This window comes from Spirosoma sp. 209 (assembly GCF_002006735.1).
Lineage (GTDB): Bacteria > Bacteroidota > Bacteroidia > Cytophagales > Spirosomataceae > Spirosoma > Spirosoma sordidisoli.
Genome location: NZ_MVEC01000009.1, coordinates 114,637 through 172,307, shown reverse-complemented (window position 1 = coordinate 172,307; position 57,671 = coordinate 114,637). Strand labels below are relative to the sequence as shown.

At 56.1% G+C, this 57,671-nt stretch carries 46 protein-coding genes, 1 tRNA gene and 1 pseudogene (1 of these 48 running past the window's edge); 31 read left to right on the top strand and 17 right to left on the bottom strand.

The window, feature by feature from the left end; all coding sequences use genetic code 11:
• Window positions 1–65: 65 nt before the first annotated feature.
• Window positions 66–1,085, bottom strand: coding sequence for a lysylphosphatidylglycerol synthase transmembrane domain-containing protein (locus tag B1C80_RS16030; protein WP_077922199.1), 1,020 nt, complete (start codon window positions 1,083–1,085; stop codon window positions 66–68).
• A gap of 130 nt (window positions 1,086–1,215) precedes the next feature.
• Here B1C80_RS16030 and B1C80_RS16025 point away from each other — a divergent pair, with 130 nt between their 5' ends.
• From B1C80_RS16025 to B1C80_RS16010, 4 genes are read left to right on the top strand one after another with little or no spacing between them, the layout of a single operon-like run.
• Window positions 1,216–3,318: a hypothetical protein gene (locus B1C80_RS16025; protein WP_077922198.1), complete on the top strand. Its 2,103-nt coding sequence runs from the start codon at window positions 1,216–1,218 to the stop codon at window positions 3,316–3,318.
• Window positions 3,319–3,323: 5 nt separating this feature from the next.
• A complete protein-coding gene (locus B1C80_RS16020) occupies window positions 3,324–4,091 on the top strand; it encodes a glycosyltransferase family 2 protein (RefSeq protein WP_077922197.1) in 768 nt (255 codons plus the stop codon).
• Window positions 4,057–4,458, top strand: a complete 402-nt coding sequence (locus B1C80_RS16015; protein WP_077922196.1) for a DUF2304 domain-containing protein — start codon at window positions 4,057–4,059, stop codon at window positions 4,456–4,458. The genes B1C80_RS16020 and B1C80_RS16015 overlap by 35 nt, the downstream gene beginning before the upstream one ends.
• Before the next feature lie 9 nt (window positions 4,459–4,467).
• A complete protein-coding gene (locus tag B1C80_RS16010) occupies window positions 4,468–5,499 on the top strand; it encodes a glycosyltransferase family 2 protein (RefSeq protein WP_201723567.1) in 1,032 nt (343 codons plus the stop codon).
• A 4-nt stretch (window positions 5,500–5,503) separates the two neighbouring features.
• Here the strand turns inward: B1C80_RS16010 and B1C80_RS16005 are convergent, their stop codons facing one another.
• Window positions 5,504–7,333: a hypothetical protein gene (locus B1C80_RS16005; RefSeq protein ID WP_139361663.1), complete on the bottom strand. Its 1,830-nt coding sequence runs from the start codon at window positions 7,331–7,333 to the stop codon at window positions 5,504–5,506.
• Between the two features lie 124 nt (window positions 7,334–7,457).
• On the opposite strand from B1C80_RS16005, the gene B1C80_RS16000 reads away from it, so the two are divergent.
• The gene (locus tag B1C80_RS16000) at window positions 7,458–8,675 is read left to right on the top strand and encodes a glycosyltransferase family 9 protein (protein WP_077922193.1); all 1,218 of its coding nucleotides are present in this window, start codon (window positions 7,458–7,460) and stop codon (window positions 8,673–8,675) included.
• A 3-nt stretch (window positions 8,676–8,678) separates the two neighbouring features.
• On the opposite strand, the gene B1C80_RS15995 is transcribed toward B1C80_RS16000, so the two are convergent.
• Both B1C80_RS15995 and B1C80_RS15990 read right to left on the bottom strand, forming a co-directional pair.
• Window positions 8,679–9,416 carry a hypothetical protein gene (locus B1C80_RS15995; RefSeq protein WP_077922192.1) on the bottom strand — a complete coding sequence of 246 codons (738 nt, stop codon included), beginning with the start codon at window positions 9,414–9,416 and terminating at the stop codon, window positions 8,679–8,681.
• A complete protein-coding gene (locus B1C80_RS15990) occupies window positions 9,413–10,204 on the bottom strand; it encodes a class I SAM-dependent methyltransferase (protein ID WP_077922191.1) in 792 nt (263 codons plus the stop codon). The genes B1C80_RS15995 and B1C80_RS15990 overlap by 4 nt, the downstream gene beginning before the upstream one ends.
• A gap of 251 nt (window positions 10,205–10,455) precedes the next feature.
• Between B1C80_RS15990 and gcvP the strand changes: the two genes are divergently transcribed.
• From gcvP to B1C80_RS15975, 3 genes are all read left to right on the top strand, one after another.
• On the top strand, window positions 10,456–13,386 hold the full coding sequence (gene gcvP, locus B1C80_RS15985) for an aminomethyl-transferring glycine dehydrogenase (protein WP_077922477.1): 2,931 nt from the start codon (window positions 10,456–10,458) through the stop codon (window positions 13,384–13,386).
• A gap of 254 nt (window positions 13,387–13,640) precedes the next feature.
• A complete protein-coding gene (locus B1C80_RS15980) occupies window positions 13,641–15,647 on the top strand; it encodes an OmpA family protein (RefSeq protein WP_077922190.1) in 2,007 nt (668 codons plus the stop codon).
• 99 nt (window positions 15,648–15,746) lie between these two features.
• Complete coding sequence (locus B1C80_RS15975) at window positions 15,747–16,556, top strand: TspO/MBR family protein (protein WP_077922189.1); 810 nt, start codon at window positions 15,747–15,749, stop codon at window positions 16,554–16,556.
• A 234-nt stretch (window positions 16,557–16,790) separates the two neighbouring features.
• On the opposite strand, the gene B1C80_RS15970 is transcribed toward B1C80_RS15975, so the two are convergent.
• Window positions 16,791–17,228, bottom strand: a complete 438-nt coding sequence (locus tag B1C80_RS15970) for a peptidylprolyl isomerase (RefSeq protein ID WP_077922188.1) — start codon at window positions 17,226–17,228, stop codon at window positions 16,791–16,793.
• 274 nt (window positions 17,229–17,502) lie between these two features.
• Between B1C80_RS15970 and B1C80_RS15965 the strand changes: the two genes are divergently transcribed.
• The 6 genes from B1C80_RS15965 (at window position 17,503) to B1C80_RS15940 (ending at window position 25,497) form a co-directional block, all read left to right on the top strand.
• Entirely contained in the window at window positions 17,503–20,664 is a 3,162-nt protein-coding gene (locus B1C80_RS15965) for an efflux RND transporter permease subunit (RefSeq protein ID WP_077922187.1), read from the top strand.
• Window positions 20,664–20,975, top strand: a complete 312-nt coding sequence (locus tag B1C80_RS15960) for a DUF952 domain-containing protein (protein WP_077922186.1) — start codon at window positions 20,664–20,666, stop codon at window positions 20,973–20,975. Before B1C80_RS15965 ends, B1C80_RS15960 begins: the two co-directional genes overlap by 1 nt.
• A gap of 53 nt (window positions 20,976–21,028) precedes the next feature.
• Window positions 21,029–22,129, top strand: a complete 1,101-nt coding sequence (locus tag B1C80_RS15955; protein WP_077922185.1) for an efflux RND transporter periplasmic adaptor subunit — start codon at window positions 21,029–21,031, stop codon at window positions 22,127–22,129.
• Window positions 22,126–23,598, top strand: coding sequence for a TolC family protein (locus B1C80_RS15950; RefSeq protein ID WP_077922184.1), 1,473 nt, complete (start codon window positions 22,126–22,128; stop codon window positions 23,596–23,598). The genes B1C80_RS15955 and B1C80_RS15950 overlap by 4 nt, the downstream gene beginning before the upstream one ends.
• A 142-nt stretch (window positions 23,599–23,740) precedes the next feature.
• Complete coding sequence (locus tag B1C80_RS15945) at window positions 23,741–24,817, top strand: mannose-1-phosphate guanylyltransferase (RefSeq protein WP_077922183.1); 1,077 nt, start codon at window positions 23,741–23,743, stop codon at window positions 24,815–24,817.
• A 116-nt stretch (window positions 24,818–24,933) separates the two neighbouring features.
• The gene (locus B1C80_RS15940; RefSeq protein ID WP_077922182.1) at window positions 24,934–25,497 is read left to right on the top strand and encodes a hypothetical protein; all 564 of its coding nucleotides are present in this window, start codon (window positions 24,934–24,936) and stop codon (window positions 25,495–25,497) included.
• Window positions 25,498–25,500: 3 nt separating this feature from the next.
• Here the strand turns inward: B1C80_RS15940 and thiL are convergent, their stop codons facing one another.
• Complete coding sequence (thiL, locus tag B1C80_RS15935; RefSeq protein ID WP_077922181.1) at window positions 25,501–26,526, bottom strand: thiamine-phosphate kinase; 1,026 nt, start codon at window positions 26,524–26,526, stop codon at window positions 25,501–25,503.
• Window positions 26,527–26,601: 75 nt separating this feature from the next.
• Window positions 26,602–27,048, bottom strand: a complete 447-nt coding sequence (locus B1C80_RS15930) for a hypothetical protein (RefSeq protein WP_077922180.1) — start codon at window positions 27,046–27,048, stop codon at window positions 26,602–26,604.
• 104 nt (window positions 27,049–27,152) lie between these two features.
• On the opposite strand from B1C80_RS15930, the gene B1C80_RS15925 reads away from it, so the two are divergent.
• The 3 genes from B1C80_RS15925 to B1C80_RS15915 all read left to right on the top strand — a co-directional run bounded on the left by B1C80_RS15925 (window position 27,153) and on the right by B1C80_RS15915 (window position 29,524).
• A complete protein-coding gene (locus B1C80_RS15925) occupies window positions 27,153–27,404 on the top strand; it encodes a cytochrome b5 domain-containing protein (RefSeq protein WP_077922179.1) in 252 nt (83 codons plus the stop codon).
• A 91-nt stretch (window positions 27,405–27,495) separates the two neighbouring features.
• Window positions 27,496–28,344, top strand: coding sequence for an N-acetylglucosamine kinase (locus B1C80_RS15920; RefSeq protein WP_077922476.1), 849 nt, complete (start codon window positions 27,496–27,498; stop codon window positions 28,342–28,344).
• A gap of 109 nt (window positions 28,345–28,453) precedes the next feature.
• Window positions 28,454–29,524, top strand: a complete 1,071-nt coding sequence (locus tag B1C80_RS15915; RefSeq protein ID WP_077922178.1) for a ferredoxin--NADP reductase — start codon at window positions 28,454–28,456, stop codon at window positions 29,522–29,524.
• A gap of 444 nt (window positions 29,525–29,968) precedes the next feature.
• On the opposite strand, the gene B1C80_RS15910 is transcribed toward B1C80_RS15915, so the two are convergent.
• Window positions 29,969–32,251, bottom strand: coding sequence for a M56 family metallopeptidase (locus B1C80_RS15910; RefSeq protein WP_077922177.1), 2,283 nt, complete (start codon window positions 32,249–32,251; stop codon window positions 29,969–29,971).
• Window positions 32,238–32,609, bottom strand: a complete 372-nt coding sequence (locus B1C80_RS15905; protein ID WP_077922475.1) for a BlaI/MecI/CopY family transcriptional regulator — start codon at window positions 32,607–32,609, stop codon at window positions 32,238–32,240. Before B1C80_RS15905 ends, B1C80_RS15910 begins: the two co-directional genes overlap by 14 nt.
• 158 nt (window positions 32,610–32,767) lie before the next feature.
• On the opposite strand from B1C80_RS15905, the gene B1C80_RS15900 reads away from it, so the two are divergent.
• The 13 genes from B1C80_RS15900 (at window position 32,768) to B1C80_RS15840 (ending at window position 47,243) form a co-directional block, all read left to right on the top strand.
• Complete coding sequence (locus tag B1C80_RS15900) at window positions 32,768–34,510, top strand: M3 family oligoendopeptidase (protein ID WP_077922176.1); 1,743 nt, start codon at window positions 32,768–32,770, stop codon at window positions 34,508–34,510.
• Window positions 34,511–34,597: 87 nt separating this feature from the next.
• Complete coding sequence (locus B1C80_RS15895) at window positions 34,598–34,849, top strand: hypothetical protein (RefSeq protein WP_077922175.1); 252 nt, start codon at window positions 34,598–34,600, stop codon at window positions 34,847–34,849.
• A 194-nt stretch (window positions 34,850–35,043) separates the two neighbouring features.
• Complete coding sequence (locus tag B1C80_RS15890; RefSeq protein ID WP_077922174.1) at window positions 35,044–36,117, top strand: NAD-dependent epimerase/dehydratase family protein; 1,074 nt, start codon at window positions 35,044–35,046, stop codon at window positions 36,115–36,117.
• Window positions 36,118–36,169: 52 nt separating this feature from the next.
• On the top strand, window positions 36,170–37,138 hold the full coding sequence (locus B1C80_RS15885; protein WP_077922173.1) for a GDP-mannose 4,6-dehydratase: 969 nt from the start codon (window positions 36,170–36,172) through the stop codon (window positions 37,136–37,138).
• On the top strand, window positions 37,135–38,652 hold the full coding sequence (locus B1C80_RS15880; protein WP_077922172.1) for a hypothetical protein: 1,518 nt from the start codon (window positions 37,135–37,137) through the stop codon (window positions 38,650–38,652). The genes B1C80_RS15885 and B1C80_RS15880 overlap by 4 nt, the downstream gene beginning before the upstream one ends.
• On the top strand, window positions 38,618–39,622 hold the full coding sequence (locus B1C80_RS15875) for a glycosyltransferase family 2 protein (RefSeq protein WP_077922171.1): 1,005 nt from the start codon (window positions 38,618–38,620) through the stop codon (window positions 39,620–39,622). The genes B1C80_RS15880 and B1C80_RS15875 overlap by 35 nt, the downstream gene beginning before the upstream one ends.
• A gap of 65 nt (window positions 39,623–39,687) precedes the next feature.
• Window positions 39,688–41,577: an asparagine synthase (glutamine-hydrolyzing) gene (asnB, locus tag B1C80_RS15870; protein ID WP_161492776.1), complete on the top strand. Its 1,890-nt coding sequence runs from the start codon at window positions 39,688–39,690 to the stop codon at window positions 41,575–41,577.
• Between the two features lie 102 nt (window positions 41,578–41,679).
• Window positions 41,680–42,630 carry a hypothetical protein gene (locus B1C80_RS15865; RefSeq protein ID WP_077922169.1) on the top strand — a complete coding sequence of 317 codons (951 nt, stop codon included), beginning with the start codon at window positions 41,680–41,682 and terminating at the stop codon, window positions 42,628–42,630.
• Window positions 42,631–42,756: 126 nt separating this feature from the next.
• Entirely contained in the window at window positions 42,757–43,569 is an 813-nt protein-coding gene (locus B1C80_RS15860; RefSeq protein WP_077922168.1) for a hypothetical protein, read from the top strand.
• Window positions 43,569–44,534, top strand: a complete 966-nt coding sequence (locus tag B1C80_RS15855) for a glycosyltransferase (RefSeq protein WP_077922167.1) — start codon at window positions 43,569–43,571, stop codon at window positions 44,532–44,534. Before B1C80_RS15860 ends, B1C80_RS15855 begins: the two co-directional genes overlap by 1 nt.
• A gap of 75 nt (window positions 44,535–44,609) precedes the next feature.
• On the top strand, window positions 44,610–45,395 hold the full coding sequence (locus B1C80_RS15850; protein ID WP_077922166.1) for a TauD/TfdA family dioxygenase: 786 nt from the start codon (window positions 44,610–44,612) through the stop codon (window positions 45,393–45,395).
• Between the two features lie 72 nt (window positions 45,396–45,467).
• A complete protein-coding gene (locus B1C80_RS15845) occupies window positions 45,468–46,436 on the top strand; it encodes an aldo/keto reductase (RefSeq protein ID WP_077922165.1) in 969 nt (322 codons plus the stop codon).
• Between the two features lie 39 nt (window positions 46,437–46,475).
• Window positions 46,476–47,243 (top strand): glycosyltransferase family 2 protein, encoded by a 768-nt coding sequence (locus B1C80_RS15840; RefSeq protein WP_077922164.1) that lies wholly within the window; start codon window positions 46,476–46,478, stop codon window positions 47,241–47,243.
• Window positions 47,244–47,264: 21 nt separating this feature from the next.
• On the opposite strand, the gene B1C80_RS15835 is transcribed toward B1C80_RS15840, so the two are convergent.
• Entirely contained in the window at window positions 47,265–47,711 is a 447-nt protein-coding gene (locus B1C80_RS15835) for a hypothetical protein (protein WP_077922163.1), read from the bottom strand.
• 78 nt (window positions 47,712–47,789) lie between these two features.
• Between B1C80_RS15835 and B1C80_RS15830 the strand changes: the two are divergent.
• Window positions 47,790–48,752: pseudogene (locus B1C80_RS15830) on the top strand (YheT family hydrolase).
• On the opposite strand, the gene B1C80_RS15825 reads toward B1C80_RS15830, so the two are convergent.
• The 7 genes from B1C80_RS15825 to B1C80_RS15795 form a co-directional block, all read right to left on the bottom strand.
• Complete coding sequence (locus B1C80_RS15825; protein WP_077922162.1) at window positions 48,749–49,627, bottom strand: MerR family transcriptional regulator; 879 nt, start codon at window positions 49,625–49,627, stop codon at window positions 48,749–48,751. The pseudogene B1C80_RS15830 and the gene B1C80_RS15825 sit on opposite strands and share 4 nt — an antisense overlap.
• A 190-nt stretch (window positions 49,628–49,817) precedes the next feature.
• Complete coding sequence (locus tag B1C80_RS15820) at window positions 49,818–50,411, bottom strand: carotenoid biosynthesis protein (protein WP_236648806.1); 594 nt, start codon at window positions 50,409–50,411, stop codon at window positions 49,818–49,820.
• Between the two features lie 146 nt (window positions 50,412–50,557).
• Window positions 50,558–50,633 (bottom strand) — tRNA-His (locus tag B1C80_RS15815).
• Between the two features lie 109 nt (window positions 50,634–50,742).
• Window positions 50,743–51,357 (bottom strand): superoxide dismutase, encoded by a 615-nt coding sequence (locus tag B1C80_RS15810; RefSeq protein WP_077922160.1) that lies wholly within the window; start codon window positions 51,355–51,357, stop codon window positions 50,743–50,745.
• Between the two features lie 56 nt (window positions 51,358–51,413).
• On the bottom strand, window positions 51,414–51,848 hold the full coding sequence (locus B1C80_RS15805) for a nucleoside deaminase (RefSeq protein ID WP_077922474.1): 435 nt from the start codon (window positions 51,846–51,848) through the stop codon (window positions 51,414–51,416).
• A gap of 52 nt (window positions 51,849–51,900) precedes the next feature.
• The gene (locus B1C80_RS15800; protein ID WP_077922159.1) at window positions 51,901–55,566 is read right to left on the bottom strand and encodes a T9SS type A sorting domain-containing protein; all 3,666 of its coding nucleotides are present in this window, start codon (window positions 55,564–55,566) and stop codon (window positions 51,901–51,903) included.
• Between the two features lie 288 nt (window positions 55,567–55,854).
• Window positions 55,855–57,671, bottom strand: partial view of a glycoside hydrolase family 3 N-terminal domain-containing protein gene (locus B1C80_RS15795; RefSeq protein ID WP_077922158.1) — the 3' portion only. 1,255 nt of this gene lie beyond the right edge of the window; the window shows 1,817 of its 3,072 coding nt (coding positions 1,256–3,072); its start codon lies beyond the right edge, outside the window; its stop codon occupies window positions 55,855–55,857.

The following is a 57,671-nucleotide window of genomic DNA, read 5'->3' as shown; positions in this document are numbered from 1 at the left end:
TATGGCTTCAATATACGACGGAGCGCCGACAAATAGGGACACCCGCCGGTAAGCCCGCTGTTTTCTTAGCCTTCCAGTCCATTGGTCTGCGGGCGGGTTTGTATGAGTATCGGCACAATCAGGAAGCTGATGCCACTGAGCAGGAGGGAGTACCCGATCTGAACAGCATGAATAAATGTAGCGACGATAACGCCCTCGGGCTCGTTCAGGCCATAGAGCATCAGCACCCGGCTAACCAGAAAATGATAGGTGCCGAGTCCGCCCTGCGTCGGTACGGCCAGTCCGCCGAGCGAGCTAACCGTCAGAATAGTCAGGGCTGCGGTGGGCGGCAGGGCGCTGGTTAGGTCAGAGGCCAGGAAGAGGACGTAGGTTACCGACCCGATCAGGACGTAGCTGAGTACCGTCAGGCCGATAAACAAACCCGGCTGCCGGAGCCGGCGAATGCCCATGAACCCCTGCCCCACGGAGCGGCCAACGCCCAGCAGCCGGGTCGTCAGCCGATGCTGCCGTATGGCGGGTGTTCGGGCCAGCCAGTAAACCAGACCCGCTGCAACCAGCCCCGTCAGTACGCCCAACCCCACCCACAGGCCCGTGTCGGTTCGGATCGAAAAGCGGGTGAGTGACGGCCCCAGCAGATCGAGCAGATACTGGCCTGCCCGGTTGAACTCGAGTAACAAGGTGAGGCCGATGAGTACACCCAGCATGAGAATATCGATAACGCGCTCGGCAACTACCGACCCGATCCCCTGCGCCAGGGGTATGCCGTCGGTGCGCTGAAGGGTGCCGCACCGGGTCAGCTCACCCGCGCCGGGAATGATCATACTCGCCATGGCCCCCGCCAGCAGGGCTACGGCTGTTCGGAACAACGTTGGCCGGTAGCCCAGCGCCTGGAGTGTCAGTTGCCAGCGGGCCGCCCGGAGCAAGTAAAACCCTACAATCAGCGCGCCCGCCAGGGCCAGCCATCGACTGTCGGCCTGCCGGAACTGAGCCGCCAGATCGGTGAGGGAAATGCCATCCAGCACGTACCACAGCAGTCCGATGGCCAATCCAATCGGGATGATCTGCCGGACAATAGCCTTCTTCATGCGGGCAAATTAGGTAAATTTGTAAACAGACAACCCGTAGCTGGTAGAACTGGCACGGTATTAGTAGTTTTGATTTTTGCGTAACTACCGTTATCGCTCAACCCGTACAATAATCCTTCCGTAGCCTCTCATGTCGAAAAAAAGGAAAGGGTCGCCCGGTGGACCGGCAACGCCTTCGCCCAGCCGACCTGCCCAGCCACAATCACCCGTACAATCCGCAGGGGTCCGTTCAGAACCCGTTGGGCCAGCCGTTGGGCCAGCCGTTGCTCAGGCCCTGTCTGACACCAGCCGTCCGTTTGAACTGATCCGCTTCGACAAGCGGCTGAAATGGTACCTGGGTCTTTGTGCAGCCCTGTTCGTGTTGATCACGCTGGCTAAAATTCATCCCATTTCACTGGCCATGTGGAATGACCTGATGCCCGACGGGAGCAATCCGAAGCGGGGGCTCATTTCCGGCCAGCCGCGCCGGATCCGGATGGATGATTACGCGGTAGGAACACCCTGGATTTTATCGCAGGCCAACAAGGGGTTTCCTACAGTCAATGAAACGATAGGGGGGGAGCACGCACCCATTCTGGTGACGCCAACCCATCACTTCAGCGAGATTTTCCGGCCCGACCACTGGGGCTTCTTCGTTTTGCCTATTGACCAGGCTTACGCGTGGCTCTATAACTCACGGGCTTTTATGGCTATCGTCGGGGCTACGCTGATGCTGTTGCTGCTGACCCGCAATAATTTCTGGCTCTCCATATTTGGCAGTATATGGCTGTTTTATTCGTCCGGAACAGTATCCTGGTCGTTTATTCCTGCTCCGCTCATTGCCGGCACCAGCTTTATCTTCGTAGCTACGGTTTACCTGCTTTACGGCAAAAATCGAACTCAGGTGCTGGTGGCGTCGGTAGCGCTGGCCTGGCTGCTGATGGTCTACGCCCTGATCCTGTACCCGCCCTATCAGGTACCGCTGGGGTATGTGCTGCTCTTTCTGCTGATCGGTTATTTCATAAACAACTGGGATGTAAAACGGCTTTTCAGCAACTGGCCGGTGAAACTGACCGGTGGACTGCTGTCGCTGGCGGTGCTGGGCCTGGCTTTCTGGGCGTTCTACGTTGACGTGAAGCCAACGCTCAATGCCATTATGAATACCGTTTATCCGGGCAAGCGTAGTGAGTTGGGCGGAACGGGTTTTGTTGCCAACTGGTTCTCGGAGTTTTTCCGCTGGCAGATCGAAGATACGAAATTTCCGTCTAACTGGCTCAATCACTGCGAGTTGTCTCATTATATCACCTTCGCGCCCCTGATTATTCCCTTATCGCTCGTGGCTTTTGCTATGAGCCGGAAGATCGACTGGACCGTGTTGCTCCTGAGTGTGTTTGTCGTAATTGGGTATGTCTGGATCGAAGTCGGATTTCCTGAATGGCTGGCTAAACTTACCCTTCTGAACATGAGTCCTACCCGCCGTACACAAATTCCGTTTGGTATTGGTAATGTGTTACTTACGGTTCTGTATCTGCATTATCTGACGACTATCGATATCAAGCAGAATAAGGTATATACCGGCGCAGGCATAGCTGCGGTGCTGGGCTTCATGATCTACGCGGCTAACCTGAACGTAGCTGATTCGGCTGGTTTTTTCAGGCTAAACCAACTCATCATACCGATTGTGTTTTTCACGGTTCTGGGTTCGCTGCTGCTGTTTACCTGGCAACCGGCTTACCGGAATCTGATGTTTGGCGCCGGTATTCTGGTGTTCCTGCTGCCCAACCTGCGGCTCAACCCCGTCTCGAAAGGCTTGACGCCTATAACGGATCATGTGCTGTACCGCACCGTTCAGGATATTCACAAACAGGACCCGGCCGGGAAATGGGCTGTGTTTGGCGGACAGTTTGTCTCCTACCTGATAACCGCTACCGGGGTCGATTTGCTGAGCGGGGTGAAATACATTCCGCCCCGTACTACGTTGAAGGTACTGGACCCGACCATGAAGCGCGACTCGGCCTATAACCGCTACGCCCATACGATCTATAATTCGTACATCGACGGAAAAGACTCCGTTATCATTCAGAATACGTTTGAAGACGGCTACGTGGTGGCTATGGACCCGTGTTCGCCCCGCTTCAAACAGCTCAACGTGAAATACATCGTGTTCGACAAACAGCCGCAACCAGTTGAAACACGGTGTATGAAACTAGTGACGACGCTGGGGTCCATTCAGATATACCGTATCAACGAATAAGGCCTATGAACGCTGTCGATTTTCGGGTGTTGGCCGTGGTGCCGTGTTTCAACGAACAGGCGGCCATCGCTACTGTTGTTGACGAAACCAACCGGGTGAAACGCCGACACGGACTAAACCTGGATGTGCTGGTGGTAAACGACCAGTCGACGGATGATTCACTGGCCATCATTCAGACGCTGGAATGCCTCTACCTGAATCTTCCTGTCAATCTGGGCATTGGCGGGGCTATGCACGCAGGCTACAAGTACGCCTTTCGGCAGGGCTACGACATTGCCGTACAGATAGATGGCGATGGGCAACACCCGGCCGGCGAATTGCTGAAAATACTGGAGCCGATTTTTGCCGACAAAGCCGATGTCGTAATCGGGTCCCGTTTTCTGGAGCGTACCGGCTTTCAGTCGACCTACGTTCGTCGGCTGGGAATTCGGTATTTCCGGTGGCTCAACCAGTTACTGATCGGAACGTCTATTCACGATAGTACGTCCGGATTTCGGGCTTTCAACCGGCGCACCATCTGCATCACGAATAGCTATTACCCCGACGAGTACCCTGAGCCGGAGTCGATTGTTCAGTTTGGTTTACACAAACTACGCATACTCGAGGTTCCGGTCGTGATGCGCGAGCGGCAGGGCGGCACGTCATCCATCACGATGGTCAAATCTATTTACTACATGTTCAAAGTAACAATGGCGACGTTATTCGTGTATATTCGATTACAGAACAAACAACGCACGCATGGAATCATTACCGATTGTCATTCAGATACTTAGTCTGATCGGGGCGCTGGGGTTCATGTACTTCATCACCCGGCTTATTGTCATGGGGAAGCTGCGGGAGGAGTACTCCTTCATCTGGATTGCCTGTACTATCATCCTGATCGTTTTCTCCATCTGGCGGAAAGGGCTCGAACAGATCTCGCTGGCCCTGGGCGTTTTTTATCCGCCATCGCTGATTTTTCTGGCCGCTATTTTTGCAATTATCATCTTTCTGGTTCACCTCTCCGTTGTCAATTCGAAGATGCAGCAATCGGTAAAAGAACTGACCCACGAAATAGCCTTTCTGCGGAAAGAACTGGCAGAGCTGCGTCAGAATGAGCCTCCGGTGTCAGTTGATATGCCACTCGTAACGGAACCTTAACGTACGCTCGTGACAGCACCTCCGTTGCCAGAACTCAGTATCGTTATTGTTGCCTATAATAGTCTTGCCGACCTCAGCCGTTGTTTACCTACCCTGGCCCGAGCGGCCAGGAACCTGGCACACGAGGTCATTCTCGTCGACAACTACGGCCACGATCACCTCGCCGACTGGGTAAAAACGCATTATCCGGCCGGTCGATTCATCGCCAATCCCGTTAACTCAGGGTATGCGGGGGGTAATAATCTGGGTATCGGTCAGGCAACCGGCACCTGGACGCTGCTGCTCAATCCAGATACCGAACTCGAACCGGACAGCCTTGACCGGCTGATGGCTACGGCCCGCCAGAACCCCGACGCGTTCATTACGCCCAAGCTCCTCAACCCAGACGGTACCATCAACGCCTGTGGTAACCAGATGCAGTACACGGGCGTTACCAGCTGCCGGGGGCTGAACCAACCCGCGTCGGCCTACGTAGCCATCGAGGAGGTGCCACTGCTATCGGGCGCTGCGCTGCTGGCTCCCACCCGGGCGCTGCGTGAACTGGGGGGCTTCGAGGAGAGTTACTTCATGTACTTCGAGGATACCGATCTTTCGCTCCGCGCCCGGCTGGCAGCCTATACGCTACTCTGCGAACCCAGGGCGGTCATAACCCATTATTACCGGCTAGGTATGTCGCCCGATAAGTTCTATTACCTGGAGCGAAACCGGTTATTGACATTTCTGCGGGTGTTTTCCAGGTCGACGCTGATGCGCTTACTGCCCGCTCTGCTGCTGACCGAAGCTCTCATGTGGAGCTTTACCCTACGGGGCGTTTCGTACATGAGCGCCCGATTCAGGGCTTACCAGTGGATCTGGCAGCACGGGGCGGTTATTCGAAAGCAACACCAGCAAATTCAACGTCAACGGCGCGTATCGGATCGGCAGGTATTGCAGAACAGTCTCGTTGCATTACCCTTCGACCAGTTGGTAGGCGGTGGAGTAGGGAAAGTCCTGAATGCCCTGCTTCAGCCCATCTACCGGCTTTTGCGTCCCCGCTTATAGGCCATTACACGTCGAAACTGGCCGCCAGCGGCAGGTACGACTGCTGGCCTTTGGTAATTAGTCGAACGCCTAAAGTATAACGGCCTGGCTTCAGATCGGTTTTTTTGATAACACTCGAAAAGCCAGCTTCCAGCAATAACGGAGACTGATACTGGTTGGCAACGTCGTACCGGATTTGTCGGCGGGTTGTAAAGAGGTAAGAAGCCTGAGCAGATTGTGCCACCAGCTCAATCTGCGTATCGGCAGATGGCTGACTGTTGACGGCCCAGGCCTGATAAACTACCAGATAGTCGTTAGTAAGATAGGGTTTCACATCAGCGGTTACGTCGTTTGTTGGCACAAGCAGGCGGCTATCCAGCTGAGTTGGCTGGCTCTTTATATCGGCCAGGGTCAGTTTCGGTACCTGATAAATACCTTTTCTGAGAGCATCCTGAAAAATTTCTTTTGCCCGTTTGGGGTCGCCCCAGAAAAGGATGAGGTTATTGGGGTTGTCATTGTAAAGGGCGGTACTGAATTCAAGATTGGTTGTTCGATCGGCTACTTTTGCCAGGTGCTGCCGATACGAATTGGTGTACAGATAAACGGACAGGGCTAATCCCGATACAACCAGCGCAGCCCTGGAATAGGAGCCTCTCGTCGTTTCAACGCACAGAATATAAAGGCCTATCAACAACATGACAGACAGGATGCCGTAGCGCGGTCCCATTGCCTGGGCCACTCCGAATCCCGCCCGGCCTGCCGATACCGACAGGCAGCTGATGTACATGAATGCCAGCAAGGCCAGAATCGTAACGTTCGAACGGACAAGTTGCTTCCGGTACGCGTTGTAGGCGATTAGGGCGAGGATCAGGGCCAGCATCCATTTGCCGGCTCTGATGGGGTAAGCGGGCTGAGCCGAAAAATCAGAGCCGGTCAGCGTAAAAAAATGATCGAAGAACTGGCCGCTGTTATGCAGAAAGGTTTCCAGTATGGGCGGATGATGACCCGGTTTGACATACCCCCAGAAATACAAGGAAACCGTAACTACGGCAACACCTGCCCAGATACCCAGTTTACGGTACTCCTTCAGCAGAATCAGCACCGGCAGGCCCACCAGAAACGTAAATATGCCGTTCCCGCTGGTAAAAGCTGCTACTACCGCACTCAAACAGGCTATCGTAAACCAGACGGGCCGCTCCGATGCCCGACTAAGCGCATACAGGCTCAGCAGGGCAAAGACAACGATATAGAGATTCTGGATGGAGGCCATTCCCCAGACCGTCAACTCCCAGAAATGTAGCTGGAACAAAAGAAACGGAACCGGTAAGAAATAGAACAGTTTTTGCAGGAGGGTTAACGACCTGAACGAAGCCATGAACAGGAGCCAGGCCACAAATACCAGCGACAGATTCCCGAACAGAATCTGGTTACGAAAATTGACGTGTCCGCCTATGGCATAGTCGGCCAGGAAAACCAGCCGGTCAAAAACAATCCGGTGCTCGTTGTGCTGAGAAAAAATAAGCCGCCATGTATCGGCCAGCGAATGGGTGTCGAAGGCGTAGGTTGCAATGAACTGGAGGGTACTGTTGAAATCATCTTCGAAAGGAACGTTGACCGCATTGTGCCAAACCACGTCGTAGTACCGAATAACAGGCACCAACGCAACCAGGAGCATGACCGCACTTAACCCGAGACGCAGTGGGTTGGACAGATGAAACGGCTTCGCAACTGGTGTTTCGGATGAAGCAGCGGCAGCGGATAAGCCCTGTTTAGAGACAAAAGTGGGTGTAGGGCCGGGGTTTGTAGCTAGCTTCGTTTTTTGCCGGGCCGACGCGGTAGGTTTCGACTTCGCCATTGGGGGAGATCGTTGTTAGGTTAACAGTAAATTTATTCCCGATTGGGTAAAAACATAAGGTTGTAGGCTCATTTTCAGGCCGTAAGAATAATTTGCCGGTTATGACAGGCTGGCACTGTTTCGTATGACTATCAAATCGTTGATTCGAACGCTTAAAACGTCACCCTTGCTAACGCCCGTGCTGGCGCTCATCGACCTTACCCTGTTTCTGGTAGACACGCTGGCCATACTATCGGCAGGCCGTGTGCAGCGTCGGCCAAGATCGCTGCTCATAATTCGCGTCGACGTTCTGGGCGATTACCTGCTGTTCCGGAATTACCTGGCTACTATCCGTCAGTCAGATCGTTTCCGGGGCTATGCTATTACCCTATGCGCCAACTTGCCTATCCGAACCATTGCGGAGACGTTTGACAGTGACCTGGTCGACGCGTTCCTCTGGACCGATATCTACAAACTGTCGACTCAGCCCGTTTACCGGTTTCGTTTTATGCGGCAGCTCCGTCGGCAAGGCTTCGAGGTGGTTTTCTGCCCCACGTTCAGCCGCGTTCTGGTACTGGACGATTTTCTGGCTCGCGTATCGGGTGCGCCGGAGCGGGTAGGCTGCCTGACCGATTTTGTCAATATCAAGCGCTGGGAAGCCTGGTTTGGTAATCAGCTCTACACCCGAATGATCGACTCTGGCGCGGGTATTCTGTTCGAGCAGGAGCGTAACCGGCGTATTACCGAGCAGTTTCTGAGCCAGCCAGTGCCCACCTCCTCACTACATCTGGATAGCCAGCGGGCCAAACCAGTAGCAGTGCCGGATCGTTACGTTGTTCTGTCGCTGGGTGCCGGGCAGGATTTTCGGATATGGCCCGCCAGCCGGTACGCTCAGGTAACTCAGTTTATCCGGAAAAACTATCCGGCCTATCATATTGTCCTGACGGGAGCGCCCAATGAACAGGTCTATTCCGATGCCATGCTGGCGCTGCTAGCCGACCATTCGGCCATACTTGACCTGACGGGCCGGCTTTCCATTGCCGAGCTGATTTACGTTGTCAACCACGCCAGCCTGCTGATCACCAATGAAACTGGCATCGTACATATCGCGGCTTCTACCCAAACGCCTACCATCGTTGCTTCACAGGGAAAATCACTGGTTCGATGGCATCCATATCCGCACCCGTCAGGGGCACATATTCACCATCTGTATCCTGACTTCGTTGAGCAGCATCGGCACCGGCTTGACCAGATTGCTCCGCAGTTCAATCCCGAATCTCCGTTTTCGATCGATGTTATATCGGTTGAGCGGGTCATCGGTGCGGTTCAGAGCCTGCTGCCGGCTCAGCATCAGGTAGGGTAGCGGTTAAGCCAGGTGCTCAGCGATCATCCAGCCATCGGCCAGACTATGACCAATAACCCGGAAATCGGCCCTGGTTCGCACATCGTTGAATGAGCGAAAATGCTTCAGGTGGTGAATATCGTCGAGAATAAGCCAGTAGGGCCGGTTACCGAGTGTATCGCGAACGGTCTGGTATTCGAGCCAGCCGATACCACCCGCCGAGTCGAGTAAAACCAGCGGACGGTCATCGCGGTGTTTGATCAGCAGGTTTTGCAGTAAATCATCCTGTCGGCTAAGAAATGTCTCGCCAAACCAGTCTACCATACTGATAACCCAGTTTTTTCCCAGCTTGCCTTCGACCTCATTCGTGTAAAAACGGACCGGGTCCTCGAGCGTATCGATAAATACGTCGGCATATTGCTCATGATGAAGCAGGGCTTCGTCATGTTTGATAAAATGAAGGGCTTTTTCCTTGGCTACAGTATCGCCCCAGAGCGGCTTAACGAAGGGCCATTTCAGCAGATTAAACCGGGCAATAGTATGGAAGGTAAGGTTGCCTTCGATCGTATAATACGCCTTCGGTAATCGACCAGGCGAAAAAGCCCTGGCTAGTGTCTGGGTAGAGCCCGTACCGAGCCAGGTGCCGGTCTCGATGACGTAATCGATCTGGTTTTCGGTAAAAATTTGTTTCAGCGTCGATTGAAATACGTCATCCTTCGACATCGATACAGATTGGCGGGGGTAGTCTTTGTAACTTTTCATTTCGTGGGTAGGCTATGAGAGGGTCCGCGTCTGTTCAGTAGGGCTGCGTCCGATAATATGCGGCTTTTCATAAGCAGTCGAACGATTGCCGAAAGGCCAAGCCGACCCGCTACAACCAGGAACGGAAACAGAAAAGCAGGAATACGTTTGCGGGTATAGAGATGATAATTCAGAATTCGATGATAATGCAAACCGTATTGCTGACCCAGATAGGCCAGCGTTTGGGGCCTGTAAAGCGCTACGTGCTGGCCGTGGTGCGGGGCATAATACCACCAGTCGGTTATGGCCGGGGCCGGTTCGGGGCAGGGCTGGGTAGTGAAAAAAATGTTGTCTGAATACGCCAGGATTTTTTCAAGCTCCTGTCGGGGATGAGCAAAATGCTCGAAACATTCGAAAGCGGTAGCCAGTTCGTAGTGACCGGGTTCAGCATCGAACCCACGGGCCATAAAATTTTCGGCATAGAGGTCTGTCGAATAAAAATCAAATCCGATGTCCCGCATCAGCCGGGCCAGTGTGCCGTATCCACCTGCATAGTCCACGAATTTGCCGGCTCTGTCAAACGCGAAATAGAGCAGTGTGGCGGCCGATCTGCCCAGAATCAGACTCCGTTGCAGCGTGCCGGTGTCAGTTGCGGTAAAGGCGTTGCTATATGCCTCCGGAAGCCAGTAGGGGTCCTCTGTCTGAACAAAAGCGCAGGTTCGACACTCAAAATAAGTCACTTCATACCGGTGTAAAACGACCGTATTGAAGAGGGGAGTTGTCTCGCTTCCACACACGCGACATTGCATAACAGGAGGTTGGGTTTATGACTAAAAGGCAGTTTTACAAAAACTAGGCCAGAATATGCCCATGGCTTTTGTCGGTGGTGGGCCGACCTGTTTTGGGCGATTCATCTTTTAAAACGGTATAAATTATATACTTCATACAGAGACAGCCTATTATCCTGCCAAATCGACTTGGTAGTAAACACCCGCAAATCGCACGTTTTGCCGTAAATTTGAGTTTTCAATCAAACGAAAATCACGAGGGCGACCCCGGCATGAAACTCAATCTTCTCCCAACAGACTTGTTTGAAAATCGTCACCATGGCGGTCGGCGTTCCGAACAAACCGATGCGGCACTCGCCGACATGCTTCAGACCGTGAGTAAAACCGGCCAGCCGGTCAGCTCAATCGACGAACTGATTGCACAGACCGTACCCGATACCATCCGGCTCGCCCGCCCGCTCAACCTGCCCGCGCCCAAAACCGAGACGCAGTTTCTGATCGATTTCAAACAGCTGGCCAGTCAGAATAAGGTCTTCAAGTCCTATATCGGCACCGGCTATTACGATACCATTACGCCAACCGTCATTCTTCGTAATATTCTGGAGAATCCGGCCTGGTATACGGCCTATACGCCCTATCAGGCCGAAATAGCCCAGGGTCGTCTCGAAGCGCTGCTCAATTTCCAGACGGTCGTTTCGGACCTAACCGGCATGGATCTGGCCAACGCGTCGCTGCTCGACGAAGCCACCGCTGCGGCCGAAGCCATGGCCATGCTGTTCGCCACGCGTCCGGCGGCCCGGAAGTCGGCCCAGACGTTTTTCGTGTCGGCGTTCTGCCACCCCCAAACCATCGACGTCATCCGCACCCGCGCTACCCCCATCGGGATCAAGGTGCTGGTAGGTGACCACCGGTCGGTCGATCTGACCACCGGCGACCTGTTCGGGATGCTGCTGCAGTACCCGGCCACCAACGGCGACGTGTTCGACTATACCGACCTGATTGCCGCAGCCCACGAGCTGGGTATTACCGTAGCCGTAGCCGCCGACCTGCTGGCCCTGGCCCTGCTGACCTCGCCCGGTGAGATGGGCGCCGATGTGGTGGTCGGATCGGCCCAGCGGTTTGGGGTACCGATGGGTTACGGTGGCCCACATGCCGCTTTCTTTGCTACCCGCGATGCCTTCAAACGGCAGATACCGGGCCGGATCATCGGCGTGTCGATCGATGCGGAAGGCAAACCGGCCCTGCGCATGGCCCTGCAAACGCGCGAGCAGCACATCCGGCGCGAAAAAGCAACCTCCAACATCTGTACGGCTCAGGTACTGCTGGCCGTTATGGCGGGCAGCTACGCCGTTTATCACGGTCCCGAGGGGATTCGCGCCATTGCCGAACGTACCCACGGCCTGACTAAACTCTTCGCTACGGCACTGCACCGCTGCGGCCATACGGTCGTGACCGAGCATTATTTCGATACCGTAACGGTGAAAGTGCAGGATGTCGACTCGCTGAAAAAATCGGCGCGGGCGGCTCAGCTCAACCTGCGCTACTGGGCCGACGATGAGCACGTGAGCATATCGTTCGATGAAGCCAAAACGGTGCACGACGTATCGGAGCTGCTGACGGTATTCGGGGTTAAGATCGACCTGACCGATCTGGCCGACGAACTGGCGATTACCTGGCCCGAGCGGCTCGTTCGTCAGTCGGACTACCTGACCCACCCGGTTTTCAACACCCACCATACCGAACACGAGATGCTGCGGTACCTGCGGTCGCTCGAAGAAAAAGACCTGTCGCTGGTTCATTCGATGATTTCGCTGGGAAGCTGCACCATGAAGCTGAACGCAACGACCGAAATGATTCCGGTTACCTGGCCGGAATTCGGGAAGCTGCACCCCTTTGCACCCAAAGACCAGACGGCGGGTTATCAGCAGCTGTTCAGCGACCTGAACGACTGGCTGTGTGAGATTACGGGTTTTGCGGCCATGTCGCTGCAACCCAACTCGGGCGCGCAGGGCGAATACGCCGGTCTGATGGTCATTCGGGCCTATCACGAAAGCCGGGGCGATCATCACCGCCAGATTGCGCTGATTCCGCAATCGGCCCACGGTACCAACCCCGCCAGCGCCGTTATGGCTGGCATGAAAGTGGTTATCGTCAAGTGCGACGAGCGCGGCAATATCGACGTAGCCGACCTGAAAGCCAAAGCAGAACAGCACAGTGCTGATCTGTCGTGCCTGATGGTGACCTACCCCTCGACCCACGGCGTATTTGAAGAAAGCATCAAGGAAATCTGCGCCGTTATTCACCAGCATGGCGGGCAGGTATACATGGACGGAGCCAACATGAATGCGCAGGTAGGCCTGACCAGCCCGGCCACCATCGGGGCCGACGTTTGTCACCTCAACCTGCACAAAACCTTCTGCATTCCCCACGGTGGTGGCGGACCCGGTATGGGCCCCATCGGCGTAGCGGAGCAGCTGGTGCCGTTTCTGCCTGGCCACGTTTCGCTCAACGCCAGCCCGGAAGCCGCGGGCGCCGTATCGGCCGCACCTTACGGATCGGCCAGCATCCTGACCATCTCATACGCCTACATCGCGATGATGGGTGGAGAAGGGCTGACCAACGCCACCAAGCGGGCCATTCTGAACGCCAACTACATCAAAGCCCGGCTCGAAGGTCACTACGAGACGCTCTACACCAACGATAAGGGACGCGCGGCTCACGAAATGATCATCGACTGCCGGCCGTTCAAGCAGGCCGTTGGTGTCGAGGTAGAAGATATTGCCAAACGCCTGATGGACTACGGGTTCCACGCGCCAACGGTCTCCTTCCCGGTAGCCGGTACGATGATGATCGAACCGACCGAGTCGGAGTCGAAAGCCGAGCTGGACCGGTTCTGCGACGCCATGATCGCCATTCGGAACGAGATACGCGAAATCGAAGCCGGTCAGGCCGACCGTGCCAGCAACGTGCTCAAATACGCTCCGCATACGGCCTCGGTCGCGCTCTCCGACAGCTGGGATCGTCCCTACAGTCGTGAGAAAGCCGTTTACCCGCTGCCGCAGGTTCGTGCCCGTAAGTTCTGGCCCAGCGTGAGCCGGATCGATTCGGCCTATGGCGACCGCAATCTGGTTTGCTCCTGCGTGCCGACCGATGCCTACGCTACCGACGTGGTCGAAGAAATAGCCGCCGTCGAGCAGGTTTAAGCCGTAGAACGAGACCTCATTAGCCACCCCGCAGCAGTGCCCTACCCCCGTAGTCAGCGCTGGGCGGGGTGGCTTTTTTGGCGTTAATCGGGGCATAAAGTTGATTGAATGGTAGGAGGCTGGTCCAAAGGCTTTTTTTGCGGTTCGCCATTGCAAACAATCCTCAATAAATGCGGATTGTATTCGTTAAAAATTAGTCCCGTCAGAAATCTTCATATCTTGGCGGCACAGTGGGTTTTTGCTCTTCAATCTCTATGAAAATCAATACGTCGTCGGCGCTGCTGGCCGCGTTGGGTCTGGCTCTGTCGCTGGGAGGTTGTAACTCGGCCATGATGGCTTACAAGAAAGGCGTTCGTCATTACGATGCCGGCGAGTACAACCTGGCGCTGACTCAGTTCCAGAAAGCGACCAAAGGCAGCGTAGATCCCGCCCGGCTCAACTATTACACGGCCGAATCGTACCGGCTTTCGAACCGGTTTGGCGAAGCCGTTCCGTTCTATCAGAAAGCCCTCGAAGCGAATACGGCCGAGCCGGATGCCCGTTTCAACTATGCGTATGCGTTAAAATCGCAGGGCAATTATGCCGGGGCGCTTGAGCAGTTGCAGCAGTATGTGGCCAGCGCACCCCGCACAACGGCCAAACCGGTGCTGGACAAAGCCAAACGCGAGATCGAAACGCTGAAAGCCATCAACATCATTGCCGCCAACAAGTCGCTCATCACCCTGCAGAACGTAGGGGCTGTCAACTCGCCCGGTTCGGAGTTTGGGCCGGTGGTACGGGGCGAAGAGCTGATCTTCACAGCCTCGCGGAAAGAGCAGGTCTACAAGAACAACGGCCTGCCCATGCTGGGGCTGTACAAAACGAAGCTGAGCAATGCGCTGTCCGGTCAGAAACCCGACGAAACCGGTACGGTACCGGCGCCCGAGCTGTTCAGCCAGAACGTGTTTCAGGATAACGTAAACGAAGGAACGCCGGCTTTCTCGAAAGATGGCAAAGCCATGGTGTTTGCCCGCGGCAATACCGGCAAGCGCAAAGGCGGGCTGGACGTGGATCTGTACATCAGCCGTCTGGGCGAAGGTAATGTCTGGAGCCAGCCGCAGCGCCTGCCCATCAGCGATTCGCTGGCCTGGGATGGCTCGCCCGCGTTTTCGGGTGATGGCCGAACGCTTTATTTTGCCTCGAACCGGGCCGGTGGGGCAGGCGGTATCGACCTTTACCGCACCAGCATCGACGCGTCGGGCCGGTTCAGCCGCCCGGTCAATATGGGTCGCGACATCAATACGCCCGGCGATGAGATGTTTCCCTACGTAGCGCCGGATGCCAAGCTGTATTTTGCGTCGGATGGCCACCCGGGCCTGGGTAAGCTGGACGTATTTGTGGCTACCCGCTCGGGCGGGGTGACGCGGGTGGCGAATATGGGCCAGCCGATCAACTCGCCCGCCGACGATTTCGGCCTGATCTACACGAAACCGACCGAAGGCTACCTGACCTCGAACCGGGGCGGGGGCAAAGGCGATGACGATATTTATTTCTTCCAGGAAGGCCCTGCGCCCGATACGACGACTATTGCACAGAATCCGCCGGGGGCGCCCAAAACGGTTCGGTACTTCCTGGCCGGTACTGTATCGGCTAACGAGACGCCCATCGCTCCGCTCGATTCGGCGCGGGTACGGATTATCGACGACGCTACCGGTCAGCCCATCGCCGAGGTGACAACGGGGCAGCCGGGTACATTCGGCAAGTATCCCGTTCAGGAAGGCAAGGACTATACGGTACTGGCCGAGCGCAAAGGCTACCTGACCCGCCGGGAGTCGTTCTCGATGCAGGGCCGCAGCATTCCGCAGATTTTCCTGACCAAACCGCAGACCGACACGACTTTCAACGTAGCGCTGCTGCTGGACAGGGCCACGCTGAACCGGACGTTCGTGCTGGAGAACATCTACTACGACCTCGACAAGTACAACATCCGCCCCGATGCGGCTGCCGAACTGGATAAGCTGGTGGCTATTTTGCAGGATAACCCAACCCTCAAGATCGAGCTGAGTTCGCATACCGACGTACGGGCTCCGGATGCCTATAACCTGCGCCTGTCGCAGAACCGGGCCAAATCGGCAGTAGAGTATATCGTCTCGAAAGGGATCGATGCCAGCCGGATGACCGCCAAAGGGTACGGAGAGACACAGCTGGTTGTCAAAAACGCCAAAACCGAAGAAGAGCACCAGCGCAACCGCCGGACCGAGTTCAAGATTCTGGAGCTGTAGAGGTGGGCCTCCCAACGACCGGCTGGGTTTGGGAGCCGGTTTGAAACACAACGGGAACGGGGTTGGTTGTTGAGGAACATCCAACCCCGTTCCCTGTTTATGCAAACCGATAAGGTACGCCAGTTTCTCGTTGTGTTCAGCGTCATTACGATGATCGTGATGAACTACCTGTCAAACACCCGCGCGTTTGGCGGGATGACCAACGGCGAGATTTCCGATAAATATCACACGCTGATCACCCCGGCCGGGTACGCCTTCTCGATCTGGGGGCTGATCTTTCTGGGGCTGCTGGCCTTCGCGGTCTATCAGGCGCTTCCGTCGCAGCGGACCAACCCGCGTTTTCGGGCGGTAGGGTGGCTGGTTGTCATCAACACGCTTTGTAATGCGATCTGGAGTCCGCTGTTTAACAACGAGCTGATCGGCGTGGCTCTGTTTGTGATTTTGGTCATGCTCGGCACGGCCACCCTGATCGAGCACCGGCTGCTGGCCCGGCGGCACGTACCGGTTGTATCGGTCGACCCGGACGCTACCCTGCCCGAATCGGCAGCCAACGCTACCGAAACCTGGCTGGCCCGTATTCCCTTCTCTATTTATTTCGGCTGGCTAACCGTAGCGACTATTCTTAACGTAGCCGTATTTCTGAAAGCAACGGAGTTCAGCCTGCTCAGTCTGAGCGAAGAGACCTGGGCTGTTGCCGTACTAGTTGTGGGGCTGGTCGTTGGGGCCATCGTCTTCAACCGGTTTCGGAGCATTGCCTATATCCTGGTCTTTGCCTGGGCTTATGCCGCTATCAGCGCCGAGCAGGACGGCTACAGCCAGATCAAACTAATCAGCGGCCTTGGTATAGGCGTAGCCGTCGGACTAGCCATCCTCGGATTCACCTCCCGCAAAACCCCCGCCTACAGCTGACACACCCACGTCCTGCTGCAATTGGCGGCCATGTAGAGACGCAATCGCACCGGCGCCCCGGCCCTTGCGTCTCTCGCGTGTCAGCAATTCTGGCGTCAGCAACCAACCCCTCCAGTCATGATTCGGTGTAGCGCCGGCTGCACGGACCGCTAATAAAAAAACCGGTCTTGATTCAGCGTATCGATGAAACGCTGAATCAAGACCGGTTTGGGTAGCACCGGTGGGGTTGACGGATTACTCTTCCGTTACCGTGATGCTGTTAATTTTATCGCCCTGGCGGATCTGGTCGATTACGTCCAGGCCGTCGACTACCTTACCGAACACCGTATGGTTCCGGTCGAGGTGTTGCGTGTTCTGGCGGTTGTGGCAGATAAAGAACTGCGAGCCGCCCGTATTCCGCCCCCGGTGGGCCATGCTCAGCACACCCCGGTCGTGGTATTGGTTGTCGCCGGTTAGTTCGCAATCAATGGAGTAGCCAGGGCCGCCCGCGCCGGTACCGGTCGGGTCGCCCCCCTGAATCATGAAGTTGGGAATAACCCGATGAAATATAACGCCATCGTAAAACCCTTTTTTGGCCAGGGTAATAAAGTTTTCGACTGTTTTGGGCGCGTCTTTCTCGAAAAACTCGATAGTCATCGTGCCCTTGTCGGTGTTCATCTGTGCCTTCGGCATGATCGAAATTGGTTTTGTTCGGATCACAAAGGTACGGCTCGCGGCTGGTTTCCGCTATTTGCAGGCAATAGTGGTCTACCGCAATTAATTCTTCTGATTGTGCAATTATAAGTGATTGACTTTTAGGGCATATTAGTGCTAACTTGCCCCTTCTCAGCCTACTAGGATAGCTCTTGTCTTTTGTTATTCTAAAAACTGTTCAATTCTACTCATGGTCCTTTGAGTAGAATTAACCGCCTTTTTTTCTTGTAGTGTTCGTATTGCCTGCCTTGCCATGTGGATTGTCCGCTTAGCGTTAGAGAAAAAATATACCATCGCCGTCATGGCGTTGCTGATTCTGATTATGGGCGGTCTGTCGATCGTGCAGATGCCCACAGATATCTTTCCGCGTATAAACATACCCGTTGTATCGGTCCTCTGGGGTTATAACGGCCTGTCTACGAACGAAATGGAGAAGATGGTGACCAACTTCTCCGAAACCTCCATCATCAACAACGTCAGCGACATACAGCGGGTCGAATCGCAAACCTACAACGGTACGGCTGCCATCAAGCTGTACTTTCAGCCCACCGTCAGGATCGAAGAAGCCATTGCGCAGGTGACGGCCATTTCGCAGACGATTCTGACCCGGATGCCGCCCGGTACGCAGCCTCCGCTGATTGTTCGGTATAACGCTACCGATGCGCCGGTGCTGCAGCTGGGCCTGTCGTCGGATAGCCTGACCGAACCGCAGATCACCGACTATGCCCAGACGCGCGTTCGGCCGCAGATCGCCACAGTACAGGGCGCCCGGCTGTCGCAGGCGTTTGGCGGCAAAACCCGGCAGATCATGGTCGATCTGGAGCCGGAGCGCATGATCGCCTACAACGTAACGCCCGAAGAAGTGCTCAACGCGGTCAGCGTTCAGAACCTGACCCTGCCCAGCGGGGCGCTGCGGGTAGCCGACCGCGAATACAACATCCGACTCAACTCCAAACCCGACGCCGTTGCCACGCTCAACGACGTACCGATCAAGATAGTAGGCGGCACGACCGTGCACATGCGCGATGTAGCCAACGTACACGACGGATCGGCGGTGCAGGCCAATATCGTGAAACAGGACGGCAGCAAAGGGGTACTGATGAGCCTGGTGAAAACCGGTAATGCATCGACCACGCAGATCGTTGACCGCATCCGGAACCAGATTCTGCCTACGGTGCGGGCGGCTGCTCCCTCGGGCCTGCGGATCGAAGAGCTGTTCGATCAGTCGGTGTTTGTGCGGGCCTCTATCCACGGGGTTGTCGTTGAAGGCATTATAGCCGCGCTGCTGACAGCCGCCATGATTCTGCTGTTCCTGGGCAGCTGGCGCAGTACGCTGATCGTGGCTATCTCCATTCCGCTTTCGATCCTTTCGTCGCTGATCGCGCTGTATCTGCTGGGCGAAACGCTCAATATCCAGACCCTGGGCGGGCTGGCGCTGGCCATCGGTATTCTGGTCGACGACGCCACGGTAACGATCGAAAATATTCACCGCAACGAGGAGCTGGGCATGCCGCTTCGCCAGGCTATTCTGGAAGGGGCTCAGCAGATTGCGACGCCCACCCTGGTCTCGACCCTGACGATTTGTATCGTATTCACATCGGTGCTGTTTCTGGAAGGGCCGGCGCGGTTTCTGTTCGGGCCACTGGCCGAGGCCGTCGTCTTTGCCATGCTGGCGTCGTACGTGCTGTCGAGAACGCTCGTTCCCATGCTCGCTGATCTGATGCTGCGGAGCGAAGGCCACAGTGCCGGTCATGCGCCCCGCCCCAACTCGCTGTACGCGCGGTTCAACCGGGGGTTCGACCGGTTTCAGGCCCGGTACATGCGGGCGCTGGAATGGGCGCTGAACAGCCGCCGATCCGTTTTCGTCGTGTTTCTGGGCGTTGTGGCGTTCACCGCCGTCATGGTGCCGTTTGTCGGGCGTGACTTCTTTCCGCGTGTCGATGCCGGTCAGATCAAGCTTCACATGCGGGCGCCGGCCGGTACGCGACTCGAAGCAACCGAGCAGGTGGCGGCCCAGACCGCCGACATCGTTCGCGACATCATTCCGGAAGACGAAGTGGGCTCGATCATCAGCAACATCGGCCTGACCTCCGAGCGGTACAACTTTATCTTTACCGACAACTCGTCGCTCGGCGCGGCCGACGCCGAACTGCTTATCTCGCTGACCGACGACCGCTCGCGCCCGACCGACGAGTACGTGCGTGAACTGCGGAACCGGCTGCGCGACGAGATGCCCGAAGTGACGTATTTCTTCCTGCCTGCCGATATCGTGAGCCAGATTCTGAACTTCGGGCTTACCTCGGCCATCGATGTGCAGGTGTCGGGCTTTGACCGGGTCAACAATCTGCGCGTAGCCCGCGACCTCCGCGATCGGATTGCGCAGGTGCCGGGGGCCGTGGACGTACACCTGCATCAGGTGCTGGACGCGCCCGAACTGTTTCTGGATATTGACCGGGAGCGGGCGGCCCAGTTCGGCCTGACCGAGCAGCGCGTGGCCACAAACATGAACATTTCGCTGAGCGGTTCCGGGCAGACGCGGCCTAACTTCTGGTCCGATCCGGTTACGGGTTTTCCATATATCATTGCCGTACAGACGCCCCCCTACAAACTGGACTCCTACGAGAAACTGCTCCGAACGCCCATCGTGCCGGGGCAGGCCACCGGGTCGGTCAGTCCGCAGCTGCTGAGCAACGTCACGACCGTGAAACGCTCAACCACGCCCGTCATCATTAACCGCGTTAACACCCAGCCGACCTACGACGTTTATGCGGCCGTTGAGCGGACAGACTTGGGGTCGGTGGCCAAGGAACTCAACAAGCTGGCCGCCGAATACCGGGAGCAGCTGAAGCCCGGTAACGTAATTTCCATACGCGGCCAGGTCGAAAGTATGGAAAGCGCCTTTACCCGGCTGGGTTTAGGGATTGTCTTTGCCGCGCTGCTGGTGTACCTGCTGATGGTTGTCAACTTCCAGTCGTTCCGGTATCCGTTCATCATCATTACGGCCCTGCCGGGGGCGTTGTGTGGCATGGTCTGGATGCTGTTCCTGACCGGTACGACCTTCAGCATTCCGTCACTGATGGGCGCTATCATGAGTGTGGGCGTGGCGACGGCCAATAGTATCCTGCTGGTCAGCTTCGCTAAAGATCACCTGCCCGAAGTAGGGGGCAGCGCCTACGAAGCCGCGCTCGAAGCGGGCCGTACCCGGCTGCGGCCCATCCTGATGACGGCCATAGCCATGATCATCGGGATGCTGCCGATGTCGCTGGGGCTGGGCGAGGGGGGCGAACAGAACGCACCGCTGGGCCGGGCCGTCATTGGCGGGCTGCTGCTGGCTACGTTCACGACGCTGCTGTTCGTGCCGGTCGTATTCAGCTACCTCGCTCGCGAAAAAAATCAAAAACCCCAAAACGCCTGATGATTTACCATGTCGTGACGGCCATGGACTGGACGCGCCAACAGGACGCGCCCGTCTATGAAGCCGCTAGTTTACAGACCGAAGGATTCATTCATCTGTCGACCCGGGAGCAGGTAGCCGGCGTGCTGGAGCGCTATTACCAGAACGTACCGGATCTGTTGCTGCTGCAGGTCGACGAAAGCCGGCTGACCCACGAGCTGAAGTACGAAGCGGCTACGAACAACGAACTATTTCCGCATCTATACGGCCCGCTCAATAAAGAGGCCATCGTATCTATCGATTCAGTAAATAACAACGGCGTTGCCGCATAAACGGCCAGCCCGGTCATGCGGATTCGACGCGTTGTTCCTTTATTTATTAACCTATGAAACTAGTTAAAGTACTTATTCCGCTTGCGCTGCTGATTGCGGTATTCGTGTTTTTCGGCGTGCTGCCCCGCATCCGGAACGCGCAGGAATTAAAGGCCGAGGCCAGTGCCGAACGCAATCGGGAGCCGGTTGTCAACGCCGTTCCGCTGAAACAGGCTTCGGATACCAGTTCGCTAACATTGCCAGGCCAGATTCATCCGTTCCGCCAAACCCCGCTCTTTGCCCGCACGCAGGGATTCCTGCGCCGTTGGTACGTCGATATCGGCGCTCAGGTGAAACAGGGTCAGCTGCTGGCTACCATCGATGTGCCCGAGCTGGAGCAGGACATTGCCCGCGCCCAGGCCGATCAGCAGCTGGCGCAGGCCAATCTCGACCGTCTGAAGAGCGTTCAGCTGCCCGGCGCCATCTCGAAGCAGGACATCGATACGCGCCAGTCGGGGGTAGCCGTGGCGCAGGCGAACCTTCGGCGGCTTCAGGCTCTCAAGGCTCTGCAACAGATTCACGCGCCGTTTTCGGGCGTAATTACCAGCCGTAATGCAGAAGTTGGGAATCTGGTATCGCCCGGCTCGGGCCAGCCCCTGTTCACCCTGTCGGAGCTGGGTTCGCTGCGCGTATTCGTCGATGTTCCCCAGACGTATTACCAGTACATGAAAGTAGGCACCCCGGCCACGGTGGTCGTGCCTGAGCTGAAGAACCGGCGGCTGGTCGGCAAAGTGGTCCGGACCTCAGGAACACTGCGAAACGAGTCGCGCACGCTGCTGACCGAGGTACTGATTCCCAATCCGGGGAACGAAATTCCGTCTGGCCTCTACAGTTCGGTGCATTTCGACCTGATTGCGGCCAACGCGCCCGTGCTGATACCCGCCAATGCCCTCCAAATGACTCCGCAGGGACCCCGGGTCGTGATCGTAGGCACCGATCAGCGGGTAAAATTCGTGCCCATTACGCTGGGACGCGACTACGGTACCACGATAGAGGTAACCGATGGACTCACCGGTCAGGAGCGCGTGGTAACGAACCCCAACGATCGGCTACGTGATGGCCAGCGCGTTCGACTTCGTAAGCCTATAGCCGAAAAAACCGTGGCACAACGATGAAAAAACGTATACTTGTCAGTAGCTGGCTGATGGCCTGCGGGCTGGTAGCTGGCGCGCAGACCGTACCACTGAGCGCGCCGGGCGGGGCCGTCACCGTTCAGCCCGGATCTGGCCAGAGTCAGCCATCGGCGCCGGGTACCGGACCTTCGGCATCCGGTACAGCCGCTTCGCAGACGCCTATTCCGGCGCCTTCGGTGCCCGAGTTGTTTGTCAACGGGTTTGGCCGGTTTGCTGATCCGACCCTTGAATCGCTGATTCAGCTGGGGCTAACCAACAGCCCTAACCTGCGGGCGGCACTGAGCCGACTCGAAGAAGCCCGCGTTCGGGTTCGGGTGGCGCAATCGTTCCTGCTGCCATCGATCCGCAGTTCGGCATTGATTACCACGCAAAGCCTGTCGGAACACCGGCCCATCGCTATTCCGACGGCCAGCGAGAGCCTGCCCCGGTTTCAGCTGAATACGTTTCAGCTCTTACCCATCGATGCTACCTATGAACTCGACCTCTTCCGGCGAATTCGCGGGGGCGTTCGGGTGGCTGATTTGCAGGCGCAGGCGTCCGATGCCGATTACCGGGCTTTCCGGCTGTCGCTGGCGTCGGACATTGCCCGAACGTACCTGCTGATTCGGGGTAACGACGCCGAACAGGTGGTATTCCGGCGCAATATCCAGTTTCGGGATACGACCCTCTCTATCATTCGCGAACGGTTTCGGGTCGGGTTGATCAATCAGCTCGACGTACAGCGGGCCGAAACGGATTATGCTGGCCTGCAGGTGACGCTCAAAGGGCTGCAACGCGCCCGGGTCGAACTGGTAAATGGACTGGCTCAGCTGTGCGCTCAGGACCCCGCAACGTTTACCGTAGCCCCCGGCCCGCTTCCCGCCGGCCCACAGTTTCCGTATACGGGCGTATCGATCGAGCAGCTACAGCGTCGGCCCGATCTGCAGGGCTCCGACCGGCAAATTCAGCTGGCCGGGGCGCAGATTGCGGTACAGCAGGCTACTACCCGGCCCCGGGTCAACCTGGTGGGGTCTGGGGGACTGTTGTCCGGCCGGATCGGTGCCTGGCTCGTACCGACGAGCGCCACCTACCTGGTAGGGGTGAACGCATCGGTACCGCTCTACGAGGGCCACCGCAACCGTGAACTCGTTTCGCTCTCGAGACAACAGGCGCAAACCAGTCAGCAGGTATACCAGCAGCAGCTACAGCTGGCCCAGCGAGAAGCCGAAACGGCGCTGGATAACCTGACCCTGCTTCGCGAACAAATCGACCTTCAGAATCAGACCCTTACACTGGCCCGTCGAACCGAGCAGTACAATCGCGAGTTATACCTGAAAGGACTAACGACGTACCTGGATGTACTGGACGCACAACGCACTATTCTGGGGGCCGAGCAGCAACTGGTTCAGCTTCGCAGTCAGGAAGCGCAGTTTATCGTGGCCTTGTTGCGGGCTACCGGTGGCGACTGGTAAATGGACTTCCAGCTATATAGAAATTGGATAGTATATTTACTTAAGGCATATAATCTGTTGATACCATAAACTTTTGCGGAGCAAATCCATAAGATTTGGCAACTTTGTGGCCGCATCACTTCAAGTTGATTTTATCGTTACAATGAATCATACCTATGTCATCATTATGGCGGGGGGCGTCGGGACGCGGTTCTGGCCCTTTAGCCGAACGAGTTACCCGAAGCAGTTCCATGACGTACTTGGTACGGGCCGTACACTGCTCCAGCAAACTGCCGACCGTTTCGACGGTATCTGTCCTTCCGAAAATATTTTCATCGTTACCAGTTCGCTCTACAAAAATCTTTGTCAGCAGCAGCTCCCGCAGCTCTCCGACGATCAGGTCCTGTGCGAACCGATAGCCCGCAATACGGCTCCCTGTATTGCCTACGCCTGCTACAAGATTGCCCAGCGCGACCCCGAAGCCAACATCGTTGTTGCCCCGGCCGATCACATCATTCTGAAACAGGACGATTTTCAGCGGACCATCCGCACGGCCCTGGCGGCTACCCAGGATCAGGACATTCTGGTTACGCTGGGTATTCAGCCCAGCCGTCCGGATACGGGCTACGGCTATATCCAGTACATTCCGGCCGCCAACACCGAGCAGGCGCCGTTGCGGGTAAAAACCTTTACCGAAAAACCCCATCTCGAACTGGCCCGTCAGTTTCTGGAAAGCGGTGAGTTTGTCTGGAACGCCGGTATCTTCGTCTGGAACGTACAGGCGATTATCCGCGCGTTTGAAGCGTACCTGCCCGAGGTGGCCGAAATCTTTGAAGAAGGGCGCAGCGCCTATTATACTGACCACGAAGCCGCTTTTGTCGACAAAGCCTATTCGCTCACCAAGAGTGTTTCGATCGATAACGGCGTGATGGAGAAAGCCGACAACGTATACGTCGTTCTGAGCGATTTCGGTTGGTCGGACCTGGGTACCTGGAAATCGCTGTACGAAGTCTCGGACAAAAACGATGACCTGAACGTGATCGACGGCCACATCATGCTGTACGACACGAAAAACTGCATCATCAAGACCCCAAAGGACCGGCTCGTGGTCGTCAATGGGCTGGATGGCTTCATCGTGGCCGAGTACGACAACGTACTGATGATCTGTCGCAAGGAAGAAGAACAGAAGGTCAAAGCGTTCGTGGCCGATGCCAAAGAACGTGGCGCAGAATTTGTATAGACCCGCCTGAGGCCGGTGCAGAAAAAGGTACGGCTCCGGGTCGTACCTTTTTTGCGTGCTGTAGCGTTATGCCTACGCTGAACAACGTCCGAAAAAGTCCAAACTAGCGTGTTTCTGTGAAAAAACTGTGTGGCATTGCCTTCGTTCTGGTCGTCATTGGGGTCGTGAGCGCCTGTAAAGAAGCGGAGCCGGGATTCTCGCCCGGCGCGGTCGATTCGCGGATTACCGGAACCTGGCGACTGGTCGAACGGCGCTTTCAGAAAGACTCGGTATTTTCGGTGCTTACCACCACGCCCCGGCAGCGACGCGACTCGGTGCTGGTGACGATCAACGGGCAGACCGTCCGGAAAGACACGGTTATCAACTATACCGACACCATCTTTGTCCGGCGCGACACATCGTTCTATACCACCCGGCGTTACCCCGCCCTGCCGCCCCAGACGCTGACTTTCGACCCCGATGGAAAGGTGCTGGCCGAGGGGAGCGAGATGACGTATTTTTATCCGATCCGCTACTTTCGGGTCGACTCTACCTTCGAGGGGCTGGGCGTTAACCTGTACATCTATACCAACCGGGCCAACGTGTCGTTTCGGCAGGGCGTGGCCTTTCAGCGTGACACGCTGACCTTGCTGCCCCGCTGCGACCAGCCCTGCTACCTCAAACTGACCCGCGTGCGGTAACCGCTAAGCCGACTGGCCCCAGCCCTGCGCCCGGATGGGCGTCTGCTGACCGGCTTTGGTAGCCAGTACCACCTGGTTCGGGTCGGCGGTCAGGTACCCAATGGCCGTAATGCGCGCGTTGTTGGCCAGCTTGTCGAACTCCTGCGGCCGAACCGTAAACAACAGTTCGTAGTCTTCACCCCCGTTCAGAGCCGCCGTTACCGGGCTGATCTTGAACTCGTCGGCAGCCAGGTGCGTCTGGTCATCGATGGGTAGGTTCTCATCAAAAAGTACGGCTCCCGTTCCTGACTGGCGGCAGATGTGTAGTAGTTCAGAAGCCAGACCGGTCGAAATATCGATCATGGCCGTGGGGCGGATGCCGAGGTCGTTCAGTTCGTGAACAACGTCGGTGCGGGCATCGGGCCGCAGCTGCCGCTGTACCAGATAGGCGCGCTCTTCGGAAAGATTCGGCTGCATGTTGGGGTCGGCCAGAAACACCTGTTTTTCGCGTTCGAGGAGCTGCAGACCCAGATAAGCCGCGCCCAGGTCGCCGGTTACACAGACGACATCGTTGGGTTGCGCCGTGTTGCGGTAGGTGATTTTATCTTTCGCTACCTTGCCCAATACCGATACCGACAGGATCAGGCCCGACCGCGAGGCTGTGGTGTCGCCCCCCACCAGATCGACGTTGTAGGCCGTACAGGCCGCCCGGATGCCTTCGTACAGTTCATCGACCGCTTCGACCGGGAACCGGCTGCTGAGGCCCACGCCGATGGTTAGCTGAAGAGGCAGGCCGTTCATGGCCGCAATATCCGATACGGCAAAGGTTACGGCTTTGTAGCCAAGGTGCTTGAGCGGTACGTAGGTCAGGTCGAAATGAATGCCTTCTACCAGCAGTTCGGTTGCCAGCAGCCCGTAGCTATCACCCCAGTCGAAAACGGCCGCATCGTCGCCAATGCCGCGTACGGTTTCGGGATGGGCCGGGGCCGGGGTTGCCTGTCGGATATGATCGATCAGCCCAACCTGGCCCAGTGTATTAAGATCCGTCATGAGAAAAATAAATAAAAAAAAGCCGTTCCGCTTGACCTACGGAACGGCTTAACGCACAAAATGGTTTGCGAATGCTTAGGGGTTCGACAACGTATAGGTGTTGGTCGAACCGCCGGTTTTCTGACTGGTCGTAGTCCGCGTCAGCGTAACGCTGTTGTCGTTCAGGTTACTGATTTTGAATTCAATGGTACCATTGGTACCGGTCGGGGCAGGGGTTAGGGTAGTCAGTACAAGGCGATCATCAGCGGGCACAGAATACTGGCCGGTAAACGTATTGCCATCGAACTCGGTGTAGGTAACGGTAGGCGCTTTACTCAAGTCAAGCCGGTATCTGGCATAATCGCGGACGTTGGCCGTGCCGCCTTTGGTGTATACAGTTGCCGTATTCTCATCGACCTTCTGGGCGGTCCAGACTTTGGCAATACGCTCGGAAACCGGAGCTACTTTCTTGCCACCACAGCCTGTTAACAGACCCAGCAGGGTTAATGCCGAGAAAAAAGCAAGTACAGTATTCTTTTTCATAGTGATGATTAACGTAGGAATCACAATTGGCTAAAGTTACGCTAATTTTGTTTTCACGTGCAAAAACTGTGCTCAATTATTACTCTGTTTGACTATACGGATACATGACCACTGAAAACCGGGCCGGGCTACCGGTATTCAGCCGCTCACAGCTGGCCCTGCGCAACGGACAGGACCGTCCTGAAATCTGGTGCGCCTACAACGGACTGATCTACGATGTGTCGGCATCGAGGCTGTGGCGCAACGGAAAACATTACGAACACTGGGCGGGTCAGGACCTCTCGGCCGAACTGGCCGACGCCCCCCATGCCGAGTGGGTCTTTGATCGTTTCCCGATAATCGGAGCGCTTGCTTGACGACTCATTCGATTTAGCAGACCGCTCATGTGGCGCCCGAAAACAGTTTTTCAACAACGGTGGCCCGTACCTGAAACCATTTACTACCTTGATTACACTGATTGCAGATAGCGGAGCGACCAAGACCGACTGGCGGCTGGTCAGCGCCGATGGCCAGAGCCGCTCATTACCGACCGACGGCATTAGCCCGTATTACCAGTCCACCGAGCAGATTACCGACACCCTCCGTGCCCAGCTGCTGCCCCAGCTCGATGATGTCGTGGTAAACCGGATCTATTTTTACGGAACAGGCTGCATCAGTCCGGCGGTCAACCAGCGCGTTGCTGATGCGCTGCGGGCCGCCCTGCCGGCGCTCGATACCGTAGATGTTAACAGCGACATGCTGGGCGCGGCTCGCGGAGCCTCGGGCCACGAGCCGGGTATTGTCTGCATTCTGGGTACCGGCTCGAATGCCTGCTGCTACGACGGGCAGGATATAACCCACGGTATTCAGTCGCTGGGATTCTGGCTGGGCGACGAGGGGAGCGGTGGATACCTGGGCAAAACCCTTGTCCGGGAGGTTTTTCAGGAGCAACTGCCTGCTGAACTGCGCGACGCGTTTCAGGCCCGCTACGCCCTGGATCGGGCCACCCTGCTCGAAAACGCCTATCGAAAGCCGTACCCGAACCGGTATTTTGCGGGCTTTACTCCGTTCCTGTCCGAAAACATCGCGCATCCACATATCGTTGGTCTGGTGACCGATGCGTTCAGGCTGTTTCTGACGACCTATGTTCGGCGGTTTCCGGAGGCTGATCAGTGGCCCGTACACTTTGTGGGGTCCATAGCGCACTACTTTGCCGGGCCGTTGCAGGAAGCCGTCGGGCAAACCGGTCTGACGATGGGACGAATACTGAAAGCACCCGCCGAACGGCTTGTCGAGTACCATCAAAAGGCGGTGTGACGTACCTTTGTGGAATGAAGTTGACACACGGACGCGTCTGGACAGCTCAAAGCCGGCGCTGGCTTTGAGCAGGCGGGTTGACGGGTGTTCATGAACAACCTGAATACGAATGGCAGCACGATATTTTTTGAAAGTTAAAGAGGTCATCCGGGAAACCCCCGACGCCGTAACCCTTACCTTCTGGCATCCCATCAACGAAGAGGTTCGCTACCAGCCGGGCCAGTTTCTGACGTTTTTGCTGACGGTCAACGGTCAGAAGGTACGCCGGTCGTACTCGATGGCTTCCTCGCCCCATGTCGATGTGTCGCTGGCGGTGTCGGTTAAGCGGGTACCGGGTGGGCTGGTTTCCAACTACCTCTGCGACCGCATCCGCCCCGGCGATGTGCTCGAAACGCTGGAGCCGATGGGGACGTTTGTGCCGAAGCTCGACGCGCAAAACCGCCGGACCCTGATCCTGATCGGCGCTGGCAGTGGGATTACCCCCCTGTTTTCGATGGCCAAGTCTACGCTGCACGTGGAGCCCAACACCCGCGTCTGGCTGATCTACGGGAACCGAAACCAGTCGTCGATCATCTACAAAAGTCATCTGGACGCTATGGAGCAGGCCTATGGCTCGTCGCGTTTTCAGGTAACCCACGTACTGAGCCAGCCCGACTACGGCTGGAGCGGAGCCGAAGGCCGACTCAACCAGCACATGCTGACCCGCCTGCTGGAGCAGCTACCCGCGGCTGACCGGCAAAACGCGAGTGTGTACCTCTGCGGTCCGGATGGGATGATGGCCGAAGCCCGTTCGGCGCTGGCCCTGGTTGGCGTGTCGACCGATCGGGTACATAAAGAAAGCTACATCAGTGCGCCCGTACCGGCGGGCGATGTGGTCGAGGAGCCGCTCACCGCCGGCGACGAAGGCTCGCCCGAGGTAACGGTTCTGTACGAAGGCAGCGAATACAAGTTTGCCGTAGCGCCCCACCAGACCATTCTGGAAGCGGCTCTGGAGCTGGATATCGATCTGCCGTATTCATGTCAGGCGGGTATGTGTACGGCCTGTCTGGGTCGCTGCACGTCGGGTAAGGTAAAGCTCGACGAAGAAGACGGCCTGTCTGAGTCGGAGCTCAAGGCGGGATACGTACTGACGTGCGTGGCTCACCCCGTTGGCCGCGATGTCGTTATTGAGATAGAGTAAACGTCGGGGCGTACTCTGCTCTGAAGCCGATACAAAAGCGTCTCTGCGCGTAGTACCTCAACGAGGGACTGCGAACAGAGACGCTTTTTTGTAATTAGAGCTTTTGTTTTACGGATTAGGGTCGCGCTGTTGGAAGCCGGTTTCAGGTGAGGTCTTTCTTGGTTGTTGGCGGAGTCTTTTTTGTCTTTTGTACCACTGTCAGGGTCTGCGACCACTGACAGGGTGTGGGCGCTTCACCCCTGACAGTGGTCGCAGACCCTGACAGTGGGTGAAGCGTCTAATGGGAAATGGGGCAATCGTCAACGTATATAGTCAACAAAAAACGCTCAGTATTTCTACACTAGTTCGTAATCGTAGCCCACTGCCCGGGTCACACTGGCCTGTTTCCTTACGCGTTGTCCAACTTTAAAATGTGGTGAAAATTGAAGAAACGATCTATAAGAACTAACGCGGAGTTCGTGATTTTTTAACCCGAGTCGGCCGAATGTTTCTTAGGTCATATTCTTTTTCTATCATATACTCTTCTGGCGCTGCCGCTGGCTTCGGTGCTACCCCTGGGGGGCGCGGAGTAGCTTCGGGTCGCGCAGGGGCCAGGGCACGGGCCGGTGGGGTCGGCGCATCGATCGGGTCGGGTCGGGCGGCACGCGGTGGCAGTGGCACGCGCGGAGCACGGGCTGGCCGGGCCGTACCCCGCAGCGGGCGTACCCCTGCCGCGGCCGGAGGTACGGGAGGAGTGAGTCTGCCGACGGCGTCGCCATGCCGAACCAGCTGGTCGGATAACAGGTCAATTTGCCGCTCCAGCTGCTGCGCCTGTTTCTCCAGCTTTTCCAGTGGCTGTTTGAGTTCTTCCTGATGGCTGCTGGCTTGCTCAAACTGCTGGCTAAGCTGGTCCATGGTCGATTCCAGCTTCTTGATCTCCGGCTCCAGCGCGGCCAGTTGCTTTTCAACATCCGCCTGACTGAACTTCTGTTTGCTGTCGTTGTATAACAGTTGCCGATGCTTTTCAAGCAGGGCCTGCCGCTGCTCCATGAGTTTGTCTTTCTTCCACTGCAATACCTCGCTGCTGCGCTCGGCTTCTTCGACCGGGAACCGTAATTTTTCCATCTGGAGATGCAGCGCCTGCATCTGACGCGCGTGCTGGGCCATCAGCTGGCTCAGGCTGTCCATCTGACGACTATTTCGTTGCTGAGCGGCATCGCTAAGACCAGCCAGTCCGGCCAGCTCCACATTGTCTATATTAATATGGCCTTCGATTAGAATATTGGTATCGATGGATGCGGCAACATCACCGGCCACGGCTCCGTAATCGACAGCGGCCATACCGGCTGCGGCCTTATCCAGACCCGCCTGTCCGGCAGCCATCGCCGAGGCTACGATGTTGTCGTAATCGATATGGGCCAGGCCGGCCGTCAGCGCGTTCATGCCCGCATCGAAGCCGGTGTTGGTTTCGATGATGGTCAGCAGCATGTCGCGGTCGGGTTGTTTTACGTCGTCGAGGTTGAGCTGGCCGGCCATGACCAGGTCGAGCTGGCGCTGGAGCTGCGCTACCCGTTTGGCCGGGAGTTTCTGCCCTTTCCAGACAATGTAGCTGATCTTCTGGTTGTCAGTCATGCCGTATTCGGTACCGTTGTCGGCTTTGTGGCGACGGCTGGTTTTGGCCTGAGCCGCTTTGGGTTTGGGCTTCTGTGGCTGTTGCTGCACGGCGTAGACCGATGCACTGACCAGCAGCAGCGTGGCCAGCGTCAGCCCCGCCAGGCTCCCGTTCGATACCATAGGCCGCGTCGGAACACCCAGCACCCGCCGAACCCGGTGCAGCAGATGTTGCCGTTTGCTGGCAAAGGCCATCGCCAGGGTAGGGGCGGCCAGCTGCGTGAGCCGAAGTTCTTCGACGCGGGCCAGTGCCTGGGCCAGTACCCGTCCGTTGCCGCCAACGGCTTCTACTGCCAGATCATCGCAGCAGTGTTCACGCTCTTCGCGTATCCGGGCCGACAGCCACCATAAGGCGGGATGAAAGAAATACAGCACCTCAACCACCGACTGCACCAGGTTGACGGCATAATCGTGACGCTTGACATGTGCCAGTTCATGCGCCAGCACCGCTTCGACCTCCTGAACCGACAGGCTCGTGGCGAGGCTGACGGGCAGCAACAGCACCGGCTTCAGTACACCTACTACCATCGGTACCGTTACCCGGGCCGACTCGCGCACCTGAATAACCGGCCCGATCTGCATAAACGACCGCAACGACTGGGTCAGCTCAATAATCTGGCTGGACATGGGGCGGGTAGCCGTCCGGCTCAGGCGTTGCAGGTAGAGCCAGCCGCCAGCCAGTCGTACCGCAAAAACGGCTACGCCAACCAGGTAAGCCAGTACGAACTGACTCAGGTGAGCGTCCAGAAACTGCTGCATCTGCTGATGCCAGGGCAGCGTTTGGGTTGCCGTCTGCCAGCGGACCGACAGCGCCGGGCTGGCGTAGGCGGGGCGGAGGGCCGCTGTCTCTATGACAGCAGGCGTATAATACCACCAGAACGTAACCGCGGAGGCCAGCAGCTGGGTCAGCAGGGTAAGCACGGCCACGCGATACCGCAGCACGCTCGACCGGTTACGCAACCCGTGTAAAACCAGCGCAGCGGGAAGCACCAGCGCAAACCCCTGCCAGATAGCATGGAGCAGAGTCCAGCCCAGAGCGTCGGTTGTGGGATTGTTGAGCCAATCAGTTGTGTTCATTGTTCAACTGGTTTAGGAGTTGCTTGATTTCTTCGAGTTCCTGTTGGGAGGCCTTGTGCTGGCCCAGTACCTGCATCACCAGTTTAGACGCCGATCCTTTGAAGGCGGTTTCGACAAACCGGTCAACCAGTCCCCGCTGCGTGTCTTCTTCGCTGACAGCGGCTGTATAGGTGTGCGATTTGCTCTCGGCGTCGCGGCTGAGCAGCCCTTTTTCATGCATGATCTGCATGAGCTTGAGCGCTGTTGTGTAGCCAATATCGCGGCTTTGACTCAGGCTTTCGTGTACCTGTCGTACCGTGCTGGGACCGTTGGCCCAGAGCACGTGCAGGATTTCCAGTTCGGCGTCGGTTGGCTTCATCAGATGATCTACGAAATTGTTCGTAGCAAACATATACGAATGATTTCGTAGATGCAAGTGTGCTGAACAAAAAAGAGCAACAAAGCATTGTTAATTTATCTTAACAACCCCTCCGCTACCCCAAACCGGTTGCCAGATCAGGTTGTTTATTCGCTGCAATGACCCCAAACGAAACCTTATCCCTACCGGCCCGGCCGGCCCGTCCGTTCATTGGCGAAGCGATGGAGCTTCGCGGCTGGGACGACGTTAAACCGTTTTACGACAACCTGCTGAACCGGCCTCTCAACAATGCCGATGAGCTGCGGCAGTGGCTTATCGACCGGAGCGAGCTGGAATCGTACCTGTCCGAAAATTTTGCGTGGCGCTATATCCGCATGACCTGCGACACGGCCAATGAAGAACTGGTCAATCAACTGAATTTCTTCATCGCCGACATTCAGCCGCCCATGACCGAGTACGGCAACGAGCTTGATCTGAAGGCCGTACACAGCCCGTTCCTGAGCGAGCTGACCGATGCCGGTTTCGACATCATGGTGCGGGGTATGAAAAAAGCCATTGAGATCTACCGCGACGAGAACATTCCGCTCCAAACCGACATGCAGACGGAAGAGCGGAAATACGGTGCCATTGCGGGAGCTATGACCGTGCAGATCGATGGCCGTGAGCTGACCCTGCCCGAAGCCACCGACCGCCTGCAGCTGACCAGCCGGACCGAGCGCGAAGAAGCCTGGCGCAAAATTGCCGAACGCCGGTATCAGGATCATGCCGTGCTCGACCAGCTGTTCGACCGGCTGCGCGATCTGCGGCATCGGGTGGCGGTCAATGCTGGCTTTGCCAACTTCCGCGACTATTCATTTGCGGCTCTGGGCCGGTTCGATTATACACCCGCCGACTGTTACAGGTTTCACGAGTCGGTAGCCGAAGCGGTGGTGCCGCTGCTCGATGTCCTGAGCCAGGAACGGAAACAGAAACTCGGCGTCGACCACCTGCGGCCCTGGGATCTGAAAGTCGATGCCGAAGGCCGCCCTCCGCTGAAGCCGTTTGCTACCGGTGCCGAACTGGTCGAGAAAACCATTGCCTGCTTCGATCGGCTGGACCGCGAACTGGGTGACGACCTGCGCATCATGCGGGCCATGGGCCACCTGGACGTGGAGTCGCGCAAGGGGAAAGCGCCGGGCGGCTATAACTACCCGCTCGAAGAAATTGGGGTGCCGTTTATTTTCATGAATGCCACCAGCAGCCTGCGCGATCTGGTAACGATGGTCCACGAAGGCGGCCATGCCGTACATTCGTTCCTGACGCGTGATCTGCCGCTGAAAGCGTTCCGGAATCCGCCGATGGAAGTGGCCGAACTGGCATCGATGAGTATGGAACTGCTGTCGATGGATCACTGGGACGTATTTTTCGATAAGCCGGATGAGTTGCGCCGGGCCAAGCGGCAGCATCTGGAATCGATCATCGAAACCCTGCCCTGGGTAGCCACGATCGACGCTTTTCAGCACTGGGTTTACGAAAACCCCAACCACACGGTCGACGAACGGCACGAGAACTGGGTTCGGATTCACGACCGGTTTGCCGACCGGATAACGGACTGGAGCGGCATAGGTTACTATAAAGAATACATATGGCAACGCCAGCTGCACCTGTACGAAGTGCCTTTCTATTACATCGAATACGGCATTGCCCAGCTGGGGGCCATTGCTATCTGGCGTAACTACCGGCGCGACCCCAAAGCGGGTCTGGCGGGTTATAAAGCCGCGTTGAGCCTCGGGTATAAAGCCCCCATTCGGGATATTTATGCTGCGGCCAACGTACCCTTCGATTTTTCGAAGCCGTACATACAGGAGCTGATGGCCTTCGTCGCCGAAGAAATCCGGACGGTAGCAACGGACACTAATTGACCGATCTGCGAAAAAAAACGGCCCATTACCACCAACCACTAACTAGTAATCACTAATTTTGCTGAATCAATTCGTAATCAAGTGACTATGAAACGCGTAACGAGTGTAGTAGTATTGGCCGTGTCGATCCTGTCGCTGGCTTCGTGTGACTACCAGAAATATAACACCATTCGGCAGTCGGATTACCGCCAGAACGATCCCTACGTATACGGTCCCGGAAAAGACTCGGCGGCTGTTCAGTCAAAATATAAGTATACGCCCAACCCGGCTCTGGAAGGACGGACGCAAAAAATCCGCGAGAAGCTGTTCGGAGCGGGTACGATTGGCGAAGGCGCGTAGTTACTCAATTTATTAAACGGCACGCAGGCGACAGGCTGATTTCTCACAGATCAGCCTGTCGCTTTTGTTTTGCCTGTACGGTTGCTAAATATCCTTGTGCTGGATTGTAAATTTTCCGTTACTTTGTCTGGTAAAGCACGGCTAACAATAGGATTTTTCGGTTAGCTTTTTCGGTAAATGCATCAGAATACACCATGAATATTGCATTAGTCACGGGTTCGGCCGGTTTAATCGGCAGTGAGGCAGTTGCATTTTTCGCCGACAAGTTCGATCTCGTCGTTGGCGTAGACAACAACATGCGGCAGTACTTCTTCGGAGCAGATGGCTCTACGGAATGGAATCGCAACCGCCTGTCAGAAACATACAAGAACTATCAGCATCGCGCGGCTGATATTCGGGAGGTGGCGCAGCTGGAAACTATTTTCCAGGAGTACGGGACTGACATCAAACTGGTACTGCATACCGCAGCGCAGCCCAGCCACGACTGGGCCGCCCGCGAGCCGTTTACCGATTTTGGCGTCAACGCAGTGGGAACTGTCAATCTGCTCGAGATGACCCGCCTGCACTGCCCCGAAGCCGTTTTTATCTTCACCTCGACCAATAAGGTCTACGGCGACAACCCCAACTTCCTGCCGCTTATCGAGACCGAAACGCGCTGGGAAATAGACCAGAATCACCCCTATTTCCAGAACGGAATCGACGAGCACATGAGCCTTGATCATACCAAACACTCCATATTTGGCGCCAGCAAAGTGGCCGCCGATATTATGGTGCAGGAGTATGGTCGCTATTTCGGCATGAAGACCGCCGTGTTCCGGGGCGGCTGCCTGACAGGCCCTAATCACTCGGGCGCGCAGCTCCACGGCTTCCTGTCTTACCTGATGAAATGCGTCATCACCGGCAACCAGTATACCATCTTCGGCTATAAGGGGAAACAGGTTCGTGATAACATTCACAGTTGGGATTTGGTTAATATGTTCTGGCATTTCTATCAGAACCCCAGACCAGGCGAAGTGTACAACGCCGGTGGCGGTCGTTACGCCAATTGCTCGATGCTCGAAGCCATTGCGCTCTGCGAAGAAATCTCAGGCAACAAGATGAACTACCAGTATTCGGATACGAACCGTTCGGGCGACCATATCTGGTACATCTCTGATCTGACCAAATTTAAACAACACTATCCAGGCTGGGACTGGACCTTCGATCTACGCGAAACGATGACCCAGATTCATGATAGTATGGTGGCTCGGCTGAGCATACCCACCTAACTGATTGGGGAACCAAAAACCGTAAACGGTTGCCCCGCCCGAGAGACAACACATGACACGTTCTGCCCAACTTTTAGTGACGGGATGCGCAGGTTTCATTGGCAGCCACTTGACCGAACGGCTGCTCGGCAGCGGATACCGGGTAATTGGCGTCGATAACTTTGATTCGTTTTACGAACGCTCTGTTAAAGAACGAAACCTGTCGACCGTTCTGGACAACGAGGCTTTCACGTTCATTGAGGCTGATATTCGCGACCGGGACTGGCTGACGCGACTGGGTTCCGGTATCGACGCGGTTATTCATATTGCGGCCAAAGCCGGTGTTCGACCGTCAATCGAACAGCCCGCCGATTATATCAGTACCAACATTGCCGGTACCAATAATCTGCTGGACTGGATGCGGGAGCAGCAGGTAGGCAAAATGGTGTTCGCATCGTCGTCGTCGGTGTACGGAAACAATGAAAAGATTCCGTTCAGCGAAACCGACACGGTAGACGAACCCATCTCGCCCTACGCCTTTACCAAGCGGTCGTGTGAGTTGTTGACGCATAACTATCACCATCTGTACGGGATGGGTGTGGTTAACCTGCGGTTTTTTACGGTATATGGAGAACGGCAACGGCCTGATCTGGCGATACATAAGTTTGTCCGCATGATAGCCGCCGACCAGCCGATTCCCATGTTTGGCCAGGGCGACACCTCGCGCGATTATACCTACGTGAGCGATACGGTCGATGGAATTGTGGCTGCATTAGCTTATCTTGACACCCATCCTCATGCCTATGAGATCATAAACCTCGGTAATAACAGCCCGGTTACCCTGCAAACGCTGGTAACAACGCTGTACCGACTGATGAATAAAACCCCTCAGGTGCAGCACCTGCCCAAACAGCCCGGCGACGTAGAACGTACCTACGCCGACGTGTCGCGGGCGGCTGACCTACTGGGGTATCAACCCAAAGTTTCTCTTGAAGAAGGATTAAGTCGTTTCGTAACCTGGTATAAAACCGTATATACATGATGGTGCGCTCGTGGCTCCGTCCGTCTTCGTCCCGATTGTACTGGCTGACCCTGGCCCTCGTGGTGAAAGGGCTGTTTTTCTGTTGGTATCTGACACAGACCTACAAGCATGACATAGACGGATTCTGGGGGCAGAGCAATGGCGACATGATGACGTATATACAGCCCGTTGAAGAGTTGCTGCTGCATCATGGCTTTAAAACCGATGACCGGATGCCGGGCTATTCGGGCGTGTATCTGGCGTTCCGGCTGCTGTTCAGTCCGGCCGTGGCCTGTAACATCATCATCGTGCTTCAGCTGCTGATGGCGGTGGTATCGGTATACGCACTGGGGCTGGTAGCGCGGGATTTGTTCCAGTCGGAGCGAGCCTTCTACTGGGCGTATTTTATCTACTTGTTCAGCCCGTTTGCCAGCGTCTTCGACAGCTATTTCCTGACCGAAAGCTTTGCTGCGTCGGTCTCGATCTTTTTTTTATATGCCTGGATTCGGTTCGAGCAAAACCCTGACCGGCGGCTGCCGCTGCTGGTAGCGGGGGCGTGGCTGACCTGGTCTGTTTTCCTGAAACCGGCCCACCTGCCTCTGCTGGCCATCCCGATGGCGGTCTGGACAATACGCTGGCTGCGGGGGCGGCTGGTACTTCGGCAGCTGGCCCGCTATAGTTTTACGTTTCTGCTGCCGTTTCTGATCGTTGACGGTGCCTGGATGATACGCAACTACCGGCAGTACGGCGAAGTAATACCCCTGCTGAAAAACCCGTGGTATGCCAACGCGTTCTGGCCCACCAACTACTTTGACATGATGGCGTTCTGCCAGACCTACGGCGAAGATTTCGCGTTCTGGTTTCCAAATACCGATCTGCGGTGGCTGATGGGATGGGGTAACAACCGATACCTGCCACCCCTGCGCTGGTATGTCGACGAGCAGCTGGGCCCGCCCCCGAATTATGTGTACACCGACAAGTTCAACCGCGACTCGATGATTCAGATTCGGGAGTTGTATTTTGAGCTGGGCAACAATCCAAATATCGATTCGCTGCGGAAACAGATGCTCGAAAGTCAGGTCCGGGCCAAACTGGGCCGGTATACCCGCTCCGTTCGGGAGGATAACCCGCTGGTGTACTACGTCTGGTCGCCGGTGCGTTACCTATTCACGTTCCTGCACGGTACCTGGGGATATTCGTTTCTGGACGATATGATTCCGGCGCACTGGCCCCGGTTGCTGCTGCGGCTGTATCATTACGCCCTGGTGCTGATCCCGGGTCTGGTCGGACTCGTACTGCTGCTTCGGCGCGGCTGGCGCAAAAACGATATACTTTTGTTTCTGCCCATGGCGGTAGGCTATTGTGTCTTTGTTTACGCGTTTGCCCTGCGCCATGCCGAAACCCGTTATCTGGTTCCGTTCTATCCGTTTTTAGTACTTAGTGCCGTATCCGTATTCACAGCCATCAGGTCCCGGCGACCTACTCAACAACCCAGTTTGTATGACCTATCTTTCCGTCATAGTGCCGATTTATAATGAATCGAAGAGTATCCCTATTCTGTTCGATACGCTCGAAAACGCGATAGGGCAGTATGACTATGAAATTATTGCTGTAAACGATGGCTCGAAAGACGATTCGCTGGATCAGCTACGGGCCGTCTGTAGGCGCAATCCACGGGTGAAGGCCATCAATTTCAAGCGCAATTTCGGGCAAACGGCCGCGATCAATGCGGGAATTCAGCACGCGTCGGGCGAGGTGATTGTACTCATCGACAGCGACTTGGAGAACGACCCAAACGATATTCCAAACCTGATTGCCCGGCTCGACGAGGGCTATGATGTGGTCAGCGGCTGGCGGCAAAATCGCTGGAAAAACGAATTCCTGACGCGGAAACTGCCATCTATGACTGCCAACAAGCTGATCAGCTCGATATCGGGCGTTCGGCTGCATGACTACGGCTGTACCCTCAAGGCATACCGTCGGGAGGTGATCAAAGACGTAACCCTGTATGGGCAGATGCACCGGTTCATTCCGGTTTACTGCGCCTGGCAGGGCGGGCGGGTTACCGAACAACCCGTCAACTACCAGCCCCGCCGGTTCGGGAAAAGCAACTACGGCATTTTTCGGACCTATAAAGTGTTGCTGGATCTGGTACTGATCAAGTTCCTGGAGAAATACATGCAGCGGCCCATCCACTTTTTTGGCGGAGCCGGCATTCTGGCGTTTCTGGTGGCCTTCGTGGCAACCTTGCTGGCAACCTATTTCAAAATAACCGGCGAGAAAGACCTGGTCGAAACGCCCCTGCCAACCATTGCGTCGATGTTCTTCATTGTGGGTATTCAGCTCATTCTGATGGGGGTAATGGCCGAAATTCTGATGCGGACGTATTATGAGTCGCAGCACAAAACAACCTACACCGTTAAGGAGCTGATCAACTTCGACGCGCCGGAAGAAGCCTATACGGGCCGTTCTGACGCGCAGTCGGAGCGGGTTCGGGTGCGGTAATACGTAAACCATAACATCGGAGCCGGACGATGAGCGCGTCGGTTCCGGTCTTGACTATAACGATTATGTGTGGAATAGCGGGATTTAGCGGGCGGGGAACAGAAGACGACCTGTTGCGGATGATTCGGCAATTGAAGCACCGTGGGCCCGATTTTCAGGGTGGTTGGTGGCAACCCGGCCGGTTCGATGCAGCTGTTGGGTTAGGACACGCCCGGCTCAGCATCATTGACCTGAGTTCAGGTGCCAACCAGCCCTTTTTTAACGCCGATCAGACCATCGGTATCGTCTTCAACGGAGAGATTTATAACTACCTCAGCCTGAAACAAGAGCTGCTGCAATCCGGGAAATATACGTTCCGGACAACCTCTGATACGGAAGTGCTGCTCTATCTGTATGAGGAATATGGCGAAGCGCTGTTCGAAAAAATCAACGGCATGTTTGCCTTTGCGATCTATGACTTCCGGACCGGCAAAACGCTGCTGGCCCGTGACCGAATGGGCAAAAAGCCGCTGCATTACAGCATAAAAGGCGATACGCTTATCTACGGTTCGGAGCCGAAGTCGCTGCTGCAGCACCCGCTCGTATCTAAAACGATCAGTCCCGATGCGCTGAACGCCTACCTGACATTCGAGTACGTACCAACGCCGTACAGCATCTACCAGGATATCCAGAAACTCGAACCCGGTCATTACCTGCTGTTCGAGAAGGGCCAGGTTACGGCCCGCCAACCGTTCTGGACAGTTCAGTTCAACCACCAGCCCATTACGTTCGAGACGGCCCTGAACCGGTTCGACGAGTTGCTCAACGACGCTACGGCGTCGCGGCTGGTGGCCGACGTGCCGCTGGGGGTGTTTTTGAGCGGAGGGCTGGATAGCTCGACCATTGCGTATTACGCCCAGAAAAACAGCGACAGACCCATACAGACGTTCTCGATCGGGTTCAAGGAAAAGTCGTACGACGAAGCCGACTACGCCCGGGCGGTGGCCAAACACCTGGGTACCGACCACCACGAGAAAGTGCTGACTGCCCGCGATTCGCTCGACCTGCTGCCCGGTATCGCTACCGAGCTCGACGAGCCGTTTGCCGACGCATCGATCATTCCGACCTACCTGCTGTCGCAGTTTACCCGCGAGCAGGTAACCGTAGCGCTGGGGGGCGACGGCAGCGACGAATTGCTGGCTGGTTACCCAACCTTTACGTCTGATTACGTACGGGGGGTTTACGGACGGATGCCCAGGCTGATGCACTCGCTGGCCAATCGCGTGGCCGAGCTGATACCCGTCAGCGATAATAACATCAGCCTCGATTTTAAAGCCAAGCAGTTTCTGAAAGGATTTCAGGAGAAACCGGCCTATACGCATACGCTGTGGCTGGGCAGCTTTTCGCCGGCTCAGAAACGGTCGTTGCTCAGCGCCGAGGTGCTGGCCCAGCTAACCGACCGAACGGGGCTCGGCCTGATCGATAAGCATCTGGCCAATCTGCCCGCATCGACCAGCGCCTTCGATCAGACGTCGTATATCTACTACATGACGTACCTGCTCGACGATATTCTGGTGAAGGTAGACCGGGCCAGCATGTACAACTCGCTCGAAGTACGCGCGCCCTTCCTCGATTACCGGATCGTGGATTTTGCCAACAGCCTGCCCGAGTCGTTCAAGCGGAAAGGACTATCCGGTAAATACATCCTGAAAGCCCTGATGCGTAACAAGATTCCGAACGAGATCATCGACCGGCCTAAAAAAGGATTCGGTATTCCGCTCTCGCAGTGGCTCCGGAACGAACTCAAGCCCCTGTGCAACGAGCTGCTGTCCGACGCGTCGCTGAAACAGCACGGGCTTTTTGATCCTGCTTACGTTCGGCAGCTTCAGCAGGAGCACTATGCCGGCAAACAAAACCATCGCAAACTGCTCTGGACCCTTATGGTTTTCCAGCAGTGGTACCAGCATTACCATTAAATCCGGCCAGAATTGGTGAACAATCAGCCCGGCCCGTTGCTTCTGCTACTGGCCCCGCCCGGTTCTCCGCCCCTGGCTCGGGTTCAGCAACCAGTAATACACATGAATTGGAAAAAACAAGGTCTCGTTTACAAACCAGCTGGTGATCAGCCGTTCAGCCGGACTCACGCTCAGGTGCCATTTGGCTATCCGCTTCAGGATAAACTACGGGTTTATTTCTCGACCCGCGATGAGAACGCATCGTCATCGACCTCCTTTGTAGAACTCGACCCCGACAATCTCTCAACGGTTACGTATGTTCACGACAAAGCCTGCCTGAGCAAAGGCGCAGTAGGTATGTTCGACGAAGCGGGCACGATGCCATCCTGGTTCGTACCGGTTACGAACGAAGCGGGCGAAGACGAAATCTGGCTCTATTATACGGGCTGGAACAAAAGCGAAACTGCCAGCTACCGGCTGGGTATCGGTCTGGCCATCAGCCGCGATGGTGGGCTGACCTTTGACCGCAAATATACCGGGCCGCTGCTCGACCGGTCTATTTACGACCAGGTGTGGGTGGCGCAGCCCTGCGTGATCCGCGAAGGCGACACATGGCGCATGTGGTACCTGTCGTGCACCAAAATTGAAGTGATCGACGGGCATCCCGAGCCGTTCTACGACGTTAAATACGCCGAATCGAAAGACGGTCTCAAGTGGGAACGCACCGGGCATGTCTGCGTGGGGTACGATGACTTCACCGACGCCATTGGCCGGCCCACGGTATTTCGCGACGGCGACCTCTACCGCATGTACTTCTCCTACCGCAGCGCCACCAACTACCGGACCGACGTGCAGCGCAGCTACCGGATTGGCTGTGCCGAATCGAAAGACGGGCTGACCTGGACCCGTACCGACGATCAGGCCGGTATTGAACGCTCGGCCGAGGGCTGGGACTCGCTGATGATGGACTACTGTCACATCTTCCCGCACCGCGATCAGCTGGTTATGCTGTATAACGGCAACGGCTTCGGCGCGTCCGGATTTGGTTATGCGGTTAATCAGCCCGAACCATGAGCAGGATCAGCGCGTTAACCCAACTGGTCAGAATAGTTTTGCACGTCTCCATTGGCTAAGAAACCGCCCAGAGTCTGGGTTTTCGACAAGTTGACCGTTAAATTGCTTACAACATCCTAATACACTATGCAGGAAGTAGCTAAATACATCATCAAGGTAAACGCCGAAGTTAAGGACGGACAGATCGTACCCGAAATTCCGTTCGACGAAGTGATGCGGCTGGTGAACGAACCAAACATCGTCATCATTAAGACAGGCCTTCCAGAAGCAGCCTTATCGGCCGTTATCGAGCAAACCCGCCAGTGGGCCGCTCAGACGCCCCTGGCCGAAGGTCCTGATACGTTTGACAACAACCAGCACAAACAGCGGCTGCATATTGCCAAGATCCAAAAGGCTCCGCAGCTGTTCCACGACCATACGTTCGATGCCATTCTGGACCTCGAAGCGCCGTTCAAAGAAACCCTGCTGAACGTATTCGATCCGGTTCGTGGCTTCTGGAACGACATGACCGGCAACAACGAAGCGTTCGGCATCCGGCGCGGACAGCCCTATTTCCACCCGCAGGTTACCCACTACCCGCTGGGCGGCAGCTTCTTTGGTCGGCACTGGCACCCGCTCAACCCGCAGAAAGTTGGTATGATCCTGGCGCTGAACCAGTACGGTAAGGATTATACCTCGGGCGGTACGGGTTACGTGATCAACGACCATATCGTGGAAACCGAAGGGTACCAGGACATGGGCGATATGATCCTGTTCCGGTACGACCTGCCCCACTGGGTTAGCCCGTCGAGCTTTGCCGACCGGTTTAGCTGGGAAGATCCGGCCGGGCGCTGGGTGGCCATCCTGCCTTTCTACGATCCATGGGGTACGCCTGCCGATAACGAGGAGCCGCAGGGCTGGAAGAAACAAATTACACAGGCGAAAGAAGTAGCCGTTTAATGAAAGTCAGCGTTCTCATTATTACCTATAACCAGAAGCGGTTCATCCGAAAAGCGATCGACAGCGCACTGGCTCAACAAACATCGTTCCCGATCGAAATACTGGTGGGCGATGACTTTTCGAATGATGGAACGCGAGACATCATCCGGGAGTACGAACAGAAACATCCGGGCCTGGTGATCGGGGTATTACACCCGCGCAACATGGGTAAAAACGGGGGTATCAACTTCCTGGAAACGCTGAAGCGGGCCCGGGGCGAATACTACGCGTTGATGGATGGCGACGACTATTGGACTGATCCGCTGAAACTGCAGAAACAGGCCGATTTTCTGGATGCCCATCCCGATTACTCGATGGTGTTTCATAACGCGCTGATTACGTACGAAGACGGCACGCCCGAACACGTACTGAACGGGCCCGACACGAAACCGTTTTTTACGGTCGACGACCTGATCGGCGAGGACGAAATCTGGTTCATGGCTACGTCCAGTACCATGTACCGGAACAGTATACGCGAGTATCCGGCCTGGTTCAGCGAGTCCGTCAGTGGCGACATTCCGCGGCTCATTCTGAAAGCGAAACAGGGCAAGATCGGCTATCTGCCCGATCTGATGTCGGTATACCGGAAAAATCAGGGTGGTACCAGTTTCACAGACCGGTATGACAACGAAGTGTTCCTGCGTAACCGGATTGCTATGTACGAGAGCATCAACCGCGAACTGGATTACCAGTATGACCGGAAGCTGCAGCGGAATATAGCCCGGTATTACAAGATGATGCTGAACGCCGAACGGTACCGCCATTCGTACACGGCTCGTTTGCCCATCGTCGGTAAGTACATAACGCTGGCCCGACCCGGCTGGCGCGAGGTGAAAGATATGATTCGCGATTACGTGCTGCCCCCGGCGGTAGCCCGTACCTACAGCAAAGTGGCTCTCGGGTTATACCGGATTCTAAATAATTAAGCGTACGTCAGTCGCTTTTTGGTTGTCAATTGGTTGATTAGTACCTTGTAAACAGATTTTAAACGTCAGGACGCTATGAATTTTTTCAAGCAGGTTACCTACACTACGCTCGACGAGACCATACAGAACGTGAAAGAAGCCGTTCTGAACAATAGAGTGGTGCATCTGGCCGGGTTTAAAGAAGAACTGCCCGTACACGATTTCTACAGCCGCCTTTCCGAAACCATCGGAAAAATCCATGCGGCCGATGAAGACATCAAAACGGGTCAGCAGACCGGCAACCGCTGGATCGACATCACTTACGATCCGCAGATTCCGGACCGCTACCGGTCAAGCAACACGCGCCAGCCTCTGCATACCGACGACTCGTACGTAGAGTTGTACGGCGAAGAGGCCGTTAACTTCTTCTACTGCGCATCGCGGGCCAAAATTGGCGGAGCCACCACCTTCTTCGAGCTGGACGAACTGGTCGAGTGCCTCAAACTCGACGGTGAAGATACCCTGCTCGACGAACTGCTGCGTACCGACGTTGTCCACGAAAAAGGGGGCAGCCGAAAAGTGCGTAAGATTATCGATAAGGACGAAGAAGGCTATCTGGCCAACTACAACTACTACTGTATCTCGAAAGAAGAAAACAGCCCCGAAGTGCTGGATCTGGTTGAGCGGTTCCAGAATTTCATGGAGTCACGCGTTCATAATGCTGGTCTGGTCATGCCGCTGCAGTTGCAGAAAGGTGAGGCTGTGTTCTTCCACGATGACCGGGTGCTGCACGGACGTAACGCGTTCTTTGCCGAGTTCCCCGGCCAGCGTAGCCTGATCAAAGGTAAAATCATTCTGACGCCGGCTACCGAAACGGTATAAATTCGCTTTTTCGTTTCAGCAGGTCGGACCGTATGAAGTTGTTCATACGGTCCGACCTGCTGAAACATTTATATGAGCAATCAACAAACCAACAGATACGGCTTGCGTATTGGCCTGGGTACCTGGCAGTTCGGTGGGCCCAATGTGCAGAACGGACGTGCTACTGGCTGGGGCGATATTGACGAGGCTACTGCCGTTCAAACGGTTCATGCCGCGCTGGAACAGGGCGTTCGCTTTTTCGACACCGCCGATAGCTACGGAGCCGGCCAGTCGGAACGCTTTCTGAAACGGGCGCTCGCCAATCGGCCCGACGCCATCATCTGCACCAAGTTTGGCAACGTACTGACGCCAGCCAGCCAGCCCCAGGATTTCAGCCCGGCCTACCTGCACAAAGCGGTTGAGGACAGCCTCGACCGACTGGGCCGAGACCGACTCGACATCCTGTTGCTGCACAGTCCACCCGACAATTTCGACTGGTCGACGTACGACCCGGCTCCCTTCGATCAGCTCATTCAGGCCGGCAAGATTGGTGCGTACGGCGTCAGCTCAAAGAGCGTATACGGAGCGCGTCGGGTAATGGAAGCCGGATTCGGCTCGGTGCTGGAGGTGATCTACAACGCCCTCGACCGGCGGGCCGAAACGGTGCTGTTCAACACCCCCGAAGCCGGTTCATACACCTTTATTGGTCGCGTACCGCTGGCGTCTGGTTTTCTGAATCCCACTTATCTGACGCAGGAGCCCAGCTTCCCGCCCGATCAGTATCGCCACTATTTGCCTGACCGCGACCGTAACTGGCTGCTTACGTCGGTCCGTAGCCTGGCGTTTCTGGAGGAGCTGCCCGGTGGGTTGGCTACGTCGGCGCTGCGCTTCTGTCTGTCGAACGAGGCTGTGTCCGTCATTATCCCGGGCGCGCGCAACGCCCATCAGGTAGCCGCCAACTGTGCGGCCGAGGCCCTCGGGCCACTGCCCGACGATATATTGGCACGAATACGGGAGGCCGTACCCGATGTGCCCGATCACTGGAAACCGGCTGTACACTAAACGAGACTTAGAGCGGGGACCTGCCCGCGCCCGACTTTTATGAAATTAAGCGTCGTCATACCGGCCTATAACGAAGAGGAATCCCTACCGCCAACCCTGCGGGCGTTGTACCAGACGCTGGCCAAACACGGAATTTCGCACGAAATATGCGTAACCAACGATAACTCGAAAGATGGTACGCTCCGGGTGCTGCAGGAACTGGCAGCCACTGAGATCCCTACGCTGGTCTATTTTACCAACCCGGGGCCCAATGGGTTTGGCTATGCGGTACGATACGGACTGGAACGGTTTACCGGCGATTGCGTTGCCGTTTTCATGGCCGATCTCTCCGACGACCCGGAAGATCTGGTCAAGTTTTACAACAAAATGCAGGAAACGGGCGTCGACGCGGTTTTTGGCTCGCGCTGGGGCCGCGACGGGAAGGTAATCGATTACCCGGCCCTGAAGAAAGTCATTAACCGCGTAGCCAACTTTATCGTGAAGGTGGTAATGGGTATTCAGTACAACGACACCACGAACGCCTTCAAGCTCTATAAGCGCGAGACGATCGAGGGAGTGAAACCGTTTCTGTCTCCGCACTTCAACCTGACCGTTGAGCTGCCGCTGAAAGCCATCGTGCGTGGGTATAGCTATGCCGTTGTCCCCAACAGCTGGACCAACCGTAAGTACGGGGAGTCGAAGCTGAAGATTAAGGAGATGGGCAGCCGCTATTTCTTCATCCTGATGTACTGCCTGATTGAAAAGTATTTTTCGAGGGGCGATTTTCGGAAGAAGACGAGTACCGCTTCGCAAACCGTTAGCCGGTAGGCCACTCCTGAACAAAGCCGTTTATCGCTTGAAGAACTCCTGCGCGCCCGGTATCTGATAAAGCGCCAGTGTCTGAACACAGGCCCACAAAACGGCGCTGCCCAGCATATAAAGCAGGATTTGGCCTCGTCCCAGGCGGAACGAAACGGCCAGGGCGGTGCCCCCAATTGGCGTCAGAATAAGCGGGGTCAGGAATGCGATACCCAGCAGGCCCGACCGTTTGTAGATACGAACCGCCAGTCGGGTCCGGCGGGTAAACCGTTTGGGAGTCTGTTTCCGAATTCGTTGTGAGAGCAGTTGAATAGCCGCCCCCGCATACGTGATGGCAATGACGCTCAGCATCATACCCACAATGGTGCAGAGCGCCGTCTCGATCCAGCTCAGGCCCAGGGCCAGCCCGGTGAGCGGACCACCAGCAAACTTGATGGTGCTGGCAATAGCAACAGATAAGTATTTGGCAAACTGCATGCGAGTTGGTCGGTGGCGACCCCGTGTGAAAAGGTGGTGCTGAAGTAAACCGCCAAATGTAGCCGTTGTTTTATCAATATGCCGATCATTTCTTCCGCGTATCCGGGTCCGCCTTCGTACCAGTATAACGGTCATCTGCAAACGGTTATCCCCAGTCTTACCCGTAGCGTGAGCGGGGTCAGCTACGAACGCGAGCGGCTTGTCCTGGCCGATGGGGATTTCGTTGATCTGGACTGGCTGGATCAGGGCCAGAAACGGCTGGTCATCCTGACCCATGGCCTCGAAGGCGACAGCAACCGCCAGTACATGCGCGGTATGGCCAAGCTGTTCGCGCAGCATAGTTATGACGTGCTGGCCTGGAACTGCCGTTCGTGTAGTGGCGAAATGAATCAGGCTTTCCGCTTGTATAACCATGGCGAAATTGGCGATCTGGGCGAGGTGATAACCCATGCGCTTCGCACAAAGTCATATACGCAGGTTGTACTGGTAGGCTTCAGCATGGGCGGCAATATCACCCTGTAATACCTGGGCGTACATGGCCATGAACTACCCGATGTGCTGACGAGTGGCATCGCTATTTCGTCGCCTACCGATCTGGGAGCCAGTGCGCTGCTGCTGGATCGACCCGGTAATCGGTTCTACCGGAACCGGTTCATGAAGAAACTGGCCATCAAATTAAATCAGAAAGCCGACCGCTATCCGGGTCGGCTCGATATGACAAAACTCCGGCTGGTCCGGCGCTGGCGCGATTTTGACGATTATTTCTCGGCACCCGTCAACGATTACCGCGATGCCGACGATTTCTATGAGCAGGCATCGGCCGTTAACTTCATGGCTGGTATCCGTATTCCGACGTTGCTGCTGAACGCGCAGAATGACCCGTTGTTATCTCCTGAGTGCTCGCCCGACTGGCTGGCCCAAACCCATCCGCATATATTTCTGGAGACGCCCCGCTCCGGAGGGCATGTCGGGTTTATGGTCGCCCGCGATGCGCATACGTATGCCGAACGCCGGGCGCTGGCTTTTGTCGCTGGCCGTTAGTTACCGGCAATCCGAATCAGATCTTCGATCTGGTTGATCACCGTGGCGTTCTCTGGCATGTCGATGTCCTGACCCACGATCTGATAGCCGGTAAAGAGCAGGCTCGATTCCGGGAAGGCTTTGGCCATGCGGTCAACAAACGGCTGCACTTCGTGATTCGAGGGTACCGACGTAATAGCCGTGAACATGTAATCGGGCTTGTGCACATTATAGGCAAACACCAGCTCGTTGAACGGCAGGCTCTGGCCCAGGTAGATTACCTTGTTGTACCGTGCCCGTATGATGTAATTGGCGAAGAGCAGGCTGATCTCGTGGAGCTCACCTTCGGGCAAAAACAGCATGTACTTTTTGCCATTGGGGCGTTGTTTACTGACCTGACCATCGATAGCGACAATAATTTTCTGCCGAATGAGGTTGGTGATGAAGTGTTCCTGGGCTGGCCCGATCGAGCCCGTAACCCAAAGCGTACCGATGCGGCTAAGAAACGGATAGATGATATGAATCATCGTATTCTCGAAGCCGAACTGCAGAATATTGGTGCTGACGATTTTCTCGAACCGCTCTTCGTCGAGGTCGATCATCGAAATAGTCAGCGCGTGAATCTGGTCGGGGTAGTTAAGCTGACGGTCAGAGATTTTAATCACCTCCCGGTACATATCCTCGACCGACAGCTTCGAGATTTCGGATATTTTGTAGCCGTGATCTTTCAGCAGCGATATGTTCAGCACCAGCTTCAGGTCCTGATCATCGTAGGTGCGTATGTTGGTGTCGGTGCGTTTCGGCGTTATGATATTATAACGCTGTTCCCAAATGCGCAGCGTGTGCGCTTTGATGCCCGACAACTGCTCTAAATCCTTAATCGAGTAATTGCTCATAATATGTGAATGCTACGGAGAGACAAATTAACGAATGGCTACCGACAGCGCGGCTACCGGAACAAGCAGTGTAGGCGCGGTTGAGAAGCTTAGAACTGTGCTGGTCCTGTCGCGGTAAAATGCACGAAACCAGACCCTAATATTACTAAGAAAATCAATATGATAACAGTAATAGCCGGAGTTTGTTTAACTATTTTTTCAAAAGAATCAACAAATAGTGCGCTACGAAGAATAAGAACTGAAACCCCAGGAGCCATTTGGCAATCCTGTTTTCTTTCCGAAATGGTAACGCATACCATATACTAAACAGTACGATCGATACAATCCACCAGCCCACATAGTTCTGAAGCGGTACCGGCTGGTCAAACCAGGTCCAGAAGTCGAGGGAAATCGCGACTGGCTCGATGAACAGATCGAGGAGCACCATAGTAGTGGCAGCAGCCAGCGTTTTTACGTAGGCAGGAGCGGGAAGCCGGTCCCAGACGGAACCGCAGCAGTAGGAAAGGGTAAGCCAGTTCAGGCCGATGACCGGCGGCACCCGCCAGATTTGAAACCCCAGACCCTGACCGTATGCATACTGGCCGAAGATAAGCCCCGTATGGACGCCCAGTACTTCGATGAAATAACCGGTCAGGAACGCAACGAGTATGTAGACATAAAACGAGGGGCGCCAGTCTGTATGGTAGAGGAGCAATACGATCAGCGAGCTAATTAGCGTAAGCGGACTCAGCGGCCGGAAATAGTCGGCCAGCGCCGGTAGCTGCAGTCCGATAATACCGGCCAAGTAGGCCAGCAGTAGTACAGTACGTATTCTGTAATGATATCGGGATGGTATGGGGAGACTGACTCTCATGAATGGGCAACTACCTGTACCGCCAGAAAGTTGGCCGGTGGGCATGAAAAAAGCCCCGACGAAGCAGGGCTTTAGGAGGGTGAAAGACGGGGCTCGAACCCGCGACCTTCGGAACCACAATCCGACGCTCTAACCAACTGAGCTACAATCACCGTTTTGAGACTGCAAAAATAATAAATAATGAATAATGTACAACCGCTAATGAAGAATAAGTAGGCCTGTATTCCTCACCGTCTGCTGTACATTATTCATTCTCCGTTGGTTAGGCCTGTTTGCCCAGCTGATATCTTTTTTCAGCAGCGGCCCAGTCTACCACGTTGAAGTACGCCGAGATGTACTCGGGCCGGCGGTTCTGGTATTTCAGGTAATAGGCATGCTCCCAAACGTCGAGCCCAATGATAGGGAACCCTTTCGTTTCGGCGATATCCATCAGCGGATTGTCCTGGTTGGGGGTTGAGGTTACGGCCAGCTGACCGTCGGCGGTAACAATGAGCCATGCCCAACCCGAACCGAAGCGCGTGGTAGCTGCTTTGGTGAATTCTTCCTTGAAGGCGTCGAACGAACCGAATTTCTGGTTGATTGCATCGGCCAGTTCGCCCGTCGGCTGCCCGCCCCCGCTGCCCGAAATCGTGTTCCAGAACAGCGTGTGGTTATAGTGACCGCCCCCGTTGTTGCGAACAGCTACCGGAGCCTGGCTTATCGAAGCCAGCAGGTCTTCAATGGATTTGTTCTCGAGATCGGTGCCAGCAATAGCATTGTTCAGATTCGTCACGTAAGCATTGTGGTGCTTATCGTGGTGAATTTCCATGGTTTGCTTGTCGATATTTGGTTCCAGCGAATCACTGGGGTAGGGTAGCGGATCTAGTACAAAAGCCATTTTTAGGATACGTTAGATGGAAGTTAACTCGGTTGATTTAACAAGCCTCTTCCAAATTATGTTCTTAACCGTCGAAAAAAGTTCGTGAGCAGCTGTTCACTTTCGTCGGCCAGAATACCCGTTTCGAGTCGGGTTTTGGGGTGCAGGAGCGATGGCTGAATGCGGCTGTAGCCCCGTTTTGGATCGGCAGCGCCAATGACTAACCGGCTGATCTGGGCCCAGTACAAAGCCCCTGCGCACATAACACAGGGCTCCAGGGTGACATATAGCGTACAATCGGTCAGGTATTTACCCCCCAGCGACTGGGTAGCGGCCGTGATGGCCAGCATTTCGGCATGGGCGGTTACGTCGTTTAGCTGCTCGGTCTGGTTTTTGCCTTTCCCGATAATTCGGTTGCGACACACCACCACGGCACCAACGGGAATCTCGCCGTCGGCAGCGGCCTCCTCAGCCAGGCCAAGCGCAATTTCCATAAAATAGTCGTCCGACATAAGCAGTAAAGGGTTTCGGATCATCACGGACTGGTACCCGAAACCCTTTGGTTTATTGTTTGAGCAGTTTACGGACGGTTTGCCGATCGCCAACCTGAATCCGCAGGATGTACAAACCACTGGGCTGACTACTCATGTCGAGTTCGGTCCGGCGGGTGCGGGTGGTGGTTCGCAGAACGGGCCTGCCCCGCAGATCGGTGAGCGACAGAACGGCCGGATCGCGGGTGAGGGGCAGGTCCAGCTCTATGGTGAGCGTAGGGCCGGTCGGAACCGGGTAGGCTTTCACCAGCGGATCGAGCGGGTTATCGTCGAGAGCCAGCAGGGGCAGTACCGTAACCCGGGCCGTACCCGAAACGACACCGGCGCCACAATTGTTCGAGACGCTGGTTAGCCGGTAGGTGGTAGTTCGGGCCGGACGAGCCTCTACCACCAGTGGACTTATCGACGAGGTAGTCGAGTACGACCGGATACTGTCGGCATAAACGACCGACCAGGGGCCATCGCCCCCGAGGGTGAGCGTCAGGTTGGCCGGAACGCCTTCGTAGATGCTCTGGCTACCTGCCAGACTCCCCGATGCCAGAGCCCGGATGGTCAACGTCGATGGGCTGTTACTGCCGATGATACCTATCTCCGGATTAGTGGCCCGTACCCGAACCAGGTACTGCCCGCCCGCCAGGGTGGTTGGTATGGGAGCGGTTATGGGCGAGCCGGCCGTCGATGCGTTGAGCATTATCTTACGCGAGGTATCGGCTACGCTGACCAGTTCGGTCTGGAACACGTTGCCGCTGTTAAACGACCCGCCCGTAGTAAACGGAACCACGATGGATGTTCCGGCGCATAGCGTTGAACTGTTCAACGTACCGGTCTGGATGGTGGGTATCCGTACCGTAACGATGGCCGTAGCGGGGTTACCCGGCAGACCGGTTCCGCAGCCGTTGTTGACGTTGATGATCTGATAGGTCGTGTTGCCACGGGGCAATACCGATATGGTTGTGTCGGTCGTGAGCGAAGTGCCGGTAACGTTGTCGCTGAGGGTATAGCTATACGGTCCTGAACTCGTGAAGCGCAGCCGGATCTGAGCGCGCTGCCCCAGGTTAACGTTTGGTGTCAGCGTCGTCAGGGAGAGCGTTGGCACGGTGTTGACAACCACCCGAATCGTAGTCCGGGCGCTGGTACAGCCGTTGGCGCCAATCTGGTAAACGTAGAAAGGGTCGCCCTCGGGCACGATGTTGGTGTTCAGCGTAGGCGGAACCGGAGCCTCGGTCAGCGTCTGATCGTAGGGGTTGATCCAGCGCAGGCTTCCGCCAACTTCGGCTGTGGCCTGTAGGGGCGTGGCTTTTTCGTTGACGCAGAACGTATACAGCGTTTTGGGAACAACGGGCAGCGGAGCCGTATTGACTGTAACGAGCAGGGTAGCGCGCGGACCTTCGCAGTTGTTGACGGTCTGGCTCACGTTGTAGGCCTGGGTGCCGGTGCGGTCGATGCTGGGGGTTGGGGCGTTGCCGAACGCATTGCCGTCGGTATTGTACCAGCGGAGATTCTGTCCGTTGGCCGTCAGTGGCTGTATGTTCTGCTGGGGCTGATCGCGCTGCGCCTGGCAGTAGGTGAGGCTGGTCACGCCTGGCTGTCCGGGCAGGGCGTTGATCGTTACGGTGAGCGTTGCTTTGGGTCCCTCACAGTTTTCGCCATTTGTCTGCGACACCCTGAAGGTTTGTACCCCTACCGAACGAGTGTCGGGCGTAGGAGCGCCACCCAGTGGATTGTCAGCTGTATCGAACCATTTCAGCCGCTCGCCCGAGGCCGTCAGCGGTTGAGCAGGTCCGTTATTACAGAAGGCAATCGGACTTACGCCCGGCTGGCCGGGTGTTGGCTTTACGCGTACGTTCAGGCTGGCTCGTGGCCCTTCGCAGCCCTCCAGCGTCTGACTTACGTAATACACTGTAGTGCCGACGTTGTTGCTGGTAATGGCCGGAGCCGAGGGTGATGCCGAACCACCAGTCTGGTTGGTACCATACCAGTTGGGCGACGCTCCGCTAACCAGACTGGCGGTCAGAGCTGGTGCTGACGAGTTCTGGCAGAACTCCAGCGAGCTGGTACCCGGTCGGTCGGGGGTGTCCTTGATCCGGATTTGTACCGAAGCCCGCTCGCTCTCGCAGCTGCTGACCGTCTGGGTCACGTAGTACGTCTGCGTACCAACCACATTACTGGCCGGAACGGTAGCCTGAGTAGAACCGGTGCCGCCGGTGGCGTTGGTGCCATACCAGCGCAGGCTTTGTCCGGTGGCCGACAGGGCAGGTACGGGTTGCCCTTCGCAGTAAGGCCCCGCTGCATCTACGGAAGGCGCAACCGGAATGGGGTTGGTCGTTACGGTGATGCCTATACGGCCTCCTTCGCAGCCGTTGAGGGTCTGGCTTACGTAGTAAATGACCGAGCCGGTTGTGGCAACAGAGGGAACGGGAGCGGTTGGCGAGGCCGTGCCGGTGGTCTGGTTAGTGCCATACCAGTTCGGCGTGGCGCCCGATGCCAGGGTCACAAACGTAGCCAGGTCAGGTGCTGTCCGGTTCAGACACGCACTGACCGGGCTTGTGACCCCTGGCTGAAGCGGACGTGGTTTAGTCAGTACCCGAATAGGTGCCCGCGGGCCTTCGCAGCCGTTCAGTGTCTGGCTTACGTAATAAGTGCTGGTGTTGGCTACGTTCGTTGACGGAATGGTAGCTACGCTGGTGCCCGTACCGCTGGTAGCATTAGTGCCGTACCAGTTCAGGGTGGCCCCAGAAACAGGCGTAGCTACCAGAGCCGCAACAGGCGTCTGGTTGAGGCAATAGTCGGGGGCTGCCGTGGTGGCGGGGGCATTGGGTGTGTCTTTCACCTCGACCGGAATAGCTAAACGGGTGCTTTCACAGTTATTCACTGTTTGCGTCACGTAATAGTTGGTTATCCCAATCTGGTTCGTGTTCACCGGGCTGGGCGTGTTGGACGGTGTACCGGCGGTGGCGTTGGTGCCATACCAGCGCAGGTTCTGACCTGTGGCCGACAAGGGCTGGGGCGTTGCTCCTTCGCAATAGGTAGCGGTGGTGGCGGTTGTGAGGGTAGGGGCTGCCGGATACGCATTGGTGGTAACGACCAGACCCGCCCGGGGCCCTTCGCAGCCATTCACGGTCTGGCTTACGTAATAGGTCTGGCTACCCACCGTCGATATCTGGGGGAGCTGGGTGGCGGTAGCTATCCCGGCGGTCGCGTTAGTACCGTACCAGTTGAGCGTACCTCCCGATGAAACTTGGGCCGATAGCGGACTAGGTGTTTGCCCTACGCAGTAGCTAACCGGGTTGACTTGAGGAGCCAGTGGGCGCGCCCCTACCGTCAGCGTGCCCGCCCCTGTTGAGCCAATCCGAAACGGAGCGCTCGAAACGACCCGTATTTTATAACCCGAACCCACCGGTACACTGGCCGGAATCGAGGCATTGATGGTACCGCCGGTTGTAGTTGTGCCAACCGAAATGGAGCTCGAGAATGAACCGCTCGCGTCTGATAACTGGGCGGTAAACTGATTCGTGGCGCTGAAACTGCCCGTTGTCGTGAAGGTGACGGTTACGGTGCCCGCCGAGCAAAGGGTCGTTGAGGTAACGTTTGTGGTAATCGTTTGTGCCTGACCCGTAAACGAGACGCCAGCCAGACACACGCACAAAAGGAAATAACAGTAAAAAATGCGTCCTTTCATAAAAATGAATTCAAAGAAAATTTATTGACCTAAAGGTATTGGTTTATAGATTTATACTAGCCTCCAGCTCACAAAGGGTTACTTCCCGATGGGGCAAGGATTATGTGGAGAACTTTAGGTTAATGGGTTGATATGTAGCTGTTTATCTATATTTTCAGGTAGAAATAAACAGTTGAAATCATGCTATACGTCAGCAAGGATGGTGCCAGAAAGCTGACGGCCTGCTAGCCGGTAGCGTACGTATTTGCAGCTATTGAGAAGAGAGAAGAGAAAGCCCAGTCGTCCAGCTTATTGCTGTACTGCGCTGTAAATAACCTCATGAATTCGCCGGCGGAGTTTACTCGTATTGATGGAGTTGTTGCCGGCTGTGGGATAGATGCGGTTGGAGAGAAAAACGAAGATAAGCTCCTGATCGGGGTCGACCCAAACTACATTACCGGTGAAACCCGTATGGCCGAACGAGCGGGGCGAAGCCTGCGGAGCCATGTATACGCTGGTCGGGTTATCCGGGTTCGGTTTATCCCAGCCCAACGCCCGGAAGCTCCGGCTACTGAGTGTCTGGGTGAAAAAGGGTACTGTCATCGGATTCAGGATGCGCTGCTCGCCGTACTGGCCTTTCTGTAAATTCATCTGTAGCAGGGTCGCAATCTCGCGGGCGTTTCCAAACAGGCCGGCATGCCCCGACAAACCACCCTGTACGGCGGCCATTTGATCATGAACAGTTCCGACCAGGAGCTGATTCCGATAGTAGGAGTCCTGCTCGGTGGGGGCGCAACGCGGGTTTTTGAGCCGCTGCAACGGTGTGAAACCGAGCTGGTGCAGTCCCAGCGGTTTATACACGTTCTCGGTCACGAACTGATCCAGCGGCAATTTGCCAACGCGCTCTACTACTTTCTGAAGCATCAGAAAATTCAGGTCGCTGTAGACATAGGCTGGCAGGCCCGATCCGTCGAGCTTGCGCGACATCGGCGACTGAACCACCCATTTCCAGACCGAATCCCGCAGGGCCGGAACGCCCCAGAGCGTCGGGGCGATCTGAATGGTGTGCAAGCTGTCGGGCGTGGGGTTGTAGTAATCGGCCTTCAGACCGCCGTTGGGGTTACGGGTACGATCCCAGGTGGTCGGATAGAAAGAAACCATGCCCGACTGGTGCCAAAGCAGATCCTGCAGGGTGATATTTTGTTTGTTGGTACCCCGCAGTTCGGGCAGGTACAATGACGCTTTCTGGGCCAGGTCGATCTGTTTCCGGTCGTAGAGAACCATGACCGATTGCAGGGTAGCCAGTACTTTAGTCAGGGAGGCCAGGTCGTACAGGGTTTCATCGGTTACTTTTTCGGCGCCGGGCGAGTACGTCAGGGCGCCAAAATTCTTGCTGTAAACCACTTTTCCCTTACGGGCCACCAGCACCTGACAGCCCGGTACAACCCGATCCCGAACCCCCGACTGCGCAATGGCATCGATCCTGGCGAGTACCGCCGACTTCATGCCAACGCTTTCCGGCGAGCCCGCCGACAGGCGACCTTCCGGGTTGAGTACGTGGCCCAGCCCAACTTTCAGATCGCCGGTCGAGATGGGGAGCATGCCGCGCGCCCCCAGCCCGCCGAAGAGGACCTGTGGTACAACCTGCTGCATGTCGTCGAGTTCCTGATAGGCGCAGACTACCGCGTCGGCCTCCGTAAACTGGGGCAGGCTGTAGGGTGAACCGAAGGCCGTAACCACCACTTTGAGGCCCCGTTGCTTCAGCCGGGCAATGAGGTCGGTCGAGGCTTTGGTAATGCCAAATTTGCGGCTGGCCGATTCGCTCATGCGGTGAAAACTCATCACAACCGTATTGGCATCTCCAAGCTGGGCCAGAATGTTGCTCACCTCCGTTTCCGATACGGGTTTGTCGCGAATGGCTATGGTCTGGAAGGGGGCATATTGGTTCAGCCGCTTCTGAAAAACATTGCCCGCGTCGGCCCCGATGGCGATCGACGCCAGCCGCAGGGTGTCGAGCCGGCCAAAAGGCAGCAACTCGTTTCTGTTCTGGGCAATCGTTACCGACTGTTCGCAGAGTTCCTGCTTCAGCAGTTCGGCCTCCGGGGCGTTCAGTTCAGCCGACAGGC

What these genes read in the sequence shown, in the direction of transcription:
- B1C80_RS15860 (WP_077922168.1), top strand. Translation starts at nt 42,757, where the DNA reads ATGCAGGAAGTAGCTAAATACATCATCAAGGTAAACGCCGAAGTTAAG.
- B1C80_RS15960 (WP_077922186.1), top strand. Translation starts at nt 20,664, where the DNA reads ATGATTTACCATGTCGTGACGGCCATGGACTGGACGCGCCAACAGGAC.
- gcvP (WP_077922477.1), top strand. Translation starts at nt 10,456, where the DNA reads ATGAAACTCAATCTTCTCCCAACAGACTTGTTTGAAAATCGTCACCAT.
- B1C80_RS15885 (WP_077922173.1), top strand. Translation starts at nt 36,170, where the DNA reads ATGACACGTTCTGCCCAACTTTTAGTGACGGGATGCGCAGGTTTCATT.
- B1C80_RS15910 (WP_077922177.1), bottom strand. Translation starts at nt 32,251, where the DNA reads ATGAACACAACTGATTGGCTCAACAATCCCACAACCGACGCTCTGGGC.
- B1C80_RS15840 (WP_077922164.1), top strand. Translation starts at nt 46,476, where the DNA reads ATGAAATTAAGCGTCGTCATACCGGCCTATAACGAAGAGGAATCCCTA.
- B1C80_RS15805 (WP_077922474.1), bottom strand. Translation starts at nt 51,848, where the DNA reads ATGTCGGACGACTATTTTATGGAAATTGCGCTTGGCCTGGCTGAGGAG.
- B1C80_RS15955 (WP_077922185.1), top strand. Translation starts at nt 21,029, where the DNA reads ATGAAACTAGTTAAAGTACTTATTCCGCTTGCGCTGCTGATTGCGGTA.
- B1C80_RS15970 (WP_077922188.1), bottom strand. Translation starts at nt 17,228, where the DNA reads ATGCCGAAGGCACAGATGAACACCGACAAGGGCACGATGACTATCGAG.
- B1C80_RS15965 (WP_077922187.1), top strand. Translation starts at nt 17,503, where the DNA reads ATGTGGATTGTCCGCTTAGCGTTAGAGAAAAAATATACCATCGCCGTC.
- B1C80_RS16000 (WP_077922193.1), top strand. Translation starts at nt 7,458, where the DNA reads ATGACTATCAAATCGTTGATTCGAACGCTTAAAACGTCACCCTTGCTA.
- B1C80_RS15990 (WP_077922191.1), bottom strand. Translation starts at nt 10,204, where the DNA reads ATGCAATGTCGCGTGTGTGGAAGCGAGACAACTCCCCTCTTCAATACG.
- asnB (WP_161492776.1), top strand. Translation starts at nt 39,688, where the DNA reads ATGTGTGGAATAGCGGGATTTAGCGGGCGGGGAACAGAAGACGACCTG.
- B1C80_RS16020 (WP_077922197.1), top strand. Translation starts at nt 3,324, where the DNA reads ATGAACGCTGTCGATTTTCGGGTGTTGGCCGTGGTGCCGTGTTTCAAC.
- B1C80_RS15980 (WP_077922190.1), top strand. Translation starts at nt 13,641, where the DNA reads ATGAAAATCAATACGTCGTCGGCGCTGCTGGCCGCGTTGGGTCTGGCT.
- B1C80_RS15845 (WP_077922165.1), top strand. Translation starts at nt 45,468, where the DNA reads ATGAGCAATCAACAAACCAACAGATACGGCTTGCGTATTGGCCTGGGT.
- B1C80_RS16005 (WP_139361663.1), bottom strand. Translation starts at nt 7,333, where the DNA reads ATGGCGAAGTCGAAACCTACCGCGTCGGCCCGGCAAAAAACGAAGCTA.
- B1C80_RS15950 (WP_077922184.1), top strand. Translation starts at nt 22,126, where the DNA reads ATGAAAAAACGTATACTTGTCAGTAGCTGGCTGATGGCCTGCGGGCTG.
- B1C80_RS15880 (WP_077922172.1), top strand. Translation starts at nt 37,135, where the DNA reads ATGATGGTGCGCTCGTGGCTCCGTCCGTCTTCGTCCCGATTGTACTGG.
- B1C80_RS15900 (WP_077922176.1), top strand. Translation starts at nt 32,768, where the DNA reads ATGACCCCAAACGAAACCTTATCCCTACCGGCCCGGCCGGCCCGTCCG.
- thiL (WP_077922181.1), bottom strand. Translation starts at nt 26,526, where the DNA reads ATGACGGATCTTAATACACTGGGCCAGGTTGGGCTGATCGATCATATC.
- B1C80_RS15835 (WP_077922163.1), bottom strand. Translation starts at nt 47,711, where the DNA reads ATGCAGTTTGCCAAATACTTATCTGTTGCTATTGCCAGCACCATCAAG.
- B1C80_RS15895 (WP_077922175.1), top strand. Translation starts at nt 34,598, where the DNA reads ATGAAACGCGTAACGAGTGTAGTAGTATTGGCCGTGTCGATCCTGTCG.
- B1C80_RS15890 (WP_077922174.1), top strand. Translation starts at nt 35,044, where the DNA reads ATGAATATTGCATTAGTCACGGGTTCGGCCGGTTTAATCGGCAGTGAG.
- B1C80_RS15865 (WP_077922169.1), top strand. Translation starts at nt 41,680, where the DNA reads ATGAATTGGAAAAAACAAGGTCTCGTTTACAAACCAGCTGGTGATCAG.
- B1C80_RS16030 (WP_077922199.1), bottom strand. Translation starts at nt 1,085, where the DNA reads ATGAAGAAGGCTATTGTCCGGCAGATCATCCCGATTGGATTGGCCATC.
- B1C80_RS15825 (WP_077922162.1), bottom strand. Translation starts at nt 49,627, where the DNA reads ATGAGCAATTACTCGATTAAGGATTTAGAGCAGTTGTCGGGCATCAAA.
- B1C80_RS15850 (WP_077922166.1), top strand. Translation starts at nt 44,610, where the DNA reads ATGAATTTTTTCAAGCAGGTTACCTACACTACGCTCGACGAGACCATA.
- B1C80_RS15930 (WP_077922180.1), bottom strand. Translation starts at nt 27,048, where the DNA reads ATGAAAAAGAATACTGTACTTGCTTTTTTCTCGGCATTAACCCTGCTG.
- B1C80_RS15995 (WP_077922192.1), bottom strand. Translation starts at nt 9,416, where the DNA reads ATGAAAAGTTACAAAGACTACCCCCGCCAATCTGTATCGATGTCGAAG.
- B1C80_RS15925 (WP_077922179.1), top strand. Translation starts at nt 27,153, where the DNA reads ATGACCACTGAAAACCGGGCCGGGCTACCGGTATTCAGCCGCTCACAG.
- B1C80_RS15915 (WP_077922178.1), top strand. Translation starts at nt 28,454, where the DNA reads ATGGCAGCACGATATTTTTTGAAAGTTAAAGAGGTCATCCGGGAAACC.
- B1C80_RS15875 (WP_077922171.1), top strand. Translation starts at nt 38,618, where the DNA reads ATGACCTATCTTTCCGTCATAGTGCCGATTTATAATGAATCGAAGAGT.
- B1C80_RS15975 (WP_077922189.1), top strand. Translation starts at nt 15,747, where the DNA reads ATGCAAACCGATAAGGTACGCCAGTTTCTCGTTGTGTTCAGCGTCATT.
- B1C80_RS15800 (WP_077922159.1), bottom strand. Translation starts at nt 55,566, where the DNA reads ATGAAAGGACGCATTTTTTACTGTTATTTCCTTTTGTGCGTGTGTCTG.
- B1C80_RS16025 (WP_077922198.1), top strand. Translation starts at nt 1,216, where the DNA reads ATGTCGAAAAAAAGGAAAGGGTCGCCCGGTGGACCGGCAACGCCTTCG.
- B1C80_RS15810 (WP_077922160.1), bottom strand. Translation starts at nt 51,357, where the DNA reads ATGGCTTTTGTACTAGATCCGCTACCCTACCCCAGTGATTCGCTGGAA.
- B1C80_RS15905 (WP_077922475.1), bottom strand. Translation starts at nt 32,609, where the DNA reads ATGAAGCCAACCGACGCCGAACTGGAAATCCTGCACGTGCTCTGGGCC.
- B1C80_RS15945 (WP_077922183.1), top strand. Translation starts at nt 23,741, where the DNA reads ATGAATCATACCTATGTCATCATTATGGCGGGGGGCGTCGGGACGCGG.
- B1C80_RS16015 (WP_077922196.1), top strand. Translation starts at nt 4,057, where the DNA reads ATGGAATCATTACCGATTGTCATTCAGATACTTAGTCTGATCGGGGCG.
- B1C80_RS15855 (WP_077922167.1), top strand. Translation starts at nt 43,569, where the DNA reads ATGAAAGTCAGCGTTCTCATTATTACCTATAACCAGAAGCGGTTCATC.